The sequence below is a fragment of the Dickeya aquatica genome, from assembly GCF_900095885.1.
Taxonomy (GTDB): Bacteria; Pseudomonadota; Gammaproteobacteria; order Enterobacterales; family Enterobacteriaceae; genus Dickeya; species Dickeya aquatica.
In genome coordinates this window covers 2,883,325-2,940,995 of record NZ_LT615367.1, presented here as the reverse complement: position 1 = coordinate 2,940,995, position 57,671 = coordinate 2,883,325, and the positions used below count along the sequence as shown (strand labels likewise).

The 57,671-nt window shown below is 46.2% G+C and carries 55 protein-coding genes and 1 tRNA gene (2 of these 56 only partly in view); 27 read left to right on the top strand and 29 right to left on the bottom strand.

Translation table 11 applies throughout. The annotated features are described in order from the left end of the window. Window positions 1-395 carry the 3' end of an outer membrane assembly protein AsmA gene (gene asmA / locus DAQ1742_RS13255; protein ID WP_180706144.1) on the top strand. Its footprint begins 1,405 nt before the window's first position, so 395 of the gene's 1,800 nt are visible here — the last part of the coding sequence; its start codon lies beyond the left edge, outside the window; the stop codon is at window positions 393-395. A 73-nt stretch (window positions 396-468) separates the two neighbouring features. Here asmA and DAQ1742_RS13250 read toward each other — a convergent pair whose 3' ends face one another. Beyond that, window positions 469-2,058, bottom strand: coding sequence for a TerC family protein (locus tag DAQ1742_RS13250; protein ID WP_035340917.1), 1,590 nt, complete (start codon window positions 2,056-2,058; stop codon window positions 469-471). A gap of 342 nt (window positions 2,059-2,400) precedes the next feature. Here DAQ1742_RS13250 and DAQ1742_RS13245 point away from each other — a divergent pair, with 342 nt between their 5' ends. From DAQ1742_RS13245 to DAQ1742_RS13225, 6 genes are all read left to right on the top strand, one after another. Then, window positions 2,401-3,408, top strand: a complete 1,008-nt coding sequence (locus DAQ1742_RS13245; RefSeq protein ID WP_035340920.1) for an NAD-dependent epimerase — start codon at window positions 2,401-2,403, stop codon at window positions 3,406-3,408. Between the two features lie 137 nt (window positions 3,409-3,545). Continuing rightward, a complete protein-coding gene (locus DAQ1742_RS13240; protein ID WP_035345837.1) occupies window positions 3,546-4,712 on the top strand; it encodes a nucleotide sugar dehydrogenase in 1,167 nt (388 codons plus the stop codon). 140 nt (window positions 4,713-4,852) lie between these two features. After that, window positions 4,853-5,758: a sugar phosphate nucleotidyltransferase gene (locus tag DAQ1742_RS13235; RefSeq protein WP_035340923.1), complete on the top strand. Its 906-nt coding sequence runs from the start codon at window positions 4,853-4,855 to the stop codon at window positions 5,756-5,758. Window positions 5,759-6,092: 334 nt separating this feature from the next. Further along, window positions 6,093-7,499, top strand: a complete 1,407-nt coding sequence (gene gndA, locus DAQ1742_RS13230) for an NADP-dependent phosphogluconate dehydrogenase (protein ID WP_035340926.1) — start codon at window positions 6,093-6,095, stop codon at window positions 7,497-7,499. 257 nt (window positions 7,500-7,756) lie between these two features. Beyond that, a complete protein-coding gene (locus tag DAQ1742_RS20735; protein ID WP_255342509.1) occupies window positions 7,757-7,879 on the top strand; it encodes a hypothetical protein in 123 nt (40 codons plus the stop codon). Window positions 7,880-8,134: 255 nt separating this feature from the next. After that, a complete protein-coding gene (locus tag DAQ1742_RS13225) occupies window positions 8,135-9,235 on the top strand; it encodes a diguanylate cyclase (protein WP_035340932.1) in 1,101 nt (366 codons plus the stop codon). A 17-nt stretch (window positions 9,236-9,252) separates the two neighbouring features. On the opposite strand, the gene DAQ1742_RS13220 is transcribed toward DAQ1742_RS13225, so the two are convergent. Together DAQ1742_RS13220 and DAQ1742_RS13215 are read right to left on the bottom strand one after the other, a co-directional pair. Then, entirely contained in the window at window positions 9,253-10,242 is a 990-nt protein-coding gene (locus tag DAQ1742_RS13220; protein WP_051124020.1) for a VirK/YbjX family protein, read from the bottom strand. 421 nt (window positions 10,243-10,663) lie between these two features. Continuing rightward, window positions 10,664-11,149, bottom strand: coding sequence for a Dps family protein (locus tag DAQ1742_RS13215; protein ID WP_035340935.1), 486 nt, complete (start codon window positions 11,147-11,149; stop codon window positions 10,664-10,666). A 532-nt stretch (window positions 11,150-11,681) separates the two neighbouring features. Here DAQ1742_RS13215 and DAQ1742_RS13210 point away from each other — a divergent pair. Then, a complete protein-coding gene (locus DAQ1742_RS13210) occupies window positions 11,682-12,017 on the top strand; it encodes a hypothetical protein (protein WP_035340936.1) in 336 nt (111 codons plus the stop codon). A gap of 63 nt (window positions 12,018-12,080) precedes the next feature. Here the strand turns inward: DAQ1742_RS13210 and DAQ1742_RS13205 are convergent, their stop codons facing one another. From DAQ1742_RS13205 to fliF, 17 genes are all read right to left on the bottom strand, one after another. Beyond that, on the bottom strand, window positions 12,081-13,538 hold the full coding sequence (locus tag DAQ1742_RS13205) for an AMP nucleosidase (protein WP_035340938.1): 1,458 nt from the start codon (window positions 13,536-13,538) through the stop codon (window positions 12,081-12,083). A 174-nt stretch (window positions 13,539-13,712) separates the two neighbouring features. Beyond that, on the bottom strand, window positions 13,713-14,000 hold the full coding sequence (locus DAQ1742_RS20620; RefSeq protein ID WP_232046493.1) for a hypothetical protein: 288 nt from the start codon (window positions 13,998-14,000) through the stop codon (window positions 13,713-13,715). Between the two features lie 62 nt (window positions 14,001-14,062). Next, window positions 14,063-14,854, bottom strand: coding sequence for a metallophosphoesterase family protein (locus tag DAQ1742_RS13200; protein ID WP_232046490.1), 792 nt, complete (start codon window positions 14,852-14,854; stop codon window positions 14,063-14,065). 113 nt (window positions 14,855-14,967) lie between these two features. Further along, window positions 14,968-16,860, bottom strand: a complete 1,893-nt coding sequence (locus DAQ1742_RS13195; protein WP_035340939.1) for an alpha-galactosidase — start codon at window positions 16,858-16,860, stop codon at window positions 14,968-14,970. 241 nt (window positions 16,861-17,101) lie between these two features. After that, complete coding sequence (fliR, locus tag DAQ1742_RS13190) at window positions 17,102-17,878, bottom strand: flagellar biosynthetic protein FliR (RefSeq protein WP_035340941.1); 777 nt, start codon at window positions 17,876-17,878, stop codon at window positions 17,102-17,104. Between the two features lie 2 nt (window positions 17,879-17,880). Further along, window positions 17,881-18,150 carry a flagellar biosynthesis protein FliQ gene (gene fliQ, locus DAQ1742_RS13185; RefSeq protein ID WP_035340943.1) on the bottom strand — a complete coding sequence of 90 codons (270 nt, stop codon included), beginning with the start codon at window positions 18,148-18,150 and terminating at the stop codon, window positions 17,881-17,883. A gap of 55 nt (window positions 18,151-18,205) precedes the next feature. Continuing rightward, window positions 18,206-18,982 carry a flagellar type III secretion system pore protein FliP gene (gene fliP, locus DAQ1742_RS13180; protein WP_083961002.1) on the bottom strand — a complete coding sequence of 259 codons (777 nt, stop codon included), beginning with the start codon at window positions 18,980-18,982 and terminating at the stop codon, window positions 18,206-18,208. After that, window positions 18,979-19,395, bottom strand: a complete 417-nt coding sequence (fliO, locus tag DAQ1742_RS13175) for a flagellar biosynthetic protein FliO (RefSeq protein ID WP_035340945.1) — start codon at window positions 19,393-19,395, stop codon at window positions 18,979-18,981. The genes fliP and fliO overlap by 4 nt, the downstream gene beginning before the upstream one ends. Then, window positions 19,395-19,814, bottom strand: coding sequence for a flagellar motor switch protein FliN (gene fliN, locus DAQ1742_RS13170; protein WP_035340947.1), 420 nt, complete (start codon window positions 19,812-19,814; stop codon window positions 19,395-19,397). The genes fliO and fliN overlap by 1 nt, the downstream gene beginning before the upstream one ends. Then, entirely contained in the window at window positions 19,807-20,823 is a 1,017-nt protein-coding gene (gene fliM / locus DAQ1742_RS13165) for a flagellar motor switch protein FliM (RefSeq protein ID WP_035340948.1), read from the bottom strand. Before fliM ends, fliN begins: the two co-directional genes overlap by 8 nt. 5 nt (window positions 20,824-20,828) lie before the next feature. After that, the gene (gene fliL, locus DAQ1742_RS13160; RefSeq protein WP_035340950.1) at window positions 20,829-21,317 is read right to left on the bottom strand and encodes a flagellar basal body-associated protein FliL; all 489 of its coding nucleotides are present in this window, start codon (window positions 21,315-21,317) and stop codon (window positions 20,829-20,831) included. A 132-nt stretch (window positions 21,318-21,449) separates the two neighbouring features. Continuing rightward, entirely contained in the window at window positions 21,450-22,790 is a 1,341-nt protein-coding gene (locus DAQ1742_RS13155) for a flagellar hook-length control protein FliK (RefSeq protein ID WP_035340953.1), read from the bottom strand. A 2-nt stretch (window positions 22,791-22,792) separates the two neighbouring features. Continuing rightward, window positions 22,793-23,233 carry a flagellar export protein FliJ gene (fliJ, locus tag DAQ1742_RS13150; protein WP_035340954.1) on the bottom strand — a complete coding sequence of 147 codons (441 nt, stop codon included), beginning with the start codon at window positions 23,231-23,233 and terminating at the stop codon, window positions 22,793-22,795. Between the two features lie 8 nt (window positions 23,234-23,241). Further along, window positions 23,242-24,612 (bottom strand): flagellar protein export ATPase FliI, encoded by a 1,371-nt coding sequence (fliI, locus tag DAQ1742_RS13145; protein ID WP_035340956.1) that lies wholly within the window; start codon window positions 24,610-24,612, stop codon window positions 23,242-23,244. Beyond that, a complete protein-coding gene (gene fliH / locus DAQ1742_RS13140; RefSeq protein ID WP_145916165.1) occupies window positions 24,612-25,370 on the bottom strand; it encodes a flagellar assembly protein FliH in 759 nt (252 codons plus the stop codon). The genes fliI and fliH overlap by 1 nt, the downstream gene beginning before the upstream one ends. Next, window positions 25,345-26,337 (bottom strand): flagellar motor switch protein FliG, encoded by a 993-nt coding sequence (gene fliG / locus DAQ1742_RS13135; RefSeq protein WP_035340958.1) that lies wholly within the window; start codon window positions 26,335-26,337, stop codon window positions 25,345-25,347. The genes fliH and fliG overlap by 26 nt, the downstream gene beginning before the upstream one ends. Next, on the bottom strand, window positions 26,334-28,040 hold the full coding sequence (fliF, locus tag DAQ1742_RS13130; protein WP_035340960.1) for a flagellar basal-body MS-ring/collar protein FliF: 1,707 nt from the start codon (window positions 28,038-28,040) through the stop codon (window positions 26,334-26,336). Before fliF ends, fliG begins: the two co-directional genes overlap by 4 nt. 332 nt (window positions 28,041-28,372) lie before the next feature. On the opposite strand from fliF, the gene fliE reads away from it, so the two are divergent. Next, the gene (gene fliE, locus DAQ1742_RS13125) at window positions 28,373-28,693 is read left to right on the top strand and encodes a flagellar hook-basal body complex protein FliE (protein ID WP_035340962.1); all 321 of its coding nucleotides are present in this window, start codon (window positions 28,373-28,375) and stop codon (window positions 28,691-28,693) included. Between the two features lie 204 nt (window positions 28,694-28,897). Here fliE and fliT read toward each other — a convergent pair whose 3' ends face one another. The 3 genes from fliT to fliD form a co-directional block, all read right to left on the bottom strand. After that, window positions 28,898-29,260: a flagellar protein FliT gene (gene fliT / locus DAQ1742_RS13120; RefSeq protein WP_035340964.1), complete on the bottom strand. Its 363-nt coding sequence runs from the start codon at window positions 29,258-29,260 to the stop codon at window positions 28,898-28,900. Next, window positions 29,260-29,670, bottom strand: coding sequence for a flagellar export chaperone FliS (gene fliS / locus DAQ1742_RS13115; RefSeq protein ID WP_035345845.1), 411 nt, complete (start codon window positions 29,668-29,670; stop codon window positions 29,260-29,262). The genes fliT and fliS overlap by 1 nt, the downstream gene beginning before the upstream one ends. A gap of 94 nt (window positions 29,671-29,764) precedes the next feature. After that, window positions 29,765-31,180 carry a flagellar filament capping protein FliD gene (gene fliD / locus DAQ1742_RS13110; protein WP_035340967.1) on the bottom strand — a complete coding sequence of 472 codons (1,416 nt, stop codon included), beginning with the start codon at window positions 31,178-31,180 and terminating at the stop codon, window positions 29,765-29,767. Window positions 31,181-31,503: 323 nt separating this feature from the next. Here fliD and DAQ1742_RS13105 point away from each other — a divergent pair, with 323 nt between their 5' ends. The 17 genes from DAQ1742_RS13105 (at window position 31,504) to phoH (ending at window position 49,772) form a co-directional block, all read left to right on the top strand. Beyond that, window positions 31,504-32,346: a flagellin N-terminal helical domain-containing protein gene (locus tag DAQ1742_RS13105; RefSeq protein ID WP_035340969.1), complete on the top strand. Its 843-nt coding sequence runs from the start codon at window positions 31,504-31,506 to the stop codon at window positions 32,344-32,346. 215 nt (window positions 32,347-32,561) lie between these two features. Next, window positions 32,562-35,990 carry an O-linked N-acetylglucosamine transferase family protein gene (locus tag DAQ1742_RS13100; protein ID WP_051124200.1) on the top strand — a complete coding sequence of 1,143 codons (3,429 nt, stop codon included), beginning with the start codon at window positions 32,562-32,564 and terminating at the stop codon, window positions 35,988-35,990. Window positions 35,991-36,109: 119 nt separating this feature from the next. Beyond that, window positions 36,110-37,234 carry a DegT/DnrJ/EryC1/StrS family aminotransferase gene (locus DAQ1742_RS13095; protein ID WP_035340970.1) on the top strand — a complete coding sequence of 375 codons (1,125 nt, stop codon included), beginning with the start codon at window positions 36,110-36,112 and terminating at the stop codon, window positions 37,232-37,234. Window positions 37,235-37,242: 8 nt separating this feature from the next. After that, window positions 37,243-37,899, top strand: a complete 657-nt coding sequence (locus tag DAQ1742_RS13090) for a NeuD/PglB/VioB family sugar acetyltransferase (RefSeq protein ID WP_035340972.1) — start codon at window positions 37,243-37,245, stop codon at window positions 37,897-37,899. A gap of 93 nt (window positions 37,900-37,992) precedes the next feature. Next, on the top strand, window positions 37,993-38,229 hold the full coding sequence (locus DAQ1742_RS13085) for an acyl carrier protein (protein WP_035340974.1): 237 nt from the start codon (window positions 37,993-37,995) through the stop codon (window positions 38,227-38,229). A 9-nt stretch (window positions 38,230-38,238) separates the two neighbouring features. Next, window positions 38,239-38,982: an SDR family NAD(P)-dependent oxidoreductase gene (locus DAQ1742_RS13080; RefSeq protein ID WP_067486668.1), complete on the top strand. Its 744-nt coding sequence runs from the start codon at window positions 38,239-38,241 to the stop codon at window positions 38,980-38,982. A 12-nt stretch (window positions 38,983-38,994) separates the two neighbouring features. Further along, entirely contained in the window at window positions 38,995-39,741 is a 747-nt protein-coding gene (locus DAQ1742_RS13075) for an SDR family NAD(P)-dependent oxidoreductase (protein WP_035340977.1), read from the top strand. After that, window positions 39,738-40,562 (top strand): transketolase, encoded by an 825-nt coding sequence (locus tag DAQ1742_RS13070; RefSeq protein ID WP_051124021.1) that lies wholly within the window; start codon window positions 39,738-39,740, stop codon window positions 40,560-40,562. The genes DAQ1742_RS13075 and DAQ1742_RS13070 overlap by 4 nt, the downstream gene beginning before the upstream one ends. Further along, the gene (locus DAQ1742_RS13065; protein WP_035340979.1) at window positions 40,556-41,524 is read left to right on the top strand and encodes a transketolase family protein; all 969 of its coding nucleotides are present in this window, start codon (window positions 40,556-40,558) and stop codon (window positions 41,522-41,524) included. The genes DAQ1742_RS13070 and DAQ1742_RS13065 overlap by 7 nt, the downstream gene beginning before the upstream one ends. A gap of 2 nt (window positions 41,525-41,526) precedes the next feature. Continuing rightward, the gene (locus tag DAQ1742_RS13060; protein ID WP_035340981.1) at window positions 41,527-42,933 is read left to right on the top strand and encodes an AMP-binding protein; all 1,407 of its coding nucleotides are present in this window, start codon (window positions 41,527-41,529) and stop codon (window positions 42,931-42,933) included. Beyond that, window positions 42,926-44,002: a LuxE/PaaK family acyltransferase gene (locus tag DAQ1742_RS13055; RefSeq protein ID WP_067486671.1), complete on the top strand. Its 1,077-nt coding sequence runs from the start codon at window positions 42,926-42,928 to the stop codon at window positions 44,000-44,002. The genes DAQ1742_RS13060 and DAQ1742_RS13055 overlap by 8 nt, the downstream gene beginning before the upstream one ends. Then, window positions 43,992-45,182, top strand: coding sequence for an acyl-CoA reductase (locus tag DAQ1742_RS13050; RefSeq protein WP_035340983.1), 1,191 nt, complete (start codon window positions 43,992-43,994; stop codon window positions 45,180-45,182). The genes DAQ1742_RS13055 and DAQ1742_RS13050 overlap by 11 nt, the downstream gene beginning before the upstream one ends. Before the next feature lie 150 nt (window positions 45,183-45,332). Then, window positions 45,333-46,754, top strand: a complete 1,422-nt coding sequence (locus tag DAQ1742_RS13045; protein ID WP_035340985.1) for a hypothetical protein — start codon at window positions 45,333-45,335, stop codon at window positions 46,752-46,754. Between the two features lie 368 nt (window positions 46,755-47,122). Next, window positions 47,123-47,845 carry an RNA polymerase sigma factor FliA gene (locus DAQ1742_RS13040; protein ID WP_035340987.1) on the top strand — a complete coding sequence of 241 codons (723 nt, stop codon included), beginning with the start codon at window positions 47,123-47,125 and terminating at the stop codon, window positions 47,843-47,845. Between the two features lie 52 nt (window positions 47,846-47,897). Beyond that, the gene (gene fliZ, locus DAQ1742_RS13035; RefSeq protein WP_035340989.1) at window positions 47,898-48,410 is read left to right on the top strand and encodes a flagella biosynthesis regulatory protein FliZ; all 513 of its coding nucleotides are present in this window, start codon (window positions 47,898-47,900) and stop codon (window positions 48,408-48,410) included. Window positions 48,411-48,617: 207 nt separating this feature from the next. Continuing rightward, window positions 48,618-48,962, top strand: a complete 345-nt coding sequence (locus DAQ1742_RS13030; RefSeq protein ID WP_145916166.1) for a hypothetical protein — start codon at window positions 48,618-48,620, stop codon at window positions 48,960-48,962. Between the two features lie 21 nt (window positions 48,963-48,983). Further along, window positions 48,984-49,772: a phosphate starvation-inducible protein PhoH gene (gene phoH, locus DAQ1742_RS13025; protein ID WP_035340991.1), complete on the top strand. Its 789-nt coding sequence runs from the start codon at window positions 48,984-48,986 to the stop codon at window positions 49,770-49,772. Between the two features lie 50 nt (window positions 49,773-49,822). Here the strand turns inward: phoH and DAQ1742_RS13020 are convergent, their stop codons facing one another. Further along, on the bottom strand, window positions 49,823-51,427 hold the full coding sequence (locus tag DAQ1742_RS13020) for a methyl-accepting chemotaxis protein (RefSeq protein ID WP_035345851.1): 1,605 nt from the start codon (window positions 51,425-51,427) through the stop codon (window positions 49,823-49,825). Between the two features lie 277 nt (window positions 51,428-51,704). Between DAQ1742_RS13020 and DAQ1742_RS13015 the strand changes: the two genes are divergently transcribed. Continuing rightward, window positions 51,705-52,825, top strand: a protein-coding gene (locus DAQ1742_RS13015) for an IS3 family transposase (RefSeq protein WP_408609412.1) whose coding sequence is annotated in 2 segments (ribosomal slippage) — window positions 51,705-51,962 and window positions 51,965-52,825 — 1,119 coding nt in all. Because the reading frame shifts where the segments join, the coding sequence is not laid out codon by codon here. Window positions 52,826-52,852: 27 nt separating this feature from the next. Here DAQ1742_RS13015 and DAQ1742_RS13010 read toward each other — a convergent pair. The 5 genes from DAQ1742_RS13010 to DAQ1742_RS12985 form a co-directional block, all read right to left on the bottom strand. Further along, window positions 52,853-53,988, bottom strand: a protein-coding gene (locus DAQ1742_RS13010; protein ID WP_202959069.1) for an IS3 family transposase whose coding sequence is annotated in 2 segments (ribosomal slippage) — window positions 52,853-53,742 and window positions 53,742-53,988 — 1,137 coding nt in all. Because the reading frame shifts where the segments join, the coding sequence is not laid out codon by codon here. Between the two features lie 274 nt (window positions 53,989-54,262). Then, a tRNA-Ser gene (locus tag DAQ1742_RS13000) sits at window positions 54,263-54,352 on the bottom strand. A 193-nt stretch (window positions 54,353-54,545) separates the two neighbouring features. After that, window positions 54,546-55,184, bottom strand: a complete 639-nt coding sequence (locus DAQ1742_RS12995) for an RpiB/LacA/LacB family sugar-phosphate isomerase (RefSeq protein WP_035341057.1) — start codon at window positions 55,182-55,184, stop codon at window positions 54,546-54,548. Between the two features lie 398 nt (window positions 55,185-55,582). Beyond that, window positions 55,583-56,101, bottom strand: coding sequence for a bifunctional 3-hydroxydecanoyl-ACP dehydratase/trans-2-decenoyl-ACP isomerase (fabA, locus tag DAQ1742_RS12990; protein ID WP_035341058.1), 519 nt, complete (start codon window positions 56,099-56,101; stop codon window positions 55,583-55,585). Between the two features lie 90 nt (window positions 56,102-56,191). Further along, on the bottom strand, window positions 56,192-57,671 hold the 3' portion of the coding sequence (locus tag DAQ1742_RS12985) for an AAA family ATPase (RefSeq protein WP_035341060.1). The gene runs 248 nt beyond the window's last position; 1,480 of the gene's 1,728 nt are visible here — the last part of the coding sequence; the start codon falls outside the window, past its right edge; its stop codon occupies window positions 56,192-56,194.

Sequence of the window (57,671 nt, the reverse complement as noted above, 5' to 3'; positions counted from 1 at the left end):
CCAACAATCTGTCGATGCCGGATAATTTTGCCCGTTATACCGATATACAGCAGATGAGTGCAGACGCCACGCTGGATACGGGCAATCTGACCTTAGCGTCACTGTCCGGATACTCTGAAGTGCTGGCGCTTGAGGGGGACGGCCATTTTGACTTGCCCGCACAGCGTTGCGATATCCACGTCGATGTACGCCTCAATCAGCGTGGTAAACAGGACAACCTGATACAGCAACTGCTGCAAGATAATGCTATTCCGTTTCGGCTGTATGGTCAGTTTGATAACCTGAATTATCAATTCCCGATAGACCAGTTGCTGCGTAAGCGCTTGCAAGATGAGGTGAAAAAGCGCCTCAATGACTGGAGTGAGAAAATCAACCCTGCGCTTAAACCAGAGTAAGGTGGCTGGATATACCGGTGACTCTCGCCTCCCATGCGGAGAGTCACCCTCCTTTGTCCCTGACTTGCCAGTTTCAGACTTCGTAGTCTTCTTGTGGTTGATTGAGATGAGTTATCAGCACTTTCATGATGCGATGGCTCTCCACGTCTAACACCCTGAACAGGGTATTATCGATGCGCACTTCATCTCCCTGTTGCGGGATTTTCTGTGCATATTCCATGATTAACCCCGCCAGTGTGTGGTATTCGCGTTTTTCGTTGAGTGTTAGCGGCACATACATGAGCAAATCCTCTACTGGCAGGTAGCCATTGGCGATAAATGAACCGTCGGTGTTTTCCTGAATATCGTGGCGGGCATCCAGCTCTTCACCTTCAAGCGGCAGATTTCCTGCGATGGTTTCCATGACATCACTGAGGGTGACAATCCCCTCTATCGAGCCGAACTCATCTGCCACAAAGGCAAAGTGGGTATGCGCTTCACGAAACTGCTCCAGCGCTGAAAGCAACGATAATTGTTCTGGAAATACCAATGGTGCACGGATCAGCGCCCGTAAGTCTACTGGCTGTCCTTGCAATTGCTGGCGTAATAAATCAATGACATGCACAACGCCGAGCGGTTCATTAGACACCGGGTTATCAACAATCACCAGCCGGGTGTGCTGGTTTTTTTCGATAAGCGCATGGAATTGCGCCGGAGGAATGTTGACGTCCACATGCTCAATATCATGCCGGATGGTCATGATACTGCTGACGGATCGCTGCGACATGCCGAGCACCCGCTCTATCATGCGCTGCTCCTGGCGGTTGAATACCGGTTGGCCAGCATCGCCGGTACTATCTGCCGCCCGGTGGATAGTTTCGTTATCCCGCTCGGCTTTTTCATGTTCACCGCGCAAAAGCCGCAGAACCGCTTCTGCTGTGCGCTGGCGCAGTGGCATCGACGAGGAGAGAAAGCGACGACGGTTGAATTGCGCCATCTGATTGAGCATTTCTATCATGATGGAAAAACCGATAGCGGCGTAGAGATACCCTTTCGGTATCGGGTAGCCAAATGCATCCGCCACCAGACTAAAGCCAATCATCAGCAAAAAGCTCAGACATAAAATAACGATTGTCGGATGTGCACTAACGAAACGGGTGAGCGGTTTGCTGGCCAGTAACATCAGGCCGATAGCGACAGTGACAGCGACCATCATCACCGGTAGATGCTCTGTCATGCCGACAGCGGTGATGACGGAGTCGAGTGAAAATATTGCATCCAGGACGACAATTTGTGCGACAACCGGCCAGAAACGTGCGCCTTTGCGCTGCGTATGCTGCGGCTCGTCTTTTCCTTCGAGCCGTTCATTCAATTCCACCGTGGCTTTAAAGAGCAAAAAAACGCCGCCAATCAGCATGATAACGTCTCTGGCGCTGAAAGGATGATGGTGAAAGCTGAACAGCGGCTGAGTGAGCGACACCAGCCAGGAAATAGAGGAAAGCAGAACAAAGCGCATCAATAGCGCCAGTAACAGGCCGACGATGCGGGCCCGGTCACGAGAGGTTGCCGGTAACTTTTCAGCCAGAATGGCAATAAAAACCAAATTATCGATGCCTAAGACCAGTTCCAGTACCACCAGTGTTGCCAGACCGGCCCAGATGGTTGGATCGGCTATCCATTCCATATGCTGAATTTACCTGTGTTGTCAGATTCGTAGCGGTATAGCCTATCAGGGGTTATGACGTTCAACCATAACCTGCCCTGCTGTGATTGACGGATATCAAATTGCTGGCCTCTTTGTGGCTGTACGTCAAATGTATTTTTTCAGATGAAGTTGCCTGACATCCGTCTGTTAATCAGTAACCTCTTGTGTATAGAAGAAAAAACAAGCTGGATAGCAAGGTTGTTGCCTTAAGATTGAGGAGGGTTCTGCCACTCTGGTGAGGTTTTCGATGCTTTGCGGGTGCTGAATCCCGGTGGTGAATGGTATTATCTGCGCCATTAACGTCATATTAAGAGTTGCTGAATGAAAGTTCTTGTTACCGGCGCAGTCGGCTTTATCGGTTTCTATGCCTGTCAGTCACTTTGTGCCGCCGGGCATACCGTTGTGGGGATCGATAACCTCAATAGTTACTATGAGGTATCGCTCAAGGAGGCGCGTCTGGCCCGGTTGCGTGCGCTGCCCGGTTTTCGTTTTGAACGGATAGACATTGCTGATAGCCAGGTGATGGGGGCGTTGTTTGCGGCAGAAAAATTTGACCGGGTGATTCATCTGGCGGCTCAGGCAGGGGTGCGTTACTCCCTGGAAAACCCGATGGTGTATGCCGAAGGTAATCTGATCGGGCATTTGAATGTGCTGGAAGGCTGCCGTCATCATGGTGTTGGCCATTTAATTTATGCGTCTTCAAGCTCGGTTTACGGGCTGAATAGCAAGACACCGTTCGCCCCGACCGATTCCACCGATCACCCCATCTCGCTGTATGCCGCAACCAAGAAATCCAATGAACTGATGGCTCATGCGTATTCGCATCTTTATCGGCTGCCAACCACCGGTCTGCGCTTTTTCACGGTTTACGGCCCGTGGGGGCGACCAGATATGGCGTTGTTCAAGTTTACCCGGCGTATGCTGGCGGGCGAGCCTATCGATATCTACAATCAGGGCGATATGTGGCGCGATTTTACTTACGTCACCGATATTGTTGAAGGTGTATTACGTGTGATGGACAGGCTCCCTGAACCGGTTGCCAACTGGACGGTGGAGTCTGGTTCGGCTGCTACCAGTTCAGCACCTTACCGGCTTTACAATATTGGTCACGGCAGCCCGGTGCGGCTGATGGATTTTGTCACTGCGCTGGAAGACGCGCTTGGCGTGGAAGCGATAAAAAACTTCATGCCGATGCAGGCAGGCGATGTCTATCAGACTTACGCCGATACCCACGATTTATTTGCACTGACAGGCTATCGTCCGCAGGTTGGCGTAGTGGAAGGTGTGCGTGCGTTTGTCGCATGGTATCGGGATTTCTATCAGGTCTGATGATAATGTCGCCGATATGCATGGCATGGTTGGCATAAAACGGCTAGACGGCAATACGCAGTGAACATCTCTGCGCTTTTGCCCTTGTTCTGTGACGGGTGCAACAGTGTACCTCGTAGGATAAATGTGAACAGATGATGAAAATTGCAATTGCGGGTACGGGATATGTTGGGTTATCCAACGCGATGCTGCTGGCTCAGCATAATGAGGTGGTCGCGGTCGATATCATTGCGGAGAAGGTCGAGCGGCTCAATCAGGGTATTTCGCCGATTGTCGATAAGGAAATAGAAGAGTACCTGCGTAACCCTGCACTAAATTTCCGTGCAACGCTGGATGCTGATGAAGCCTACCGCGACGCTGAGTTTGTGATTATTGCCACACCGACGGATTACGACCCGAAAACCAACTACTTCAACACCCGCTCGGTCGAGGCGGTGATTGCCAGGGTGCTGGCGGTGAATCCGGATGCGGTGATGATAATCAAATCTACCATTCCGGTGGGGTATACCCAGCAGGTAAGAGCGCAGTTTGACAGTCAAAACATTATTTTTTCACCGGAATTTCTGCGTGAAGGTCGTGCGTTGTATGACAATCTTTATCCTTCGCGTATCGTTGTCGGGGAACGTTCCGGGCGGGCCGAGCGTTTTGCCAACCTGCTGCTTCAAGGGGCGATTAAAACATCGATTCCTGTCTTGTTTACCGACTCGACCGAGGCTGAGGCGATTAAGCTGTTCGCCAATACCTACCTGGCGATGCGGGTGGCCTATTTTAACGAACTGGATACCTACGCACAGACACTGGGTCTTGACAGTAAACAGATAATAGAGGGCGTGGGGCTTGATCCACGTATTGGTCAGCACTATAACAACCCGTCCTTTGGTTACGGTGGTTATTGTTTGCCAAAAGATACCAAGCAACTGTTAGCCAATTATGAGTCGGTGCCCAATAACCTGATTCGGGCAATTGTTGATGCCAACACCACGCGCAAGGACTTCATTGCGGACTCGGTAATTAAACGCAACCCTAAAGTGGTCGGCATCTATCGGCTGGTGATGAAAACCGGTTCGGACAATTTCCGCGCGTCGGCTATTCAGGGCGTGATGAAGCGTATTAAAGCCAAAGGGATTAATGTGGTGGTGTATGAGCCTGCATTGAAAGAGTCCGAATTCTTCCGCTCTCAGGTGATTCACGATTTAGAGGACTTTAAACAGCTGTCGGATGTGATTTTATCGAACCGTATGGCACCAGAATTGTCTGATGTAATGGAAAAAGTCTATACCCGCGATCTCTTCGGGGCCGATTAAGTGTAATCTAAGCGCCATAGGGAGATACGCTGTGGCGACATAGCCATCGTACACATTAAAGGCCGTCTGCATCCGAAACATCGGTGGTAAGGCACGTCTTTGCTCCTGATGATAAGTAGCCTGTTTTTGAGAGAATACACATGACAGCATTAAAAGCGATTATTCCCGTTGCCGGTTTAGGGATGAATTTATTACCGGTTACCAAGGCTATCCCCAAAGAGATGCTTCCGCTGGTTGATCGCCCGGTAATCGAAAAAATCGTCAACGAGTGTGTCAGCGCCGGAATCAAAGAAATTGTGCTGGTAACACACGCGTCTAAAAATGCGATTGAAAACCACTTTGATACCTCGTTTGAGCTGGAATCTCTGCTGGAAGAGCGCGCTAAACGTCAGTTGCTGGCGGAAGTGCAGTCCATCTGCCCGCCGGGCGTGACTATCATGAATGTCCGCCAGGGCCAGACGCTGGGCCTGGGGCATGCGGTATCCTGCGCTCGTCCGATTATTGGTGATGCGCCGTTTGTGGTGGTGCTGCCTGACGTGGTGATGGATGAGCACTCGGCTGACGCGTCAAAAGACAATCTGGCGCAGCTTATTGCCCGTTTTGAAGCCACGGGGCACAGTCAGGTGCTGGTGAAACACCGTCCGTATGAAGTGCTGCCGGAATACTCGATTGTCGAGTGCGAAAAACCGCTGACGCGCGAAGGTGATGCGGCAGCGATTGTTTCGATGATTGAAAAGCCCGAACTGGCTCCGGTCGAAGGTTCTGACTTGTCTGCGGTAGGGCGTTATGTGCTGACGGCGGATGCCTGGCCGATTCTGGATAAGATTCTGCCGGGCGCATGGGGACGTATTCAGCTAACGGACGCGATTGCTGAGCTGATTAAAACCCAGCCGGTGGACGCGGTTCAAATGGCCGGGCGCAGCTTCAACTGTGGCCGTAAGATGGGGTATGTTCAGGCATTTGTCTCTTACGGGCTGCGTAACCCAGAGCTGGGTGGTGCATTCAAAGCCAAGATAGAATCGCTGTTGAATAAATACCACGCGTAAGTGCATTAGCTTAATGTTTTGATATTGCTTCTTTTGAAACTATCGGCCCGCCTGTTTGTATCACCGGCGGGCCGATAGTTTATGATGCTGCGTATTTTCTATTTCCGGTTATTTTTTGTTTTCGATTATTTTCTGTTTTCGATAAAGAGTGTCTGCTGTTACCGGTAAAACCACCGGCTACAGTGGCTATCATCGGTTATCAACCCCCACCGGCGTACCTGTTGCACCAATCACTATTCACCCAGCGTTAGCTGAGTTACCATGTCAGCCTGCTTTTTATGGCCTGTGGCGAAAGCAGCCGCAGGCAGGTAACCTTCAGACAGGAGTTGCTTTAATGTCCAAACAGCAAATTGGCGTTGTCGGTATGGCGGTAATGGGGCGCAATCTGGCGCTGAACATTGAGAGCCGTGGTTATACTGTTTCCATCTTTAACCGTTCTACAGATAAAACGGATGAGGTGATTGCAGAGAATCCGGGCAAAAAACTGGTGCCATGCTATAGCGTCGAAGAGTTCGTGAACTCTCTGGAAAAACCGCGCCGTATTCTGCTGATGGTCAAGGCCGGGGAAGCGACGGACAAAACCATTGAGTCGCTCAAGCCGTATCTGGAGAAAGGTGACATCCTGATTGATGGCGGTAACACGTTCTACAAAGATACCATCCGCCGTAACCGTGAATTGTCTGCCGAAGGTTTTAACTTCATCGGCACTGGCGTTTCTGGTGGTGAGGAAGGTGCACTGAAAGGCCCATCGATTATGCCGGGTGGACAGAAAGAAGCCTATGAACTGGTGGCCCCGATTCTGGAGAAAATTGCCGCTCGCGCTGAGGGTGAACCTTGTGTCGCCTATATCGGTGCTGATGGTGCCGGTCACTACGTAAAAATGGTGCACAATGGTATTGAATACGGCGACATGCAGCTGATTGCCGAAGCCTATGCGTTGCTAAAACAGGCGCTCGGTTTCTCCAACGAAGCGCTGGCGAGCACCTTTGCTGAGTGGAATAAAGGTGAGCTCAGTAGCTACCTGATCGAAATCACCGCGGATATCTTCACCAAGAAAGATGAAGAGGGAAAATACCTGGTTGACGTGATTTTGGATGAGGCGGCCAACAAAGGCACCGGTAAGTGGACCAGCCAAAGCTCGCTGGATCTGGGCGAGCCGCTGTCACTTATCACCGAGTCCGTCTTTGCCCGTTACCTCTCTTCTCTTAAAAATCAGCGTGTTGCTGCTTCCAAAGTGTTGAGTGGCCCGGTGGCACAGGCCTTCAGCGGTGATAAAGCCGAGTATGTCGAGAAAGTCCGTCGTGCGTTGTATCTGGGAAAAATTGTTTCTTACGCACAAGGGTTCTCACAGCTTAAAGCCGCTTCTGATGAGAATAACTGGAGCCTGAACTACGGTGAAATTGCCAAGATTTTCCGCGCAGGCTGCATTATTCGTGCTCAATTCTTGCAGAAAATCACTGATGCCTATGCAGAGAATGCAGAGATAGCCAACCTGCTGCTGGCACCGTATTTCCGCCAGATTGCAGATGAATATCAGCAGGCGCTGCGTGATGTGGTGTCTTATGCGGTGCAGCAAGGTATCCCAACGCCGACCTTCTCGGCCGCGATTGCCTATTACGACAGCTATCGTTCTGAGGTACTGCCGGCTAACCTTATTCAGGCTCAGCGCGACTATTTCGGTGCTCATACCTATAAGCGCACAGATAAAGACGGTGTATTCCATACCGAATGGCTGGAATAAGATGCCACATACGCCGTGTCGTGTGTTTCATGGTGCGCCTTGATGGAAGGTGAACATTACATCGCACGGTGTGCTTCCGGCGTTGCCCCTGAGTGCGTACTGAGGGGTAATGCCGGTTGTAAAGAAACCGAAAGCATGTTGAAAGGCCGGTGTAATTAATATAACTCAATGTAAATAATGATGTTTTTGTTTTTGGTTCACTTGTTGGAACCCGGTGGTTTTCCTATCATGCAGCCCTCTTGATACCGAGGTAACGCATGAAAAATAGTGTACGACTGGTCAGTGTACTGGCGCTGATAATGACCCTGAGTGGCTGCCTGTTTCCGCCACCCTGGGGCGGGCCGGGCGGCTTTCATTACGATAACCAGGAGCACCCTTAACCAAGTCCCGTACCTGGCTTCGCTATTGTGCCAGCCAGGTTTCTCCTTTCTGTGATTTTCTCTCTTGTTGCCTTCATTCACCTGATAACGCTCTACGCCGTCACCATGGCTCATTGCCCGTTATTTCGTCAGGAGAGGCCATCGGCCCGACAGGACAACAGCAAGAAAAATCTCATCTTTATGAGGTGATTTATCGAATAATTTGGAATAATTAATCTCCGTTTCTCGCATAAGAATTATAAAAAGGAGAGTGGCGTGTCTTTCTCGCCTGATCTTAACGTGGTTGATGTTGATCGCCGCCGGTCTGGTTTGGCATTTGTCCGGCGTGTTTATGTGCCAAGAATGATAGGCCTTGGATTGGGTTTTTTTTATGTCGCCGCAGGATTGCAAACCGCCGCATGGTCGTCCTGGGTATGGGGATTGCTGTTTTTTAACGGTTTTCTTTGGCCGCACCTGGCTTTTCAACTCGCCCGACTGGCACGAGATCCGAAACGATTTGAATTTGGTAATTTACGCTTAGATGCCTGCCTGGGAGGGATATGGATTGGCATGATGGGGCTAAATGCCCTGCCATCGGTATTGATACTCGCGATGATGGGGATGAACAACATTGCGGCCGGTGGTTTGCGTCTGTTTTTACACGGGGTACTGATTCAGGCAGTGAGTGCGCTGGTGGCGCTCGGGTTGAACGGCACAGAGGTGATGTTTGCCACAACACCAAGACAAATCTATTTCTGCCTGCCAATGTTGTTTATTTATCCCATTTTTGTTGGGCTGGTGACTTATCGCACGGCTATCAAGCTTGCTGAACACAAACAACAGCTGCGGGAAATGAGTATTCATGATGGGATGACCGGGCTGTATAACCGCCATCACTGGGAACAACGGCTACAATACGAATTTGAACAGTGCGTGCAGCACCAGCGTGTCGCCACGCTGGCTTTACTGGATATCGATCATTTCAAGCACATTAACGACAGCTTTGGGCATCGGGTCGGTGATGATGTGATTTTACTGCTTAGTCAGGGAATGAAATCGATGCTGCGGAAGTCCGATATCACCGGGCGGTTTGGCGGTGATGAATTCGGTATGGTGTTACCACAGACACCGGTTGCCCAGGCAGAACCTATTGTCCAGCAGTTGCGTGAGCATCTGCTGGCGATTCAATTGCATCAGGCTCCGTCGTTACAGGTGGGAATAAGCGTTGGTATGGTGCAATTCCAGCCGGAATTTACCGATTATCAGGACTGGCTAAAAGCAGCTGATGTGGCTTTGTATCAGGCAAAAGCGAGTGGGCGCGGTTGTACGGTCTGCCTGTCGCCACTTGATGCGCAACCTGTTCTGGCCGGAGCCTGACCCCGGCCAGCGGTCAGTCAGCTCGCCAGTGGGTGCAGCGTTCTGTCCTGCCTGGTGCCAGGCATATGTGTGGGCGATACTTCCGTCGCCGTGGCATGGCCGAGCGTCTGTTGGATCTCCCGGTTAATTTCATCGAGCAATTGGTAGCGGCGTTGATATTGTGCCCGTTTACGGCTCGGGAGTTCATCTGACGTTTTTCGCGCAATATGCAGGGGAATGTGATAGAGCCCGCCTTCGCGTTTATCGGCACTGACCGATAACCAAAACTCGCTATAGCTGGAGAAGCGTACTTTGTTTTTGCGATAACAATAGCGCAGGTTCTGATAGACGTGGTTTTCATCACCGACGGCTAGAATGGTATTGATACCATTCAGGTGGGTCAGCGTCAGCAGGCATTCCAGTAATAACCGTTTGGGAAACAGGCCAAAACAGGCTTTGGATGCTTCTTTGATAAGTTCGCGTGTCTGGTCATTACCTTTACCTTGCAGTCCCCCTATTATGACAGCACGGGTGTTATGGTCGTGCACCACGGAGAAAGTCAGTGATGCCAGTACCACGTTATTAAAGCGAATACGCAATGTCGCTTCTCCTTCCTTGTCATAGCGCGAAGCGCTGCAAAGAATGGCGATACTTTCACCGTTCTTACCGTTAAAACGCGCAAGGCAATATTCATCCTGACTTAACAACGCCTGTTTGAGAAAAGGGTTAGCCAGCGAGTCAACGAAATGATAGTGAGAGCAAATGGCATCAGCCCGTGCGGCGGGGCGCAGGCTGGCATATAAATAGGGGCGGTGAATTTTGCTGGGGAGTGCAGGCTGTACCAGCACCGCTCTTCGCATCGACGGGCTTTTGATTATCTGGCGTAAATACATTAGCGTTATGGCAGGCATGAATAATGAGCGCAATAAAAACTTGGCCTTAATATCATTTTTATGCCAGATCTTCTTACCAAAAAAATAACCACCAAGTAAATGATAAAAAACTGATAATGCAGATGTATTTTCCATTTTTCTCTTACCGTATAGGTGTGACCACAACAAAATAAATATATCTGATATATTTATTTTGTTGTGATTAATGAATGGGTTAGCTTATTTAAATCCTGTAAAGAAGATGTATGCTAACCTCAGCTATTTATGTCAGTGTTGCTGATTATAGTGATGTGAAATAAAAGTAAAATCGTAATCTCTGTGTTGTTGAATATTGATTTAGTGAAGGAAGGAAAGAGTAAATAATAAAATTTCCGTTTGGCTTTTATTTAAACTTGGCAGGAAAAAAAAGCGTATTCTGAAATAATGGCATGTTGTCTATCACCCAAGCGGTGATGGGGAGAAAGCGGCCACGAAATCTCATTACTGTGGTGTGCGGCGGGTTTGCCAGCGGTCAGTTCTCCGGCTCGGTCTGGCTGAGCGAGCCGGAGCAGCCGGCTTATTTCAGATAGGCGTTAAACATCCAAATCTGTTTTTCCTGTTCTTTGATATAGTCCGTCATCAAGGAAGCGGTGCCTTCGTCACTGGCTTCAGCCGCGAGAGGCAAAATTTCACGCTGCTGTTGCAGTAATACCGCATAACCGGCCAGCAACCCTTCCAGTGTTTTCTTTCCGTCGGTGGCGTTAATGTCTTCCTGAATATCTGCCACTTTCAGATAATCACTGTAGGCATGCAGCGGTTGTCCACCCAGTGCCAGAATACGTTCTGCCAGCTCATCAATTTTCAGCAACAGCTCGTTGTAGATTTCCTCAAACTTAGCGTGCAGCTCAAAAAACGCTGCACCGGAAATATTCCAGTGATACCCACGCACATTCATATAAAGAATCTGGTAGTTAGCCAGCAATGTGTTCAGTCTGGTGACGATCTTTTCAGATTGCTGTACATCCAGGCCAATCGGGCTTTTCTTCTTCTTACTGCCTGCCATATCACTATCTCCTTTTGTTTCTGTTTGCATACTTATACCGGTGGGTGCCCTGCACGCCAGCCAGATGAAATGCGCCCACCCGAGATTGGCAAGCGTATCCCGTTCAGCCTGGCGGCCTCTCCATCATAGGCCGATTTATCGCTTTTTACCGCGATAATGGATTTTTCATGTTGCTCAGGCATGTTATAGGGCCATTTATTTCGTAAGCCTTTGCGGTATATCACGTTATTGTGCAATCTATGCTGCGCCAGTGTGTGGCTGTGACGCTGACACGCACACTACACCGGCACCGGTGCCAGTGTTTTTGGGCGCAAAAAAGCCTTTTTCCAGGCCTGCATGTATGATTACCTCTACCTCTCTGTATGTACGCCGCTATACCGCTTTATTTCCCGCCTGCCTGGCCGGATTCTCCATGTGTTGCATTTACCTGTTCGGGCGTTGGGCGTAGAGTTATTACTCTGATATTTATACAGATACTTCTCATAACATCAGTTTCAGCGGGAACGGTGAGAGGAGAGTAACAGAGTGAGTAATGATGAATCCCTTCACAGCGGCATGGAGCCGCAATGGTAATTTGTTGTGCCACGGCCACTGGATTATTCGCTACCAGCAGCACGAGATAACCTTGCCAGAGCCTTATCGGGAACAACATCTGGGGACTCTGGGTATCTATTCGGTGATTGACCCAGACGATGAATTGTACCGCGACGGGCTCGATGAGGATGACTGGATCCTGGCAAACGTGGACTGGCTTGCCGACTGTTTTGCACACCATCAGGTGCCAATTGAAGAGCGCTATTTTCGCTTTTTCTATCAGGCGGTAAACCCGCATGACTGGCGCTGTACCAGCTGTGCGGGCTGTATGTGACAGGCTGAGATCTGACGGATGCACCCACGATGACCCGTCAGAAACAGCGGTGGATAGCCCGATTTAACGGAAGGGCGGTTCGTTAAAGGTACGCAGTTTGCGTGAGTGCAGGTGCTCCGCTTCGGCACGCAGCAGGTCTACGGCACGAATACCGATTTGCAGATGTTCAGAAATTGCGCCTTCATAAAACCGGTTGGCCTGGCCCGGCAGTTTTATCTCACCGTGCAGGGGTTTATCCGAAACGCACAACAGCGTGCCGTAAGGCACCCGAAAGCGGTAGCCCTGTGCAGCAATGGTCGCACTTTCCATATCGACGGCCACCGCCCTGCTGAGATTAAATCGCAGTGCCGATGCACAATAACGCAACTCCCAGTTACGGTCATCCGTGGTCACAACCGTACCGGTGCGCAGGCGTTGTTTCACCTCTTCACCGGGCATACCGCTCACCTGTTTTGTGGCGTCGTACAGCGCTCGCTGCACTTCAGCAATGCTGGGGATAGGAATATCCGGCGGCAGTACCGAATCGAGTACGTGGTCATCACGCAGGTAAGCATGGGCTAACACATAATCGCCGATGGACTGGCTTTCACGCAGGCCGCCACAGTGGCCAATCATCAGCCAGGCATGCGGGCGCAATACCGCGAGGTGGTCGCAAATGGTTTTGGCATTTGACGGGCCAACGCCGATATTCACCAATGTAATACCGCGCCCCTCGCGTGAAATCAGGTGATAGGCGGGCATCTGGTGATTTTTCCATGCCAGATCCGACACGGCTTGCTGCGGGTTCTCGCTCTCGGCGTTAATCAGCGCACCACCCGCGCAGGCGAGCGCCTGATAAGGGCTGGCAGGGTCGGCAATTTGATCGCAGGCCCAGCGCACGAACTCGTCCACATAACGGGTGTAGTTGGTAAACAAGACGAAGGGCTGAAAATGCTCGGCACGCGTACCGGTATAGTGGCGCAGACGCGCGAGTGAAAAATCGGTACGCAGCGCATCAAAGTGTGACAGTGGCGCATGATCGAGACGCTCGAGCAAGCCATCAGCGGTTTCATCACCAATTTGCGACAGTGATGGGGTGGGGAAATGCTGCGCCAGCGCGGCGCTCATGGAGCGCTCAAGCCCCAGATTGGCTCCGTCTATCACATAGGGGTAGGGGATTTCCTGTGCAGAAGGGGTGACTTCAATCGTGGCCGAGTATTCGTTTTCTAAAATCGCCAGTTGCTCAGCCAGATAGGCACGGAACAGGTGTGGTCGGGTAATGGTGGTGCAATAACTACCACTGTGGGTCAACCGGCCATAGGCTCGGGTCTTGTTGTGTTTTTGTGATAATCCATCCCAGCTGATGCGTAATTGAGGGTAGACAAATAACCCATTGGCGCGAGCCGAAGCATCTGGTGGCGTACCTTGTGCAATAAAGTCGCTGATAGCGCTACGCAATGCGTTGACGGCGTTGTCATACAGCGCTTCCAGTCTGTCTAACGCTGCGCTGGCGGACAGGCCAGCGCCGGGGGCATAACTCATCTTCACTCCTTCTCTTTGATGCAATCACCGGTATCAGTATGTGCCCGCATTGTGACATACCCGATATCCGCGCACGATGGGAGAAACAGGAAATAACAGCCACCGGCGAGGCGCACCATACGAGGAGGGGCGAACAAGTCCTCCAGACGCAGTGACCAAGATAGCGGTGCTGCCTTAATGAAATGATTTATGTTTGAAAAGATCCCATTTGTAATTTGGCCATAGTTTTCTCAAGCCAAAATGCTCCTGGCCTTCCGTAATACCATCACCGCCATTATGTGCTTTGGCGATATCAGACCAGGGATATTCTTCATTCAGGGACTGGCTGGTACAGTCATTCTGTTTTGCTCTTAACAGATAATTGACCGACTGGTCATCAATTTTTATGTCATATTCTGGATAGTGAATATCTTTAAGGAAGTTCCAGGCTTCGAACAGTACGGTATCCTCTGCGATACGCATAATAAACCCATACCCCTTCTCGATGAGTCCATTCTCTGTTCGGTTAAATGAAGGGATTTCAATCAGTGTGCCGAATTTTTTTGCATCGCCTCCAGAACACCAAACCCATTGTGAATATGCCCTGATATGATGAATGTTTCTGGGTGACGTAATAAAATCTCTTTGATTCTTTTATCTTGTTCACCAAAGCCGCCAAAGAGATTTGCGCGCCAGTGTGTGTCATTCAATGACTGATGAACGATGACAAATTTCTTTTTGCCCTGTGTGTTTTCATTCATTTTTCCTTCAAACCATCTCAGTGTGCTTTCATCAAAAAAAGCTTGGTCTTTTAAGCCGCGGTCTGTGTTTAATGCGATGAAATGGTGCCCGTCAATCCATTCGTCAAAACAAGCATGTCCCGTAACATGTTTTGCAAACAGTGAGTTGATTTGTACGTATTTTTCAATCACAACTTTATAATAAGGGTTGTCAGCTTTAGGATCTTTTACCCAGATTTTACTATCTGGCCCCCGGACATCATGATTTCCAAGTATGATGATGGCTTTCTTATTATTAAAGTAATTTATTGTGGAGTTGATTGTTCTTTCTATGAAATCAATATTTTCAGCGATATCACCAGGAATAATGATGGCATTAACATGATGATTTTGGGTGATGTTTTTCAATGCAGTTTCAAAATCACTTAACAAAGCATTACTACTGATGTGCAAATCACTGACTATCGCAATTGATGTTTGATAACTCTCTTGGCTATTATTCTCCTTCTGGCAGGTAGTGGTGCTGTTCGAAAATGCAGGCAAAGAGCTGGCTACCGATAATAATGCGGCAGATTTTATAAATAATCTTCGTTTCATTTCTCTCTCCACATATAACGAGTTCTTAATATCAGTGATAAGGCTTGTGTCTGGCTATGTATTTCTAGTCAAATCGAGTGGGAAACAACCCGGGGAACCCCCGGGTATGATGATTATTTTTTTACCGGTATTGCTTCATATACTATTGTTTCCAGAGGTTTTAATGTAATCACCAGGGCATTTTTATAGTTGGTAGGTATGCTGATGTTTGTGCCATAAATTGATTTCATGGTGAAAAATGCTGTCTCTCCCTGCGGAATTTCAAAGTCTTTAGCGAGGTTTAGATAATAAGTCTGCGGCTTATCTGACGGGTTACGCAGGCTGATTATCGATTTATTTTTATTCCATGACGCCCAGCCATAAACATCAAGTGCCGTTGGGTCGCCACCCACCCAGTGTGTATCAACCAGTACACTGGCATGACTCTGTGACCACTTGGCTGCTTGTGCCAGCGTATCCCACTTCGCATTATTCAGAAGCGATGGCGTAATATACAGCTCTTGTAGTTGCGTTCCGGTTGCGAAATAGCTCCAGACCTGATCGGCAAAGTCACTGTCTGTTTGGATCTTTTCCAGCCCGTGATACGCATTCTGAGCGCTAATAATTCCGTGATACATCAATGAATTTAGTGGGAATAGTGGGCCTTTACGGACAATAGAGCGATAGGTTTCGGCATCACGATAGGTTATCCATTGTTGCACTGGTGTGCCGGGGCCATACAGATTAATATCGTCACCCTGACGCCATATTGCATCAGCGTAGAACAGCCAGGATGGACTGGCATTAGTACCTGTTGTCAGGTTGATAAATACCTCTTTATTTGCACTGCGCATGTTATGCAATAATTCAATCGATGCATCGAAGTCAGAGGCAAACTGACTGCCTTGAATATGTGAGTTGGCATTACCCATACCATCAAGTTTAAAAGAGGTAATATGCTCATTCTCAATCATTTTAATAATTTGTGCATTGAAGTTTTTGAAATAATTTGGGCCAGAGAGTGCCAGTTTATTATCAACAGTCTCAAATCCATACTCCCTGGCATGAGACACGCGAATATCACGCGGCTTATTATATCCGCCCCAAGGCGACAACCATAAACCAACGGAGCTATGCAGATTGCGAGCCTTCGCTCTTATTTTTACAAAACCATGACTGAATGCCGGGCCAAATAACCATTTTCCGGTGAGATCGTCCCACCCGTCATCTAATAAGAAAGCATCAAGTGCTACACCGCGTCCGGTAATAAACGCTTTATTCCACTCATCCATTCTTTCCAGTACATCTTTTTCAGTATAAGCAGTAAAGAAACCAATATCCATCCAGCTATTATAATGCAAATAAGGTTTATATGGGCGAGGGCGAACGGCCTCAATAAACTGATTGACGCTACGGCGTAACTGGTTTTTTTCCGCGAACGTACCAACGTAGGTGGTATAACTGAGGGGTGTTTCTGGCTGGATCGGTGTTTTTAATTCTACATTAAAGTGGGTTGTTGCTTCATAAGCATGACTGTTGATGACGGGTTTTCCCGGCAGCATGAAAAATGAATCAGCAATAATGGGAGAACTGTTAATGGCACCGTTAACATAAGGTGCCTGAGACTGCTTTTGTGTTGGGAAAAGCGTTATTTTGGCTACATCTCGCGCTTTCCCTACGGCGGCAACTGTATAATCGACACTGACATATTTTCCTTTCAGCAGGTTAAGCATCACTGTTACGTTGAAGTCTGGACGATCATATTCAATAATAATTCCATTATCTTTTTTCCCGACATGCTTAATCTTAAAATCAGATGCATGAATGACTTTTTCATCCGGTAGCGTTAAAAAGAAAAGTTCTTGCGGTGACAGTTTATTCCTGGATTGCCTGTCTTGAATCGTTGCTAAGGTGCTCTCGTCATCAAACGAAATAGCCATATTTTCGTTATTAAGGGTATGATTGGCCGCAACGGCGTAATCGGAAATAAATAAAGCCAGCAATGAAACGGTAATGACCTTTTTCATGTGAGATATCCTGCTTTCGTTTGGTTTCTTTTAAACCCTATAAGAAAGAAATCGAAACATCAATGCGACGAAAAGAAACAAATCGAAAATTGTGACCTGTGGCAGAGAAAAGATAGAGAAAGGTGATATCGCGTCAGTCAGGGGCCTGCCGGATAAATAGCGGATTAGCGGTAAAGAGGATTAAAAAGTCAGTTTTTTGATGCAGGCAGGCGAGTGCCGGGAAGAGACGCGCCAATAGAGGCTAAAATCGGCCGATAAGATCAGCAATTAAATCATATGTCTCGCCAAAAAGTCTTTCTGCATAAGGTGAGATGAGAAAGATAAGGAAACCCAGAGCGCTAATCCCGCTAAATAGTGTGATAGGGAAACCGATTGCAAAAATGGTGAGCTGTGGAGCCAGACGGCTCAAGAGACCGAGCGCCATATTGATAGTCAACAACAAGGTTATCAGTGGCAGAGCAAGCGTCAGGCCATTAGCGAAAATTTTCCCGCCTGCTTGAGCGATGGCGAGGAAGACATTACCGTTGATAGGGGCTGCACTAACCGGAAGCGTGTGAAAACTATCGACCAGCATTGAGATAAGCCATAAATGGCCGTTCATACTAAGAAAAAGTAACAGTGCCAGTAAATTCATAAAACGCGATATTACAGGCATATTGGGGCCACCGCTTGGGTCAAAAAAGGTGGCAAACGAGAGGCCCATCTGCAAACCAATCATTTCACCGGCTAGCCGAATGGCCGCAAACGCCAATTGCATGACAAAGCCCAACGTTGCACCAATCAGTATTTGCTGAAGCAGCATCCAGATGCCTGCACCTGAAAATACCGGGATAGAGCTAGGGGGAAGGGTTGGGGAGACGACTATCGTAATTAAAACTCCCAAACCGATTTTTACACGGCGCGTAATAGCGCGTTCATTAAATATGGGCGCAGTGCTGATTAACGCCAGGATCCTGACCAGAGGCCAGAAAAACTGGTTAAACCAGCCAATCATATCAATACTGCTAAGCGTAACCATATTTATCCAAGCATATGAGGAAACTGACTAAGCATGTTACGCATGTAATCCAGAATGACACTGAGCATCCAGGGGCCAGCTATCACCAAAGTAAAGAATACGGTCAGTACCTTGGGAATGAAGGACAGCGTCATTTCATTAATTTGTGTGGCGGCTTGCAGCATGCTGATAATCAAGCCGCTGACAAGTGAGGCAAGAAGCGGTGGGCCCGCCAGCATCAGCGCTATTTTCATCGCTTCATAGCCCAAAGCCATGACAGATTCAGGTGTCATACCCGCATTCCTTAATGGTGTAAACCGTGTGCACGATGCGAATGCCTTGTTTCACCTAAGTATAGAAACTCTGTGCTAATGACCCCAGCAGCAACTGCCAGCCATCGACCAGAACAAACAGCATTAACTTGAATGGCAGTGAGATGGTGGCCGGAGGAACCATCATCATCCCCAGAGCCATCAACACACTCGCGACAACCAGATCGATCAATAAAAAAGGGATGAAAATAGTAAAGCCAATTTGAAACGCTGTTTTTAGTTCACTGGTAACATACGCAGGGACGAGCACCCGCATTGGGACTGCTTCCGGGCCTTGCAGCGAAGGAATTTGTGCCAGACGGGTAAACAATGCCAGGTCAGCTTCCCGTGTTTGCCGCAACATAAATTCGCGCAGAGGCTGAGAACCTTTATCGATAGCCACTTCCATACTGATTTTGTCTTCGCTAAATGGCCGATAGGCTTCATCATAAACGCGCGTTAAGACCGGTGACATAACGAAAAAAGTCAAAAACAGACTAAGACCCAGGAGCACCTGGTTAGGCGGCGCAGTGGGTGTACCTAATGCGTTGCGCAATAAACTCAAGACAATGATGATGCGGGTAAAGCACGTCATCATCAGTAATACCGCTGGAATAAAACTCAGCGAGGTAATGAAAACCAGGGTCTGTACAGGCAGAGACCAGGTTTGGCCACCGTTGGCTAATGGCTGAGTCACGATACCCGGTAACTGTGCCAGCGACGGATGCGTGGTCAACAGTAAAATCGCGGCAGTTGGATAGCGTAGTAGACGCAGCCAGGCAAAAAAAGGTTTCCGAGACAGTGGGGTACTCATTCGGTTTTTTCCGGGCGTTTGGTCGCTTTCTTGAGGAATTGAATAAAATCAGCTGACGCTATTTTTTCCGTCGCGCCCACCGTGCTGAGGGGTTGCGCGGGTAATGTATGAAGATGCGTTATCTGCTGCGACGTGACGCCGAGTACAAGCCAGTTACCCTCAACTTCGATGATCACGACTTTTTCCCGTTGCCCGACCGGACAGGCCGATACAATATTTAGCAGCTTGTTATTCTTTGCCTGCGGGGCGAAACCGAGTTTGCGCATCAACCAGGCTACCAGCAGGATTAAGAGCAAAACACCACACAGCGCTGTGCCCACTTGCGACACCAGCGCACCGCCTGAAATAACGGATTCAGCAGCCGCTTGGGGCTGCTGAATGGTTGACACGGTGGTCGGGCTGGCTGTTGGCATTAACGGCCTAGCCTGCGCATACGCTCTGACGGTGTAATAATATCCGTGATACGTACACCATATTTATCAGAAACCACGACAACTTCCCCTTGAGCGATCAGGTAGCCGTTGATCATGATGTCCAATGGCTCACCCGCAAGCCCGTCCAACGCAACAACAGAACCTTGCGACAAGCGTAACAACTCTTTGATGGTCATCTTGGTGCGGCCAAGCTCCACCGTCAGTTTAACGGGTATATCCAAAATCAGGTCGATGTCCTGCATTGAACCCTGCTTATCCTGCACGTCAAAGCTTTTGAATATATCGTCGGTGGCGGGTGCGCTTTTTTCTTTTTCTGCTGACTGTTGCTCGTTAAATGCATCAGCCCACAGATCGTCCACGGAATCCGTTTCTTCGGACGGTTTCTTGATGTCACTCATTGAGCGGTTCCTCGTCATTCAGGGAATTTAAAATAGGGTTTATCAAATGTTCAACGCGCAAGGCATACTGGCCGTTCAAGGTACCGTAATGACAAGTCAATACCGGAACACCATCAACATGAGCGACCAGTCGTTCAGGTTTATCAATCGGCAAAATATCGCCGGGCTTGAGTTTGAGCACCTTTGATAATCGAACCGGAATATCAACAAAGTTAGCAACCAGTTCTAACTCTGAGTGCTGGACTTGTTTTGCCAGTGTTTCACGCCAATGTTGATCTTCTTGTTGCGAGTTTTCCAGTGGCGGGTTAGCCAATAACTCGCGCAATGGTTCAATCATCGAGAACGGGATACAGATGCTGAATTCACCGGTTAATGTCCCAATCTCCAGATGAAACGGTGTTGTTACAACGATATCGTTCGGTGATGTGGTGATGTTGGTAAATTTAACCTGCATCTCAGAACGAACGTATTCCACATCCAGCTTATAAATGGCATTCCAGGCATCACTGTAGGATTCCAGTGCCAGCTTAAGCATGCGTCGGACAACACGCTGTTCCGTATGCGTGAATTCACGCCCTTCGACTTTGGTCGGAAAACGACCATCACCGCCAAACAGGTTGTCCACCGCGATAAAAACCAGACTCGGCGAAAACACAAACAACGCAGTACCGCGTAATGGCTTCAGGTGTATCAGGTTAAGGTTGGTCGGAACAGGCAGATTTCGCGCAAACTCATGATATGGCTGGATTTTAATCGCACCAACGGTAATGTCCGGGCTACGGCGAAGCAGGTTAAATAATCCCATACGGAACTGGCGAGCAAAACGCTCGTTGATAATTTCCAGCGCCTGTAAACGCTCACGTATAACGCGTCGTTGTGTATTGGGATCATAGGGTTTGACATCCCCGTCTTTTTGCGACGCAGCGTTGCTGGCATCAGCATCGCTATCGCCACTGTCACCGTTTAGCAGGGCGTCAATTTCTGCCTGTGAAAGAATACTGTCACCCATAGTGATTACCGCAAAATGAAAGCAGTGAACAGGACATCGCTGACGGCCTGGTTAGGTTGCCCAGGAACCAGCGGTGGGCTTAATACCTGCTTGATATCTTCAACCAGCTTTTGTTTACCTTGTTCTGTAGCCAGCACTGATGAGCTTTGGCGCGAAAACAGCATAATCAGGCGGCTGCGAATCTCCGGCAGATAATTGGTCAAGCGTGCACGGGTAGCTTCATCCGGCAAACGCAAAGTGATTCCTACATATAATACCCTGTCTGGATTATTATCCGCAGACAATAGGTTAACGGTAAACGTATCCAGCGGCATGAATACCGGTGCCGGCGGCGGCGGCGGTTCATGAGTGGCTGTATCCGCTTGTTTATGACCCAATAACCACCAGCCGATACCCGCTGCGGCAGTCGCTGCCAGAGCGATAACAATCAAGAGTATCAGCCAGATGGACCGCTTGTTACCGCCCGACTGAGCTTTCTTATTAGACGTAGCCAATGATATATCCTGTTATTTATCAGTATTTAATGACTATTTCAGCATTAAACAAATACGTGATATCACGATTATCCCGTCTATTCATCTTGTCAATACAGTGAATAAACAATAAAAAAAGCGTTAACTTGTTTATTAGGCAAAGATATCAACACCATTGAGCCCGCTTGCCATTGACTGCAATGCCGAAGGTACGGGCAGTACATTCGCTGTCTCGTGAGCTCGATCAGATTGACCAAACTGCTGTTGGTAGGATGATGCGTTATTGCCACCATTGCCACTGGCGTTTCCAGCCAACTGCTGCTGTTGCTGTGACTGCTGCCAGCCACCGGCATCTGCACCTACGCTGCTTTGACCGAGATTAATACCGCTTTCAGCCATGGCATTGCGTAAATGAGGTAATGCAGATTCCAGCGCAGAGCGCACCTGGCTGCTTCCAGACACCAGGTGGATTTGTGCCTGGTTATCCTCAACCTTCAACATGATATGCAATGACCCCAGCTCTTCGGGATGGAGTTTAAGTTCTGCGGTTTGTTGTCCGTTACGGGTAAACATCACCACCTGTTGACCCAGGGCATCGTTCCATTGCTGTGTACCCAGCGGGGCCGTAATCTGGCTGGTGACATGCTGTGCAGCGGGTTGCGTGGGTGCGGCATTATTAGCAAATAAAGACGATAGCGTTTGCAGTGACGAGGAGGCGATTGAATCTGCCGGTGCTGACGCTGCGGTTGGATTACTCACGCTATCTTCTTTACGTGAAGACAGCAGGTTATTATCGCGCAGTGAATTCAGATAGCCTTCATTTAGTGCTGGTGCGGCATTTTTACCTGCTGTTGATGCACCAGTAATAGCAGCGGTAGTGACGGATGTGCTATCCGACTTATCGACGGAGAATTCACCCTTACTGGTATTCGCGCTCTTGCCGGACAACAGTGCGCCAAGCACATCATTATCTGAATCCGAGGCGTGATTTTTTACCGAATTCAGCGTATTTGATAACGCAGAGGAGATGCCGCCTGACTCGGTGGCTGGCGTTTTCACCAACGCTTGTTGCGGTATCATGGCAAACAGCGCTTGCATTGCCAGCGCATCATTGGTAGTTGTTTTTTCGTCTTTCGCGTCACTCTTTTTCTGCGTTTTAGCCAGTAAAGACTCAAGAGAATGATCTGCTTGCAGGTCAGCAACGGTGAGTTTGCCGGTGGTTAAGGCGGTCAGGATTGAATTCAGCTCTTCACTGTTCGCATCTATTCCATTTTTCGCCAGCGCATCTTTAAATTCGGCGCTTTCTTGAGCGCTGACAGCCACCTTTTTGGATGATTGCAACGCTGACAGTTTTTGCGACAGCAACTGAACAAAATTTTCGGGTAAAGAGGTATCGTTGCCCAACAGCGCCAATAAGGAATTGCCCTGAGGCGTGGTTGTGCTTGCATCAGTCGTATTAGTGACAGTAGTGGCAGTCATTGCTGGCAAGTTCATGGTTATGTTTTCCTCATTGATGCACGTTGGGCGAATTCATCCATCCGCTTTTGTTCCTGGCGATTTTCGTGTGCCAGCATCTTGGTTTGCTCACGCTGCTGCAACGTGGTAAAGGCATTCAGCCGTTGCTGCTTTTCCTGCCAGTTTTTCATCGCCTGGCTCAGTCGGGACGACCAATTGAGTAACTGATGGCGATGTTGTTCAATTGCTTTTTCCAGAGTCAGAATAAATTGCTGATAATTTTGCCAGGCGGTATTAGCCATCCCTTCGGTCATCGACTCATTAAGTCGTTGCCGGTAATCATCATGATAGCCTAATAACATGTTAAGTTGTTCTTCCGCCTGTAGATAGGCTTTTTGCACTTGTCCCAGTTGTGTTGTTGCCGTATCAACTTCTTTCTGCGCTAAATCGCGCAGCATGATAAAGGTAGATTGAGTTCTCATGCGCACTCCTACCGATTATACGGGAAAATGTTATTCAGTGCCTGACAGGCTTCCTCAAATGAGCTTCGCTCAAACATGCCTTGCTGCAAAAAGGCCTGCATGTGTGGATAAAGCTGTATTGCCCGGTCAAGCAGCGGGTCACTGCCAGTTGCATAAGCGCCAACATTAATCAGGTCGCGGTTACGCTGGTAACTGGATAATGACTGTTTGAATTGCCTTACCGCTGAATAATGATTTTCATCTATTAGTGCTGTCATCGCTCGGCTGATGGAGGCTTCAATGTCGATTGCCGGATAATGACCAGACTCAGCCAATTGCCGTGATAGTACGATATGTCCATCCAGTATTGCTCGCGCCGAGTCGGCAATCGGATCTTGCTGATCGTCACCCTCTGTCAATACTGTATAAAACGCAGTTATCGAACCGCCACCAGAAATGCCGTTGCCTGCACGCTCTACCAATGCGGGTAATTTTGCAAACACAGAGGGTGGATAGCCTTTGGTTGCCGGTGGTTCACCAATTGCCAGTGCAATTTCACGTTGCGCCATCGCATAACGTGTTAGTGAATCCATAATCAGTAATACATGATGGCCACGATCGCGGAAATCTTCTGCGATACGAGTAGCATAAGCCGCACCCTGCATACGCAACAATGGTGACACATCCGCAGGCGCTGCGATAACTACCGAGCGAGCAAGACCTTCAGTGCCCAGAATGTTTTCAATAAAATCCTTTACTTCACGGCCACGTTCACCAATAAGCCCTACGACGATAACATCGGCTTGCGTATAACGGGCCATCATGCCAAGGAGCACACTTTTACCCACCCCTGAGCCTGCAAAAAGCCCCATGCGCTGGCCACGGCCAACGGTCAGTAATGCATTGATGGCGCGAACCCCTACATCCAGCACATACTCGATAGGCGTACGCTGTAGGGGGTTGAACGGCGTGGACATCAACGGTGCCGTATAACCGGTATCGGGTGCCGGCATGCCATCAAGGGGCTTGGCTGCGCCATCCAGGACGCGTCCGAGCAGGGCAGGGCCTAAAGGGAGCTGCTTACCCTGATTGCTGCCAGAGAATCCCACACGCTCATAGACCCGGGCACCAGGGATAATGCCTTCGACTTCTTCAAGTGGCATCAGGAATAGCTTTTGACCGTTAAAACCCACCACCTCGCTTTCTACTTCTTCGACCTGATTACCGTTTTGACGCTCTATCAGACAAGTTGACCCTAGTGGCATATGCAGGCCTGTTGCTTCAAGCACCAATCCTGTTGCCCGAGTCAGGCGTCCATAACGACGTATTGTGGGTGTATTAGCAATACGTTTCTCAAATGAATCGATGGAAGAGAGCCAGCGAGAGAGGCGTACTGTCATTAAAGTTCTCCCGGTGCAGCCAGTCGGCAAAGTTCATGCCAGCGGGTAGCAAGACTGGCGTCAAGATCGCCCTCTTCAGCACTGACTTTGCATCCACCCGGATGCAATTGGTTATCAGCCAATAAACGCCAGCCGTGGATACTCAGCGTAGGGCCCAAATGTTGCTCCACCCGCTCCAGATCGGACGGATGAACTCGTAACTGGGGTTTGCCGCTAAACATTGGTTCTTGTTGAATCAATTGCTGTATTTGCCCCATCAGCGCGGTGCCATCACAGATAGGGGCCTGGCCGAGAACCTGTTTTGCTGCTGTTAGCGCCAACTGCATCAGGCGTGAAACGATGACGCTGTCAAGTGCATCCAGCGTCTGCTGGAATTCACTAACCATCTGCTGCATGTGTGCAATAACGGGCTGCTGCTGCGCAGCAGCATCTTGCAACCCTTGCTGCATACCTGCATGGTGACCATCCTGATAACCTGCTGCGTAACCTTGCTGCTTGCCTTCGTTGAAACCTGTTTCGCGGGCTTGTTGCAGCACTTGCTCGCGCAATGTGGCCAGATCGTCCTGAGGCTGCTGGAAATCAGACATGGAGAAAAACTCGCTACCTTCGTCATCTGAACGCGCTAACGGCGCAGCAGAAGAGACTGTTGCAGAGGTTTCGTTTGCTGATGACAACGACGGCGAGGCCAAGTCATCCAGCTTCCATGGTTGCCAGTCAAGATTATTGGAGTAATTAGACAAACGCGTCATCGCCACCACCGATAATCATTTCGCCGCTGTCTGCCAGACGACGTACAATGAGCAAAATTGCTTTCTGTTCGTTTTCCACCTGAGACATACGTACAGGGCCGCGTGTCGCCAGGTCGTCGCGCAAGATTTCTGCTGCACGCTGCGACATGTTGCGCAGGAATTTCTCGCGCAATGGCTGTTCTGCACCTTTCAGTGCAATAAGCAGAGACTCGGACTCCACTTCCTGAAGCAGGCGCTGGATACTGCGATCGTCCACTTCCACCAGGTTTTCGAACAGGAACATCTCATCGATGATTTTCTGTGCCAGCTCGCCATCGAATTCGCGTACGGCATCAATAACGGCCTCTTCATGCTGCGTCTTCATCAGGTTGATGATTTCGGCCGCAGTACGAACACCACCCATTTTACTGCGTTTCAGGTTTTGACCATCCAACAACCCGTTAAGTACCTCGGTCAGTTCGGCTAATGCGGAAGGCTGTACACCACCGAAAGTTGCGATACGAAGCATGACATCATTACGCATACGCTCGTCAAAATGGGCCAAAATATCAGCAGCCTGCGCGCGTTTTAAATGCACAAGAATGGTGGCAATAATCTGTGGGTGTTCGTCGCGGATAAGGTCGGCAGCACTCTGTGGCTCCATGAAGTTGAGCGTTTCCATACCGGATGACGTTTCTTTGCTCTCAAGAATATCTTCCAGCAGGCTTGATGCACGTTCTTCGCCCAGAGCCTTGACCAGTACGGAACGCAGATACTCGCCAGCATTAACGCCGAGAGCTGCATACTGTTCCGCTTCCATATCAAATTCGCGCAACACATCCAGCAACTCTGATTGCGATACCTGTTTCATATTCGCCATCGCAGTACTGAGATGCTGAACTTCACGGGTTGAGAGGTGCGTAAAAACTTCTGCCGCACGGTCTTCACCGATAGTCATCAGTAACACTGCGCTTTTTTCTGTACCTGTCAGACTCATAGTTCGTTACTCATCCAGTGGCGAATGACCAGGGCCACGACGCGAGGATCATTCTCGGCCAGTTCACGAATACGCTGGCTGTGCATCTCGGTATGAACCCGCTGCTCGGACTTCTTCTGCTGCTCAGCTTCGAGACTACTTATCGTCACACTGACATCAGCATCTTGTCCGCGTAAAGATGCCGCAGCCAGCGCAGCTTCATGAAGCTCGGCGCGCCGTTGCAATTGCGGGCGCACCAATTTGCGATACAGAATCCAACCAACAATTAACACCAGTAACCAGCGACCGGCCTCAATCAACAGATCAAAGAAGGCTTGTTTCTGCCAGAATGGTAACTGGCCTGCGGCGCTATCTGTGACGGTAAATGGTGTGTTTACAACGTTTAATGAATCTCCGCGATCGCCTGAGAAACCCATTGCTTCACGGACCAGCGCTTCAATTTTCTTTAACTGCTCATCGCTGAGTGCTGCGGGTTTGCCATCGGTTCCTAACGTGTAGTTAACCACTACAGCGACAGACAGGCGTTGGACATTACCGGTATTTTGCTTGGTATGGCGAATGGTACGGTCAACTTCATAGTTAATCGTTTGGTCGTGGCGGCTATTAAACGTCTGACTGGCAGAGCTACTGCTACCCGCTGACGTCTGAGCATTAGTGCTCGTTGTATTTCCATTGGCGTTGGCATTATTGGTATTCGCCGCTGGTGGTGTAGAAATCGGCGCTGTAGGCGCAGGCGTCGGCGTATTTGACAGCGCGCCAGGAACTCCGCCAACGTTTGGACCACCACGCTGATCGCTCTGGCTTATCTGTTGAGATCGTACGGCGGACTGATTGGGCGGCTGATTGGGCTGGTACTGCTCATCTGTCTGCTCACGGCTTGCAAAATCAATTTGTGCGGTTACCTGCGCATGAACATTGCCTGGACCAACAACGGGTAAAAGAATTGCCTCTATGCGACGCTGATAATTATTTTCGATTTCATTGGCGTATTTTAATTGTGCTGCATTCAGGTCTCGCCCTGAACCATCATTTTGTGTCAGTAATTTTCCGGTTTGGTCAACGATCGTGACTTTATCGGCAGGCAACCCGGCGACGCTGCTTGATACGAGATAGGAAATGGCACTTATCTGGCTGTCATCCAGCGCGCGTCCTGGCTGGAGAGTAACGGTAACCGCAGCAGATGGAGATTTTTGATCCCTGACAAACAATGATGGTTTAGGAATAGCAAGATGGACTCGCGCATTTTGAATCGGCCCGAGCGTCTCCATGGTACGAGCCAGTTCACCTTCCAGTGCGCGCTGGTAGTTGATTTGTTCGCTGAACTGACTGATGCCAAATTTTTCTTGATCGAGTAACTCAAAACCAACGGCTCCACCCTTTGGTAAACCTTGCTGGGCAAGTCTCAGGCGGGTTTCATAGACTTTATCTGCCGGAATCATGATGGCAGCACCGCTTTCTGTAAAGCGGTAAGGGATGTTCATTTTGCCCAATTCGGAAACAATGCTGCCACCATCACGCTCATTCAGGTTGGTATAAAGAACGCGATAATCGGGACTACGGGCCCAGAGTGACAATGCGACAACAATGGCAATGGTTGCCGCAGAAGCGATTAGTAAAGGAATTTTAGGGTTAGTGCGCAAACGGTTGAGTATTTCGCCAAAGCTTTTCCCACCGGTTGCGGCTCCGGATGTTAAGGCGTTCATACTCTCTCTCTGCCTGGTTGCTGAACGATATAGGTAACGTTGTAACGTAACAAAACAGAACTCCCTGATTGCGCAATCATAAAAACTCATCGCCTACATTTATCGGCATGCCATTATTTTCCGTTACGTAGAAATTGATGGGTCGATAAGCCAGCATTTTTAATCTCATTTATACGATTTACCATCCCGGGGATATGGTAGCGTATTGAACTTGTAAAGAGATGCATGTGAAATAGACAGTTCTGGCTTGTTACTATCGCATGCTGGCTTTGGCTATGTCTCTCATTTATAAGTTTTTGTAACACCCATGACATTTACTTGGGGAATCAGGCATGTCCATTCAAGGTATTGATACAGTATTACAGCAAATGCAGGTAACCGCTACCAAAGCCGCTGGTGGGCTTAACTCAGGTTCTGGCGTCACGGCACCTTCCGGGTTTGCTGAAGAATTAAAAGCTGCCCTTGACAAAATAAACGAAACACGCGTTCAGGCACGGACCCAGGCAGAAGCCTTTACGCTGGGTAAACCGGGTATTGCACTGAATGATGTCATGGTTGATAACCAGAAGGCCTCTATCGCTTTGCAGATGGGCGTTCAGGTACGAAACAAACTGGTATCTGCCTATCAGGAAGTCATGAATATGACAATATAATATCACTGTACAAGCAAACGAATACCGCAACTATATCATCTGCAATTTTTATAAATCAGCTTGGTTTCGTTATTTTCGAAAGGCCGGGTGAATGATTAGTAGCTATTCACCCCGTTTTTTAAGAGAGACCAGGAAAGACACGTTGATAGTATCTATGAGCCCACTTTAAGGATTGGGGCTCATGATTTAATAAATGGACAGTAATTAAGATTGCGGTCTGCCTGGAAGAACGTCATTGGAAAACTCGGCGTATACACTGTTCACCGACTTTTGATTTTGAGACTGCTGTATCAGTATTGCCAGTTCTTGCATTCTGTTTTGCAAAAGCTCTTTCACTTGTGCTTCCGTATCCAGTATATCCTGAAGAAGTTGCCGAAACTGCAACTGCACGGTACTGGGAATATTGGTCGGGACGTTAACCTGACTGATTCTCTCGATCGACTGAATGTAAACAATCTCCTGTTCTACAACATCATCCCATAGCCCATTGATAGCCATGGTTTTAATATTTCGGATGAGTGTGAGTAGCCTCTGATACTCATTTAGTAATGGATAGAGCTTTTCCATTAGCGCGTTTCCGTCGTTGGTTGATAACCAGGCCCGATCTGTTTCCAGGCATCCGAAATATTATCAATAAGAGCTTCTACTTCCATTATTGCCTGCACATCATTATTAATATTGGCATGCAATAATCGACGCACCATGTAATCGTAAAGCTCGGCAAGATTCTCTGCCAGTTCGCCCCCCTTTTCCATGTCCAGTCCGAGTTTTAACCCGTTACTGATAATGTCGATGGCTTTTGATAAGGCGTTCCCTTTTCCGACGATATCATTCTGTCCAATAAGAATTCTTGCCCGAATAAGGGCACTCTTGGCACCGTCAAACAGCATGACAATCAACTGATGTGGGCTAGCGCTCATTACTGCACTTTCCACCCCCACCTGTGTGTAAGCCTGACTGACATTCTTTCTATACATGACCATATGTTGAAATAACCGATTAACAATAAAAAAGACAGTAATATTCATCGTAAGGGAAGTGCCGTTGATACGGCACTTCTCGTTGTACTAATTAACTGGATTTACTGCTGTCAAACTGTTTTGTCAGGTAACTACTGGTTGATGTCATTTTGGCTAGCGCAGTGTTGAGCTGAGTAAACTGTGTTTTATAACGTTTCATCGTGGCATCAATACTGTCCTGGATGCTGGTTATCTGCCTTGCCAGATTTTGCTGGCTGGTCTCAATACCTGCTTTGGCAGATTTGAGCAGACCATCAGACGAGTCCACAGTCTTGGTCAGGAAATTTCCCACCTGGGTCGCGAATCCGGTGGTGGTTCCGTCACCCGTGAAGAATGTGGTTACGCTGCTGGCGCTGGTTTTCAGCGTATTTTCCAGTATGGTATTGTCAATCTCCAGTTTGCCATTGTTCTTTGAATCTTGGGTAATGCCCATATCGGCCATGATGCGTAGCGAACCGCTACTGCTCTGAACGTTCGTCATCAAACTTTGCAGTTGCTGTTGGAGAGCACGAACCGTACCGCTACCGTTCAGTGCCCCAGTGCTGGCATTGGTTTGGGTTTTAATCACATCCAGCACGTTGTTGTAAGCCGTGACCCAATCCTGAACGGCTTTTTTGGTGTTGGTGATATTGGATGCAATCGTCAGGTTTTCGGCGGTCGAACCTACAGTAGATGCCGATTTGAGGTTGATTGTTACACCACTGACCGCAGTAGTGACAGTGTTACTCTGGCTGGTTATCGCCATGCCATTGAGCGTAAATGAGGCATCTTTAGCTGCAACCTGCTCGCTAAAGCTGCTGCTGCCCAGCGAACTGGAAAGTGAACCGCTGACTGAAATAGTCATTGCGGATTTTGTGCCAGTATCTTTTGCCGTTAGCATTAAATAGTTGCTGGTGCCGTCATTAACAATACTGGCATTGACGCTACCACCGGCATTGTTGATAGCATCGCGGATATCATTTAACGATGTTTTGTCATCAGTCAGCGTAATCGTCAGCGGGGTAGACTGGCTGGACTGAGATATCGTGATCGTGCTGCTGGTACTGGAAGTACCGCCTGAGACCAGCGCGGTTGATGCACTGCTAAAAGCCCCGGATATTTGTGACTGTGCCTGCGCGAGATTATTGACGAAAACACTATACGAGCCAGCCACCGCAGTGCTATCCGTAGTGGCACTGAATGCAGTATTGGTGCTGGTGACTGCCGTTGATGTGATGGTTTTCATGTTCTGCAACGTGGTCGTAGCGCTTTGCAGGGTTTTCATCGCTGTCTCGACTGCGCTGTAGGCGGTGGCCTGTGCGCTCAACGAGGTTTGTTTGTTTGTATACGGTTTTAATCGCTGTTCTTCGACAGATTGTAGCTTGGTAATAAGATTACTTAAATCAAGCGATTGACCCCTAATTGTCGACCCCAGGTTCAAACCGATTGATGAGACAATATCTGAGTTGGAGCTAACTGAAGTCGCCATAGACATACCCTTCCGTTTAAATTATGAACTGACAATCTTATCGGCACTGTATACCAAAAATTTATAGCCGTAATGTAAATTTCAGCGTAATCGTTATTCGCCCTGATTTCCATCATGTACGTGTGGCCATGCGGGGAGATATCACTCAAGGAAGTACCGTTTCATTGAGTACAGTGCTGTAAGATAGGTGGCGTTATCTGGGGGATACAAAAATTTCAAAAAAAAGCTAAAGGTTGTTTTACCCCGGCCGATACAGTTAGTGACGGTGATGACACCGGGGGCAACAGCCCACCCCCATTAACAGAGATAAAAGGAATATAATTATGGCAGTCATTAATACAAACAGTATGTCGCTGTTGGCCCAGTCCAATCTGAACAAATCTCAATCTTCTCTGCAGACTGCTATCGAGCGTCTGTCTTCTGGTCTGGCTATCAACAGCGCCAAAGATAACGCAGCTGGTGCGGGTATCTCCAACGATATGACCGCTCAGATCCGTGGTCTGACTCAGGCTTCTAAAAACGCCAACGACGGTATCTCTCTGGTGCAGACCGCTGAAGGTAACCTGAACACCATCAACGATAACTTGCAGCGTATTCGTGAGCTGGCGGTACAGGCGGCGAACGATACCAACAACACCGTCAACCGTGATTCTATCCAGACTGAAATTAACCGTCGTGTTGATGAAATCAACCGTGTTGCCGCCAGCGCGAACTTTAACGGCCAGGCTCTGCTGGACGGTAGCGTTAACGCTACTGGTTTCAACATTCAGGTTGGTGCTGGCACTACAACCAACGATGCCATTTCTGTGGGTAGCTCCGCGTTGATCAACGCAACCACCGTCGGCTTGGGTATTGGTGCAACAGCGACTGATGTCTCTACTGCTGCTAAAGCGACAGCAGTCGTTCAGGCGGTTGACACTGCATTGAAGAATATTAACAACGCCAAGGCCAACATTGGTGCGACGCTGAACCGCTTCCAGTCTACCATTGATAACCTGAGCAACACCATTAACAACCTGACCACTGCACGTAGCCGTATTCAGGATGCTGACTACGCAACCGAAGTATCCAACATGAGCCGAGCGCAGATTCTGCAGCAGGCTGGTACTTCTGTACTGTCTCAGGCGAATCAGGTACCGCAGACAGTTCTGAAACTGTTGCAGTAATCCTTGTTTACCTAGTTGTCGATTGAGAAACCAACCCTCTTGGGTTGGTTTTTTATTTATTCTGAGATATGACAGGGATAAATAAAATTGGCTTCTTAAACGATGAAATAGAGATGTTATAATTTGATGATCGAGGGATTGGTGAAAAGAACTTTCTTATATACTAGAGGCAATTTTATCTCCGCATAAAGTATTGAAGGAAATTCCTTGTGACCATGCCAGATACACAACCTTTAGCGAACAGCACTGATCTGGGTGACGATACGGGTGAAACATTATTAAGTTCAATATCCTCACCGATTCCTCATACCGCTCCTTTTCATCTGCAAGCGACAGCACATCTTTACGGCATTAAATCCGCTGCACCGGAAACAGCACGCGTTCTTGAGATTGGGTGTAAGGATGGCGGTAATTTATTACCCTTCGCGCTGGCAAATCCACAGTCACAATCTATCGGGATCGATCTTGATGCCAATCAAATTGAAAAAGGCTGTGCCTTAATAAAACAGCTTGAACTTGATAACATTGCATTATTTGCGTTAGATCTTGAGTCGTTACTGGCCTGTGACCCAGGCAAATTTGACTACATTGTTATCCACGGATTGTTTAGCCTGATTGGTGGTGAGACCCGAGATGCCTTGTTGCAGTTCTGCCATGATCACCTGACTACCGAAGGTATCGTTTGTTATAGCTACAACACTTACCCAGGGTGGAAGGCCGGCGAAATTTTGCGTGATGCCATCCAACTGCACAGTAGCCTTGCTGACGATGAGAAGACAGCGCAAGCCAGTGCTCGTGCAATGCTGACCTATCTATCTTTAGGTACCTCTCCTGATAATGCCCAGAATATAGCCCTGAAGGCCTTTATTGAGCAGGCTGAAAAACAATCTGATGTGGATTTTTCCCTGCATTATTTGCAAGGATTGAATCAGCCTTGCTATTTCGTTGATTTCTACGCGCAGATTACTAAAACTGGATTTGCTTATGTCGGAGATGTTCGTGCGTATACCGAGATGGCAAGCCATTATGGCGACCAGGTTTCACATTTGCATGAGACAGTCTGCCCTAAAAATACCACTTACTTACGTCAGCAATACCTGGATTTTGCCGTTAACCGCTCTCAGCGATTCAGCATACTAGCACCACAAGAAAGAGCAGGAGAGATTCTGCCTGAGCCAGACCTCTCAAAACTCATCGACTTTAACTGGGCAGGAAATTTTCAGCGCGTCAAATTAGACGATAAGACGTTGAATGCCCATACCTCTGGTACTGGTGAGAATATCAGCACCGAGCATTATATAGTATTAAGTATTCTTGATGCCTTAGGAGAAGCATGGCCTGCTAGTCTTAGCCTGGAACAGCTAATTTTTAATACTCAGCAGCCGGAAAAGGAAAATGAAAATCACCGGCATGATGTATTGCAGGCGCTAAAAAATCTGTTTGTAAAAGGTATCAGTGGTCTTTACGTCCGTATAGGGAATTGTCCTTACCGTAACAGTTGCTACAAAACGCTCACCGCCTTACCAGCGCTTGCAACTACCGGGCTGGCATTTAATTTTTGGCATGAGCCGGTTTCACTCGATAGCGCTGAGAGAAAATTTTTGCAGGAACTGCCTTCATCAATCAAAGATAAAGATAAAGCGTTCTATAGCCAACTGTGGGGGCTGCGTAACAAAGGTGTCGTATGGGGAACGCCGCGCGCATGGCGAGACTATTTGCAGGAAGCTATTGTCAAGGCTGATACCGCTGAGGTTGCTATTTATATCCAGTCGCTGGTGGTATATGTCAGTGAAAGCAATGCTGGTGGCTTTATTGAGCCAGAGAAATCAGTAACACATAAAAAGAGTCGGCAAGATAAAAATGCGTTAAGCCCCAAGGTGTACGAGGAAATAGATAAACTGATGGCTATAGGAAATTTTACTAAAGCCAGAGCTCAGGCAGAAGCTATCATGAATACCTATCGCGATAATCTTTGGGCATGGTACCCCTTTGTTAATACTTATGTCCGCTCGGGGGATTTTGATGGCGCATTAAGCATTATTACCAGAGCAATTGCACTGATGCCATTTAGCTGGGATTTCTATATTGATATGGCTATATGTTTCTGGAGAAAGAGTGAATTACATTCGGGGATAGCACTAACCAGAAAAGTATTACGATGTGACAAACGTAAAGGCTTTGCATGGGATACGTTGGCGGTACTATTAAACGTTACCAATAACTTTGATTCTGCATTTATTTGTATGGAGAAGGCGTTACAAATTGACCCAGAAAACCCGAATTTTATTAGCCATATGGGCATGGTCTGCCATAATTTGGGGAGAGAGGACTCTATCAAATATCACCGTAAAACAATTGAGTTGATGCCTAGTGCGTTTCATTTACATAGTAACTTATTGTTGGGGTTGTCGCATGATGTTACTGTGACGCCCGCAGAATTGTTTCAAGAGCACCTCGTTTTTGGTAAACGTGTCGAAGATGTTGCTGCGGGTTACCGCCACCGATTTACTTATACTGATAATAAAGACTCTCAACGCCCACTGCGCATCGGTTTTATTTCCGGTGACTTAGGTGGTCACCCGGTGACAAATTTTCTGGAGCCTGTCTGGAATTCACTTGATCGCAACACCTTCTCTATTTATGCCTATTCCAGTTTTCAACGTAACGATGAGAAAGCAGATAGTCTGAAAAAGACGACTGCGGGGTGGTATGAAGTTGATAAGATGGGTGATCTGGAATTGGCTGCACTCATCAATAAAGATGAAATTGACATCCTTATTGATCTGTCTGGTCATACCGCCTACAACCGGCTTCCTGTGCTTGCATTTAAACCAGCGCCCATCCAGATGAGCTGGATAGGTTATCCAGGAACGACAGGAATGTCTGCTCTTGATTATTATATTGTGAATGCAAACGTGAGTTTGCCAGAAAGTTTACAAGAGCAATTTACTGAAAAATTAATTTTCATGCCATTCGTGAAGATGTTTGAGCCGGCAAAGGGAAGCCCGGAAGTTAATAAACTACCAGCACTATCTAACGGATATATAACATTTGGGACATTTAATCGCCCACAAAAAATTAATGATTATATGTTGAAGTTGTGGGCGGAAATTTTATGTGAAGTCCCTGACTCTAAGTTATTACTTGGATATATGCCCGGAAACGAACTCATTAATTCAATTACCCAGAAAATGAATAATTGGGGTGTCGATAAAAGTCGATTAATTTTCCGTCTCAAGACAGGAATGGGGGCATATCTTCACAGCCATCATGAAGTGGATATTTTGCTGGATACATTCCCTTATACCGGAGGAACAACAACCAATCACGCGCTATGGATGGGGGTACCAACATTGACCATGGTGGGTGATACGTTAGCAACGCTGCAAGGCTTTTTGTCAACAGGAGGGCTTGAATTAGACGACTTTGTTGCTCATTCCCGGCAAGAGTATAAAGAAAAAGCTATCGCGTTCAGTAAGGATCACTCACGACTTGCCTATGTCCGTGAAAATTTGCGTACAAAGATAACGAAGTCCATAATGAGTGGTACTAAACCTTCGTTATATTTTGAGAAGATACTTAGGAAAGCGTGGGATATTTACTGTAGCGCTGGAAAACCAATTACGTTTTCTGTCGATAAATAGAGCAAAAGTATCACATGTATGTAGCAGTGAGTTATTGAGTAGCACATTGGTAGCTATAGCCAAGGGCGGTAGCTTTGCCAGAGTCTAAAAGTTAATGAAAAATTGTAACAAGGGGATGTATGAAAGATAATATTTTTGTTACAAGACCGTTGCTTCCGCCGTTGGCAGAGTTTACACCTTATCTTGAAAAAATATGGAGTAATCAACACATTACAAATGGCGGCCCATTCCATGAAGCATTAGAAAAGGAATTGGCTGATTACCTCGGTGTAAAGTATCTGAGCTTATTCAGTAATGGTACGCTTGCGTTGTTAACGGCACTGCAGGCACTAAGAATTACTGGTGAAGTTATTACAACGCCTTACTCTTTTGTGGCAACATCGCATTCTTTATTATGGAATGGATTAAAGCCTGTATTTGTTGATATCGATCCTGTTAGTTGTAATCTCGATCCAACCAAAATAGAGGCAGCTATTACACCACTGACATCAGCAATATTACCTGTACATTGCTATGGTATTCCATGTGATGTTGATGAGATCCAGAGGATTTCTGATGTATATGGTATTAAAGTTATTTATGACGCGGCTCATGCGTTTGGTGTGAAAAAACAAGATGTCAGTATTCTTAACTATGGTGATTTATCAATACTCAGTTTTCATGCGACCAAAGTCTTCAATACAATAGAAGGTGGCGCAATAATTTGTCATGATAAAAAAATGAAGCAGCGAATCGATTATTTGAAGAATTTTGGATTTGCAGATGAAACAACTGTAGTGGCTACGGGTATAAATTCAAAGATGAATGAAGTACAGGCTGCATTTGGATTGCTTCAATTAAAATACATTAACAATGCACTTGATGCCAGAATGCATATATATGAGAAGTACATTAGTTCCTTTTCTAATATACCGCAGATCAGAATGCTTAAAAATATAGATGGCATTGATTGGAATTATGCCTATTTCCCTATTTTTCTTGAAGAGTGCCCCGATGGAATGAGGGATGCCATTTACAATGAGCTCAAAGAGAGAAATATTTATTCCAGAAGATACTTTTTCCCTTTAATTAGTTCTTTTCCAATGTACCGTGGTTTAGATAGTTCGCATAGCGACAACCTGCCAGTGGCAACTGATATATCTAGTCGTGTATTATGCCTTCCCATATATCCTGACCTATCCTCTCATGAGCAAGAAAGGGTCATTCTCGCTATCAGAGATATCATCAATAAATATATAAAATAGAGGGCTGTATGAAACTTGGAATATATGGGTCAGGTGGGTTGGGGAGAGAAGTATTAGTTCTGGCCGAATATATAAACTCACTAGATTCTCGATGGAATGATATTTTCTTCATAGATGATCTAAACTTTGACAGGATAGTAAAAAAACATTGTGTTGTATCATTTGAGTCACTACTCAATGGGCAGGACCTCAGTGATATTGAAGTGGTCATTGCTGTCGGTGAACCTTCTTTGCGAGCATGTTTTGCCGATAGAATTGAGTCGAATGGGATAATGTTAGCAACGCTGATTCACCCTTCAGTAATTGTGCCAAAATGTACAAAAATAAGTGAAGGTTGTGTGATTAACATGGGTGTTTATATATCCTGTGATACATCCATTGGCAAAAATGTTTTTTTTCAGCCTAACTCTAGTATAGGGCACGATTCTTATATAGGAAATCACTCAATAATATCCACATATGTTAGCCTTGCGGGTGGGTGTCATGTTGGTGAGCAATCGTTTCTAGGGATGGGTGCAGTCGTAAAAGAAAAAACGTCAATTGGAAATATGAGCATTGTAGGTATGGGGGCCGCAGTATTTAACGATATACCGGATGAGGTTATCGCACTCGGCAATCCTGCACGAATTTTACGAAAGAATGATAGCAAAAAAGTCTTCAATTGATTTTTTTTAGCTAATTAACAGTTTCACGGCGCTATTATATTTAATAATAGCCATGTTATTGTAAGTTATAATCTATTACTAAAGGGTTAACTAATGAGTAATTTAGAAAAATACAATCAAGTTTTCATTCAAACATTTGAGGTTTCTGAAGATATATTACCAGGATATAAATATCAGGATACTGCATCATGGGACTCTGTTGGGCATATGTCAATGATATCAGCTTTAGAAGAAGCATTTGATATTATGATGGATACAGAAGATATTATTGATTTCTCTTCTTATGAAAAAGGAAAAGAAATTCTGAGTAAGTATGACGTGGTAATTTAGGAGTCATTCATGCTGCTGTCAGGAAAAAATGCTGTAGTTACAGGTTGTTTGCAAGGTATTGGTTTGGCAACGTTAGATGCATTCGCCGCAGCGGGTGCGAATGTTTTTGCTTGCTGCCAGTATACTGATGATAATTTTATTTCACACATTGAGGAGCTTAAAAAAAAATATGATGTTGAAATAATACCAGTATATTTTGATTTGATGGACTATGATGCAATAAAGCAAGGTGCAAATTTTATACAAAAAACCAAGAAATCCATAGATATATTGGCAAATATAGCAGGCGCTAATATTGATGCCTATTTTCATATGATGACTATGGAACAATTGAGAAATACATTCTCAATTAATTTTTTTTCCCAAATGTATCTCACTCAATATATAACAAAATTAATGGTGAGAAATAAAAAGGGAAGCGTTATAAATGTTTCAAGTATATCAGCTATTGATGGTAATCCAGGGCAGCTTGCCTATTCATCATCAAAGGCTGCAATAATTGCAGCTACAAAAACGTTGGCTACTGAATTAGGACAACACGGTATACGGGTGAATGCTGTTGCTCCTGGTATTATTAAAACCAGAATGACTGAGGATTTACCTACAGAGGCTCTTGACCGGCAATTAAACCGATGCGAGCTGCATCGCATTGGCTTACCAGAGGAAGTAGCTAATGCTATTCTTTATCTTGCATCGGATTCATCAAGCTATATCACCGGACAAGTCATCCGTGTTGATGGTGGTATTGGATAACAGGTGGATATTATGTTGTTGACGGGGAAAAATGTTCTCATTACCGGAACGGCTCGAGGTATGGGGAAAGCGATGCTTGAAGCGTTCGCTGCCAATGGCGCTAATATATACGCTCATGCAAGACAAGAGACACCTGAATTTGCCTCACTGATCCAATCTATAGCATCCCGCTATCAGGTCGAAATATGGCCCATCTATTTTGATATGACCGATCGTGAAGGAATGAAACTGGCAGTAAAGAAATTAATGGCAGAGAAGAAAATTATTCATGCTTTGATAAATAATGCCGGTGTTACATTAAATTCACTATTCCAAATGACGACGGAAGATGCATTAAGAAATCAATTTGAAGTGAATTTTTTCTCTGTTTTTATTTTCACTCAGTATATCTCTAAATTAATGGTCAGACATAGAAACGGTAGTATTATTAATATCTCTTCTACAGCTGGCGAGGATGGAAATCCAGGGAAGTCAGCTTATGGTGCATCTAAAGCTGCAATAATAGCGATGACTAAATCAATTGCTGCTGAGCTTGGAGAATCAGGGATAAGAGTAAATAGCATTGCTCCAGGTGTGACAGACACGGACATGTTAACAACATTACCATCGGTTATTCTGGAAGGTGCTATAAATAGTACAGATATTCTTAGGGTAGGTTATCCAAAGGAAATTGCTGATACAGCTGTTTTTCTTGCATCTGATTTATCTGCTTATATTACTGGTCAGGTTATTCGTGTTGATGGGGGTTTAAAATCATGAATAATGTAACCATGCTATTTGACCGAGCCCGTAATATACGTAAGACTATATTACAGGTCGCTCATCATGCACCAAGTGATGGTGTTCATATCTCACCAGCTTTATCAATTGTTGATATACTGACAACAATTTATGGTTCAGTACTGCGATATGATGCTTCAAATATAATAGATAAAAAGCGAGATGTATTTATTTTAAGTAAAGGACATGCTGCATTAGGACTCTATGCTACTTTACAAGAGTTTGATGTAATCAGTAAAGAGACTCTTGACTCTTTTGAAATAAATGGTTCTGTTTTGCAAGTGCACCCAACGAAGTGTCCTGAGTTAGGGATAGACTTTTCGAGTGGCAGTTTAGCTCAGGGGTTATCATTCGGTATCGGTTTGGCATTAAGCCACCGTTTAAAAAAGCAGTCTTGGCATAGTTATGTTCTCGTCGGGGATGGAGAGTGTAACGAGGGGGCTATCTGGGAAGGCGCTTTTTTTGCTGCTCAGCAGCATTTGGACTCTTTGACTGTTATTGTGGATAAAAATGGTTTGCAATCTGATGGGATGACTCGCGACATAATAAATCTTGATTTATCTGCTTTATGGCGTGCATGTGGATGGTGCGTAATTGAGTGTGATGGTAACAATATAGATGAACTCATAGAAGCGTTTAATATTCCTCATAATAGAAAGCCTAAAGTTATCGTAGCTAACACAGTGAAAGGTAAAGGAGTTTCTTTTATGGAAAACAATAAAGAATTTCATCGAAATAAATTATCTAAAGAGCAACACATGTTAGCGTTATCTGAAATAGACGGTAATAAAGCATGCTAGATATTAAATCATCAAATATTCGTTCATGGTCAATGCTAGGCTCCAGAGGAACATTTGGTATTGTGTTATTAGAGCTGGCTCACCAATACCCCAATCTGGTAGCATTATCCGCCGACCTCTGTAAATCATCTGGACTTGATCGTTTTAGTAGTACATACCCTGATCGTTTTTTTAATACCGGAATTGCTGAGCAAAATATGATAGGTGTTGCCTCCGGCTTGGCTTCTGGCGGTTTTATTCCATTTGTCACATCTTTTGCGAATTTTTTGACAATGCGTGCTGGAGAGCAGGTTCGCCATAATTTAGGCTACATGAATGAAAATGTAAAATTGGTTGGACTTGCCAGTGGTGTTGCGACAGGAATGTTTGGCGCAACACATCATGGTATAGAAGATATAGCAGTACTAAGAGCAGTTTCAAATATTACGATACTTTCTCCTGCTGACTGTGTTGAAACAGCAAAAATGACAGAGGCGGCATTACAGTATCAAGGGCCTGTATATCTCAGACTCACTGGAAATATGAGAGCTCCGATAGTGTATAACTCCGATTATGAGCTCTCGATAGGTAAAGCTATAACTCTGAGAGATGGGGCAGATGTATGCATTGTGGCGACAGGAAGCATGGTTTATCCATCTATTAAAGCCGCAGAGGCCTTAGAATATGATGGGATTAGGTGTTCAGTTGTAAACATGCATACAATAAAACCCCTTGATACTGACACTCTTGAAGAAAACCTTGATAAAAAATTAATCGTTACGGTCGAAGAGCATAGTATTATTGGTGGGTTAGGTAGTGCGGTTGCTGAGTATCTATCAGATAAAGTAAACCGTCCTCGACAACTTATCATGGGTATTCCCCAGGGATATCCTCATGCAGGAGATTATAATTATTTATTGTCAATAAGTGGATTGACGGCGTCTGACATCGTTACAAAAATAAAGGAAAACATAAGTGAGTAATTATGTTTCTTGATATAGAAAAACATCCATCTGAAAATCTCGTTGCAATTGATGAGAATGGCAATAGCCTGTCCTATGGTGAATTGGTTGATAGTGTAAATTCATTATCAAAGAAAATAAAAAAAGGAACATTGGTCTTATGTTTTACTGAGAATTCCTTTGGTAGCCTTGTTGGTTATGTCACTTTTTTATCGAACCATGTTGTTCCTCTGTTGATAGATAAAAATATCGATTCTGATTTCTTAGAAAATTTAATCGAGATATATCAACCTAATTATTTCTGGCAACCCGTCTCCAGGTCGAATGATAAGTATACGGTTATCTTTCGCTTGCATGATTATGAATTAGTTGAGACTAATTGCCCTGATTGTCATCTCCATGATGAGCTTGCATTACTGATTACAACATCAGGATCAACAGGAAGTCCTAAGCTCGTCAGGCAAAGTTATAAAAATATCTTCAGTAATGCACTTAGCATATCTTCATATTTGAATATTGATGAAGGTGAGCGAGCTTTGGTTAATTTGCCGATGCATTATGTCTATGGGCTGTCTATTATCAATAGCCATTTGATTAAAGGTGCAATGCTTTTATTAACTAACAAAGGCGTCATGCAGAAAGATTTCTGGAATTTTGTCAAAGAATATAAAGCATCATCTTTTTCTGGTGTGCCTTACACATATGAGATGTTGAAAAAAATAAGGTTTTTTAATATGGACTTGCCTGATCTTAAAACAATGACTCAGGCAGGAGGGAAGTTGTTACCTGAATTACATAGAAATTTTGCTCAATATGCCAAAGAAAAAGGAAAGCGATTCTATGTTATGTATGGTGCAGCAGAGGCTACCTCTCGTATGGGATATCTTCCGGCAGAAGTTTCTTTAGAAAAAATTGGTAGCATGGGGAAAAGTATTCCCGGTGGTCAATTTTCTATTATTGATGACAATGGTATTGAAGTAGCTACACCTAATACAGTTGGTGAGTTGGTCTATTGGGGTGAAAATGTTACTTTGGGTTATGCTGAATGTCGGCTTGATCTGGCTAAAGGTAATGAAAGAAATAACCGTCTTGAAACAGGGGATGTTGCTCAGAGAGACGAAGAGGGTTACTACTATATCGTTGGAAGGAAAAAACGTTTTTTAAAGGTGTTTGGCAATCGAGTTAATTTGGATGAAGTTGAAGGGTTAATAAAATCAAGATTTTCTGGTATAGAATGTGCGTGTAGCGGTACTGATGATAAGATATCCATATTTATTGTCGATTGTGAGCTTATCGATTCTATTAAAAAGATGCTATCAGATAGCATGAAAATAAACCATAGTGCCTTCAGTTTTAAAGTTATTTCTGATATACCTAAAAATGAGGCAGGGAAAACATTATACTCAAAGTTGGATTGCAACTATGATTAGCTACGATAATATATTCTCCCTTCCACCATACTCTTTAAATAAAAATGAAAAAAATAGTCTCTTCATAGAACGCTTGAGTTATCTCACTGTATATCATGCAGCTTCATGTTTGCCGTATGAGAAGATGTTGAATGGAATTTCGTTTGATATTAAAAAAATAAATAAAATTACTGATTTTCCTTTTTTGCCTGTTTCTCTTTTTAAGCAGCTAGATTTGTATAGTGTCGAAAAAAATGAAATTATCAAAACAATGACATCATCAGGAACTACAGGACAACAGGTTTCGAAAATTTTTTTAAATAAAGACACAGCGAGCAATCAGCAAAAAGCATTTGTAAAGATTGTTAGTGATTTTACTGGAACATCCCGACTTCCATTGATTGTTATAGATACACCAACAGTGATGAAAGATAGAAATTTATTCTCTGCTCGCGGTGCAGGTATCTTGGGTTTCTCTATTTTTGCATCGGATAAAATTTTTTGCCTTGATGAACATATGAATATTGATATCGAGGCTGTTTCTTCTTTCTTATCTAAGCACAAAGGAAGAAAGGTTCTCTTGTTTGGTTTTACTTTTATGGTCTGGCAGTTTTTTTATAAAAGCCTTAAAGAAAAAAATATAAAAATAGACTTATCTAATGCTATTCTTATCCATGGTGGTGGATGGAAAAAACTTCAATCTGAAGCCGTATCTCAAAAAGAATTCTCTCGGCTATTAAATGATTCTTGTGGAATCAAGCAGACATTCGATTATTATGGTATGGTCGAACAAACGGGCTGTATATATATGCAATGCGAGCACGGCCATCTCCATGCAAGTGTTTTCTCCGATATTATAATCCGAGATCCAAAAGATTTTTCAGTCCTTCCCAATGGGCGTCCAGGTATTATACAGGTTCTATCCTTGATTCCAGAATCATATCCAGGGCATTCACTGTTGACTGAAGATGTTGGTGTGGTTTTAGGTGAGGATGACTGTCCTTGTGGGCGACTGGGAAAGTATTTTTCGGTCTTGGGACGGTTCCAGAACGCTGAATTAAGAGGGTGTAGTGATACCTATGCTTCATAATTTTGAGAGAATTACTATTCTGGTAGGTAGCCAGCTCTTAATAGAACAGTTGTCAGAAGCAAGGCCTTTGATTGCATTTGAAAGCAGAGTTATTGATTTTTTGGATTCTTTATCGAAAAATATTTTTAAAAACACAAAGGCAAAAGATCATCCTGATGTTATTACATTAGCATTTTGGTGTAGGAAGGCATCCATTCTGGGTATAAAAGATAAAGAATATCCTTCTTTAGGTTATCGGCTAGGTCGAGGTGTTGCATTTCATATCGCCCCCTCAAATGTTGCATTGAATTTCGCATACTCCTTATTTTCTGGATTATTAACAGGAAATGCAAGCGTTGTCAGGGTTCCATCAAAGGCATTCCCACAAATTGATTTGCTTTGTGAGGAAATTAATCGAACGTTAAGTGATTTCCCTGATTTATCTCCTTATATCATTCTTCTCCGCTATCCACGCGATAAAATTATCAATGATTATTTTTCATCTATTTGTAGAACTAGATTAATATGGGGCGGTGACCTGACTATTTCAACGCTTCAGGCCTCACCTGCAAACCCGAGAAATCTGGATATCGTTTTTTCAGATCGTTATTCAATCTGTATTATTGATGCTGAATCATACCTGGCTGTTGAAAATAAAGAAAAGATTGCTTCTGATTTTTATAATGACACTCTTCTATCAGACCAAAATGCCTGTACTTCACCTAAGCTTATTGTCTGGCTTGGCAATAATAAGACTACTGCAATGTCTTTATTTTGGGAAAAATTTTCAATTCTAGCTAATGAAAGATACGAGCTCAATGCAGTATCCGCAGTCAGGAAATTAGCTGATTTTTATAAGCTTTGTGCATCACATGATGGAGTGAAAAAAATATCTGATGATAATAACACTGTTTTTAGAATTCAACTGAGTCATCTTGATAATAACACAATGTCATATTCAGGTAACTGTGGCTACTTTATGGAGTATATGGCTGATGACATTTCTGAAATATATCCAGTATGTGGTGAGCGATGTCAGACGATAGCTACATTAGGTGTCAGAAATGAAGTTATTCATGACTTCATGATGCACTATAAACCTCTTGGTATTGACAGAGTCGTTCCGATTGGAAAAACCTTAGATTTTTCTATGAAATGGGATGGGTATGATTTAGTTTATTCAATGACACGTGGTTTTTAATTAAGAACGTCAATACATAATTCTCTAAAAATCTCACCATTAATTTATTAGTGGTTTTTTTATTGTAGAGAATTATCTGTTTTAAAAAACGAATATCCTAATGATATATTGCGCTAATGCTATAATCATTTATCAATAATGAGGTTGTTCATGTCAAATTACTCCAATGTTAAGTCGGCTCACCAATATTATCGAGATGTGTTTAGTAGTGAGTTGGTTATTGGTGATATTGGCGGATTATCAAAAGATATTATAGTTGATATTTTCGTCAAAAGAAGTTGTGACATTTACACTTTGAATAAAAAATTATCGGTTAGTCAAAGCAATTTACCACCAGAACAGGATAAAGCTTTAAGGCTGTTGTTGAATGCTATTGCGTTATCTAATCTGACGCTGGATGAAAAATGGAAAGGACAGCAGGTAAGATTGCCGAGCGAATATATCGATAACATTGTTAGTTATCTTGGGGAAGTACTGGATGTAGCTCCGAATCTAGAATATTTAGTAGTGTCTATCCAGATACTATTCCGTATTGGTGCTATAGAGCATGCTGTTACTTTGATTGAGAATAATCTAGAGGTGTTGCAGGATGTGCCTGTTGTGTTTAAGATATTATTGCTCACCTGTATTCTTGAGGAAGATTACCAGTATGCAATGTTACTGGCACAAAGGATGGCTGCTAACTCTTATCTTATAGGTGAAGATCCACTAGCATTGCTGATGGTAGTTACTACTATATTTAAGAGTGGCGGTTATCCTGATTCATATATCGACTTCACTTCACTTATATCTAAAAAAGACGATGTTAGTTATGATCATTATCAGTGGCTATTGAAGAGAGAAATAAAAAATGACAAGCCTACAATACTGATTTCTTGTGATGTGAAATATTATCATCAACATGCAGTGTCCCTCATCTATTCTTTATATGAGTCTAATCGTGATAGTTTTAATGTACACCTTCACGTCTATGATGCTGATGAGTTGACTATAGAAAATATAAAAATAAAACATGCCTCCCTGCCTGAGTTAAATATCTCTTGTACTCTTGAGCCAATCGGGAATGTATCGGGTATTAATGTTCACTATGCGTGTAGGCGATTTACCGCAGCAAATTATCTTTTATCGATATTTCAGGGGCCATTACTAATTGTTGATGCGGATTCTCTGATAAAAAACAATTGGCGGTTTGTTGAGCCTAAACTTGTATCCTCCGATATAGCGTTAACCAAAAGTGAAGGTGCTCCTTTCTGGGAAAAAGCGATTGCTGGATTTGTCTATCTTAATGGTAGTGAGGAGTCCAGGCGGTTTATTAAAAAAGTTGCCCTTTTTATATGGAATAATTTGAAGAAAAACAATGTTGTCTGGTTTTTGGATCAAGTTGCACTATCTGCTGTTTTGGATGGTGTTGGAGAGTCAACAAATATTGCACGGATTGATACGTCTCTTGTCTTTGATATCAATCATCAAGAAGGGGCATTTATGTGGGCAGTCACCACCATCAAGGACGCAGAAAATAACTACTCAGCATATAAAAATTATCTTCTTGAAAAATATAATCTCATTGCGTGATAGCATCCGGTTAAAAAAAGATCAAGGCGACTATTTACGTCATTTCATCCGACACATCCGACCATTATTTCTATAATAGTCTGATAAGAATATCTAAGAACGTAATCTGGTTTTTCATCGACATACGGTTAATGTGTTAATAGTTTCTTTCATTACCAGTCAATCACTGTAGAGCGATATCACAAAAATTGCTCTCATTTGGGATAGTGCAGGTGTCCAGCTTCAGCGATAGAAGCTACAATACTCAGAAATGGCAATTGGGCAGCATATCTGAAAAAAGCCTTTTTTCTACACCTATTCTTCCGATTGCCGTTGTATGCTAAACGCATAATGTTATGTAGAACCTTAAATTATAGGTATTTATCACTGTGAGCGAACTGTATACCGCTGAAGGCACAATGGATAAAAATTCACTATGGAAGCGCTATGCTCCTTTGGTGCGCCATGAAGCCTTGCGCTTACAGGTTCGTCTTCCGGCAAGTGTGGAACTCGATGACCTCTTGCAAGCCGGAGGGATTGGGTTACTTAGTGCAGTAGAACGTTATGATTCGTTACAAGGTACGGCGTTTACTACGTATGCTGTGCAACGAATTCGTGGCGCAATGCTGGATGAGTTACGCAGCCGGGACTGGGCACCACGCAGCGTCAGGCGTAATGCCCGTGAAGTCGCACAGGCAATGCAACAGGCTGAACAGTCTCTTGGCCGGGCACCAACCGAGCTGGAAGTTGCCCATACCCTGAATATTCCGCTTGAAGAGTATCGACAGATTCTTCTGGATACTAACAATAGCCAGTTGTTTTCTTACGATGAATGGCGTGAAGAGCACGGGGATAGTGCCGAGGCGTTACTGGAAGGAAATGAAGAAGCGAATCCGCTTAATCAACTGATGGATGTTAATGTGCGCCAGCGGGTGATGGATGCGATTGAAAATCTTCCAGAACGTGAAAAAATGGTATTGACACTCTACTATCAGGAAGAACTGAACCTAAAGGAAATTGGTGCTGTTCTGGAGGTGGGAGAGTCACGCGTTAGTCAGTTGCATAGCCAGGCGATAAAGCGTCTGCGTGCGAAATTAATGAGCGACGTTTAATTTAGGCGCGCAGACATGGAAGTAGTATCACTCTACAGTCAGGAATGGACTCATGCCTCAATCAACCAGGAAGAAGCAGCTTCTTAGTCGTTATCTGAAAGATTTTAAGCACAAACAGACACACTGTGCTAACTGTGCGAAAGAACTTGATCGCGTCTCTTTGGTATTTCGCGATCAGCTTATCAATAAGAAATCGATAGCCATGATGGATCGCTTAATCGATCACGCTATCTGGGAGTCAGTTCAGGAAGAACTTGTCCCGCTATGTCGCTTTTGTAGCGAAGTTTTTTGCAATACTCACGCCAATTATTTTGATATCAAGTCCTTCACTCAATATCTGATCGAGCAGACTGAAGTCCGGCATAGCACGATGCGTGAATATGTTATTCGGTTACGTCGTCTCGATGAGTTATTGGTGGCGAAAAATTACCCACAGGAAAGTTTTGCTTCAGACGGTAATGTTCAGCAGCGTATCTGCGATTATTTACCCGATATTGAGCAAACAACCTACCGCAGTGCCTTACGGAAGTACGACCAATACCTGCATTGGCAGAAACATTATTGACCCCTTCGATAATATCGTCCATCAGTAGCGGTATGCTGGTGTATACCATTATATGATGACAGTGCAAAAATACTTGCCAAACAGGGGCAAAATAGCGCACTGTCATCTTACTGACATCAATGAACGATAACGTTTTCATGATGTCGGAAGCCCGATGCGATCAATCATTATTCATCTGAATAGTCATTGTCACAGTAAGGAGCGCGAATGGTAGAGTCCTTCTCTGGACATAGCAGTCAGCATATTCGCCTGTCTTTGCCGCATATTCAATGCGGTGTTCGTTTCTCCCGCACTATTTTCTCCAGCGTGATTTTGTCCAGCCTGTTTATAGCCACCGTCGCCGCTTATCGCTATTGTTGCTGTAAGCCTGCCTGTTCTATGTCCGCTGTTTGTTCTCATCAATACGATGCCGGAAAAACCATTCCTATTGATAAACTGATAGGGTGGGGTAAACGCCGGCTTTTCTCATTTCATCTTTGTTGTGGCTTAGTAAGGAAGCCAAATCTCATTTGTGAACGAAACACCTTCGGCATTTTGCCGAATTGTCAGTGAAACAAACTGTAAGGTGCCACTATGGGAAGACAAAAAGCAGTGATCAAAGCGCGTCGTGAAGCGAAACGGGTTATCAGGCGCGAGTCGCGTAATCATCGTCAGCGTGAAGAGGATTCGGTCACTTCTCTGGTGCAGCTAGGCGGAATCGAAGCCATCGGTATGGCTCGTGAAAGCCGTGATGCTTCTGCCATTGAAGCGCGTAATCTGGCCCAGCAGTACTACTTGTCTGCAATAGAAAATAAGTCATTAATCTTCGCCAGTGGTGAGGCCGGGTGTGGAAAAACATTTCTTAGTGCTGCTAAAGCAGCGGAAGCTTTGCTTCATAAAGAGGTCGACCGCATTATTGTGACCAGACCCGTGCTACAGGCAGAAGAAGATCTTGGGTTTCTGCCCGGTGATATCGCTGAAAAGTTCGCTCCTTATTTCCGTCCGGTTTACGATGTGCTCCAGCGCCGTCTGGGCTCATCGTTCTTACAGTATTGTTTGCGACCAGAAATCGCCAAGGTGGAGATTGCACCGTTTGCATATATGCGAGGTCGTACATTTGAGAATGCGTTTGTTATTCTCGATGAAGCGCAGAATGTAACCGTTAATCAAATGAAAATGTTCCTGACCCGTTTAGGTGAGAATGTCACTGTCATTGTTAATGGTGATATCACTCAATGTGATTTACCCGCGGGCGTAAAATCCGGCTTGCGTGATGCATTAGAGCGTTTTTCCGAAGATGAGATGGTGGGAATTGTTAACTTTGTTACGCAAGACTGTGTTCGCTCCGAACTTTGTCAGCGAACATTGGTGGCGTATTCCTGACATAATAACGGGGCTGCCAGGCAGCCCCGCTTACCAAAACGATTTACCTGTCAGCGATGCCCTAAACGCAGAGAACGCATACCTTCCATCGGTTGGTTAGAGCCATGATGGCTGGTGTTTGCCAGTTTAAAAATTTCTACAGACTGGCGCAACCGGATAGCCTGATCGTTTAGCGAGTCTGCCGCCGAGGAAGCTTGCTCGACCATGGCAGCATTCTGCTGAGTGACGGACTCCATTTGGTTAATCGCGATATTAATTTGCGAGATACCACGACTTTGCTCTTCTGATGCCAGCGACACCTCATTCACTAAGCCTGAAACACTCTGGATGACATTCTTTACGTTCCCGATAGCTTCGCGTACATCGTCAGCTTGTACAGTGCCGCGTTGTACTGCGGTGATAGCGCTATCAATCAGTGTTTTGATCTCTTTGGCCGCAGAGGACGAACGTTGCGACAAGTTTCTCACCTCGCTGGCAACCACGGCGAACCCTCGGCCATGCTCACCCGCTCTGGCGGCCTCAACCGCCGCATTCAGTGCCAGGATATTGGTCTGAAAGGCAATGCCTTCAATCAGGTTGGTAATATCGGCCACTTTTTCTGAGCCGCTCGCGATTTCCTCCATGGCATGCATCATGCGTTGTACGGATTCGTTGCCATGTTCGACGACATTACCTGCTTGCTGACTCAGGCGGTTAGTCTGGGCCGTGTTCTCAACATTGCTCTCTATGGTGGATGAAATCTCGTGCATACTGGCTGCCGTTTGTGCCAGTGATGAGGCCTGCTCTTCGGTACGGGCGGAGAGATCCTCATTGGCTGCGGCAATTTCTCCTGCTGCTGTAGAGACACTCTCACTTGCGGAACGGACATCGGAGAGCACCGTCGAGAATCGTTCAATCAGGTGATTAAACGCGCTTGAGGTTTGACCTATCTCATCGTTTTTACTGGTATCGGCACGCAGCGTTAAATCCAAATTCTCGCTGACAGAAATAAGCGTCTGGCGCAGTGCATTCAGGCTGCGGCGTACATAACTGATAATGATCGTAGACAGTGTGCCTGCGGTAAGTAGCGCAATCACGATAAGGCTAACCAGGCCGAAGAATGCTTGCTTAAAGCTGCTGCCGTTTTGAGCCTGAAGCCCACCGGCCAGCTCGACATTGTAGTTGTACTGCTCCTGAAATCCTTTAACCAACTTAGCCTGGGCCTGATTCAGGTATCCACTGTCAGAAAACGCTTTTTCAACGGCCTGATTATCAGTTTGTGCCTGCTGGAGCAATTTATCTTTGGCTGCGCGAAAGTCATTTAAATATTTCAGGTTATCGTTTGACATCTGCAAGTCTTGCTTGTCAGAAACCAGGCCATCACGGTATGCCGTGCTGAGCTTTTCTACGTTGGCCAGATTATTTTCAAGCGTTCTTTTTAATGTATTACGTTGTTGTTCATCACGGGTCAGAAACATCAGTGAAAGATCGTTAAGAGCATTGCTTAATGCATTGTTCGCTCTTACCAGATTATCGAGGCTGGGTAATGTGTTGACCATCACATAGTCCAGACGATCTTTTGATTGGCTCAATAATTGTAAGCCAAGACCACCCACGCTAATCAGTGCAAGAGTGAAGATGCTGATAGCAATGGCTAATTTTTTCACGATAGTCATATTGGAGTACTCCGCCAGAGACTGCATGGTAAGAATGTAAGGGTATAACTCATTTTCTGTAGCCAATCTATTTTAATTAGATTAAGTGAACATTAATGAGACTAACGGTTAACTTTATATTTATATTTACCACGTAAATATAAAACAGATAACTATAATCAAGCTTATTAGTTACTGTGCACGATGCTGGAGGGGTTATCCATGTTTGACCTGCTCCCCATTGATTAACACACGACGATGTTAGTAATGTCTTCATCAGCAACATGAGGACAACCCCATGAAGAAGCGTTTTTCCGACGAACAGATCATCAATATTCTTCGCGAAGCCGAGGCGGGTGTTTCCGCCCGCGAACTTTGCCGTAAGTACGCCATCTCCGACGCCACGTTTTATACGTGGCGTAAGAAGTTTGGTGGCATGGACGTACCTGAAGTAAAAAGGCTTAAGTCACTTGAAGAAGAGAACGCCCGCCTCAAGAAGCTGCTCGCCGAAGCCATGCTGGATAAAGAGGCACTACAGGTGGCTTTGGGCCGAAAGTACTGACGACAGACCAGAAGCGGGAAGCCGTGACAGTGATGTGCAAAGCGACAGGTCTGTCGCAACGGCGTGCCTGCAGGCTGACAGGTTTGTCCCTGTCGACCTGCCGTTATGATGCGCACCGCCCGGCTACTGATGCGTATCTGTCTGCACGTATCACCGAACTGGCAATGGAACGCCGACGTTTCGGTTACCGGCGTATCTGGCAGCTTCTGCGTCGTGAAGGCCTTTGCGTTAACCACAAACGGGTCTACCGCATCTATCATCTCAATGGCCTGGGCGTAAAACGCAGACAGCGCCGTAAGGGTCTGGCGACTGAGCGGCTTCCGCTTCTTCGCCCGGATGCGCCGAACCTGACATGGTCGATGGATTTTGTCATGGATGCACTTGCCAGCGGCCGCCGGATTAAGTGCCTGACTTGTGTGGATGATTTCACGAAGGAGTGTCTGACGATCACTGCTGCTTTCGGTATTTCAGGCGTTCAGGTCACGCGTATTCTGGACAGCATCGCGCTCTTTCGTGGCTATCCGGCGACAATAAGAACCGATCAGGGCCCGGAATTTACCTGCCGTGCGCTCGATCAATGGGCCTTTGAGCATGGTGTGGAGTTGCGACTTATCCAGCCAGGTAAGCCAACGCAGAACGGATTTATTGAGAGTTTCAACGGTCGCTTTCGGGATGAATGCCTGAATGAACACTGGTTCAGCGATATTCTTCATGCCCGGAAAATCATTAATGACTGGCGGCAGGACTATAACGAGTCCAGACCTCATTCATCGCTGAATTACCAGACGCCGTCTGAATTTGCAGCAAGCTGGAGAAATGGAAAATTAGAAGGTAAACAAACCGATATTATGGACTGACCCCACGACAGTAGACAAAACCTGTCCTCACGACGAGGCCTGTTCAAAGGCCTCCGGGCTGACGCCGCCGAGATGACTGTGGCGCCGGGCCCGGTTGTAAAACACTTCAATGTAATCGAAGATATCCGCTCGGGCCAGATCCCGGGTTTTGTATATTCTCTTTCTGATGCGTTCTTTTTTCAGTGAACTGAAGAACGATTCGGCCACCGCATTATCCCAGCAGTTGCCACGCCGGCTCATGCTCGGGGCCAGGTTATTGGCCCGGCAGAAGCGCTGCCAGTCATCGCTGCCGTACTGGCTGCCCTGATCGCTATGTACGATGACCTCGCCGTCGGGTTTACGTCGCCAGACAGCCATCATCAGCGCATCCAGCGCCAGTTCGCGTGAGAGAGTCGGCTTCATCGACCAGCCCACTACGTTACGGGCGAAGAGGTCGATAACTACCGCCAGATACAACCAGCCCTGCCAGGTGCGGATATAAGTGATGTCGGTGACCCAGACCTGATTGGCCCGGACAACAGTAAACTGCCGCTGCACGCGATTAGGCGCGACTACTGAGGGTCTGCCAGCGATACGGCGTGGCGCTTTATAGCCGCGCACAGCTTTAATCCGGTTCAGTTGCATGATGCGGCTCACCCGGTTTTTACCGCAGGTTTCCCCGATTTCGTTCAGGTCGCCATGAACCCGCCGGTAACCATACACGCCTCCGCTCAGTGAGTATGAGTCACGGATAAGCATCAGCAGGCGCTCGTTATCTTTATCACGCGCCGAGACAGGGTTATGCAGCCACGCATAGAACCCGGCCCGGGCGACATTCAGTACCCGACACATCGTCATCACACCCCATATATTGCGGTGCTCATTGATAAAGCGGTACTTCAGTCGGGCTCCCTTGCAAAGTACCGCGCGGCCTTTTTCAGGATATCCCGTTCTTCTTCGGTGCGTTTTAGCTGCGCCCGTAGTTTCAGGATCTCGCTTTTGGCTTCCAGTAAATCACGGGCATGCTGTTCACTGTTATCAGGTTTGATAGCCCGTAGCCACTTGTAGAGGCTGTGTGCAGAAACCCCCAGACGGTCAGATACTTCGGCAACGGAATAACCGCGTTCCGTTATTTGACGGACGGCTTCTTCCTTAAATTCAGGTGTAAATCGTGGTGTGCCCATATGCTCCCCCTATGCTCAAACTATAGAGCAGGATCGTCTACCGGGGTGGGGGCAGTCCATTACTAACTGATCGTTGTATCTAATACTGGGGGCAGGTCACTAACATGATAAGGGTACGAACATGCGTATCAGGAAGAGAGGACGGTATGGACAGCGGGTGCCTGAGACAGGTTGCTAAAATGTATGACAGTTCCATTTGGTTAAACCAGAAAAATATTCCAGTCTGAAAATAAAAAGGCCCTATGAGATTCATAGGGCCTTTTCGCAAATCATTTGGCGGTGAGGGAGGGATTCGAACCCTCGATACGTTTTCACGTATACACACTTTCCAGGCGTGCTCCTTCAGCCACTCGGACACCTCACCGGGATTACCATCATGTGGTAATGCGGCGCTACTATAGGGAGTCGTCAGGTCAGGGTCAAGCAGTATTTCAGGCTTTTGAAAAATCTGGTGAAGTGTTGAACGAACAAGGAAAATTCACTGGCTGGGAGTAAAAAAGACCACCGACAGGGCGGTGGTCTGATGATGGATATCTTGCTGGCGCAGGCCGAATCAATCAGGCCAGCAGTGATTTGATGTAGCTGGTCAGTTCAGCGTCTTTGCTGTTGGCAAAGAAGTATTCCTGAAATTTCGGACCAGCGATCGCGCCTTTAACCAGGTCCTGATCCAGCCCTTTCAGAATGGTGATCAGGTCGCGGTAGGTGACTTCTTTCACCGCATCCAGAATTTTCTTGTTACGCTGCTGCGGAGCAACGCGATCGCTTGGGTAGCCACGGCCACCTTCTTCTTTGAAGAGCTGAGTAAACAGGTTTTCCAGATTCAGTTCAGCACCCCAGCCGAAACCTTTGGCATAAGGCAGAGAAACGGCGTTCCCGTTGTTGATCTGGGAAAACAGATAGGCGTCAGACGGGTCAACAACCAGACCGCAGATAACGCCCGGGAAAGAGTTGCAAGCCAGCATTGCACCCTGACCCGTACCACAACCGGTTACCACGAAATCAGCGGCACCGGAGTTCAGCAAAATAGCAGCCAGAATGCCATTCTGGATGTAAGTCAGCTGAGCAGCATCTTCAACAGCGTACTGACCGTAGTTATCAACGGTGTGCCCCAGAGGCTCTACCGCTTTGGTCAATGCAGCAGCGATGATCGCATTTTTAGCAGCCTGGCTGTTCTCGTTAATCAGTGCAATTTTCATGTTCGTTCCTTTATTGATGCGCACGACGCCATTGTGTGCGGAGAATTACATTTTTTTAAAACACTATTTCATTTAGATGCTTCAGTATACCTTGCTCAATTAAAACCGCAAACCACCAGAATTGGGAATTGATCGCAAAAACGTGACCTGGTCGCGTCCTTAAACGCAGGTGTACGAATGCCAGGCTATGGATACGGGGTTTTCGAAAGAAGAGTCAGTCGACAATTTTACGCAATAAAGGGGAGGAACCTGTTGCCGGCGAAGACCTTGATAACATCATCAAAATAAAGGAAAGCCGTTTATGTGCAAATGAGCCGGGTAACGGTATTACGCAATCTGTGGCGTACGACGGTTGCGATACAAATACCCGGCACGACATGTGCCGTGCCGGGTCAAGACTAGAATGTGCTGGTATCTTTAAACAGGCCGACTTTCAGATCGGTGGCTGTATAAATAAGACGACCGTCAACCAGTACCTCACCATCGGCGATGCCCATGATCAGTTTGCGGTTGATGACACGTTTAAAGTGGATGCGATAAGTCACTTTTTTGGCATCTGGCAGGACCTGTCCGGTAAATTTGACTTCGCCCACACCCAGAGCACGACCTTTGCCTTCACCGCCCAGCCAGCCCAGATAAAATCCGACTAACTGCCACATGGCATCCAGGCCCAGACAGCCTGGCATTACTGGGTCACCGATAAAATGGCAACCGAAGAACCACAGGTCCGGGTGGATATCCAGCTCTGCTTCCACATAGCCTTTTCCATGCAGGCCACCTTCTTCGGTCATTGAGATGACACGATCCATCATCAGCATGTTACCGGCTGGCAATTGTGGGCCCTGTGAGCCAAACAGTTCACCCCGGCCGCTGGCGAAAAGGTCTTCTTTGGAATAGGAATCGCGTTTATCTACCATGTTTCTATAAGCCCTGTTTTTGTGGAGCACGCAGGTTAGCGTACAGATGTACGCTGAGCAAGTCTGTTACTTCTGGCCCAACCAGTTTCCTTAGCGGAAAAACCAGGGGAAACGACGCCGCTCTTGAGGCAACAATTGTGCAATACGTTCCCGAATAGCGGCCAGCAAGCAGGGTTGGTGCTCGTCATCGTACGGAACCTGGGTCAGGATGGTCACCGCTTCAGCAACAGATTCCACCACATAAACGTGGAAAGTGCCTTCACGTACAGCATCAATGACATCTTGTTGCAGGCATAAGTGACGCTGGTTGGTGGCCGGGATAATTACACCTTGTTGGCCCGTCAGCCCCCGACGTTGACAAACCTCAAAGAACCCTTCGATTTTTTCATTCACGCCACCAATAGGCTGCACATGACCAAACTGGTCCACGGAACCGGTAACGGCTAATTGCTGGTTGATTGGTTGCTGCGATAATGCGCTGACCAACGCGCAAAGTTCCGCCAAAGATGCACTGTCACCATCGACTTCGCTATAAGATTGCTCAAAGACAATCGACGCGGAGAAAGGTAACTGTTGATCGAGTTCCAGTTCAGCTATCAGGAAGGCTTGCATGATCATCATGCCTTTAGCATGCAGATTACCGCCCAGTTCAGCTTTGCGCTCAACGTCCGTCAACTCGCCATCACCGGGATGCACAACACAGGTAATACGGGTCGGTTCGCCAAACATCAGCGGATAACCTGGGTATTCCAGCACTGACAATGCGTTTACCTGCCCGATGACTTCCCCGTCGGTTTCAATCAGAATCTGACCCAGTTCAATGTCATCCTGCATGCGCTCGGAGAGATAACCTTCACGCCAGCGGCGAGTGGTTACGGCATCAATAATCGTCTGTGCGGTAATTTCTTCCTGGCGAGTGTAGATCGCGGCATGTTTGAGTTGATGCGCTAACCACTGTGGGCAGAGTGGAACGCTCCCCTGATCACCGCTATAACGGACGGCGAGCGTAAACAGTTCAGGCCAGGCATCCGCAGATAATGCAGGCAACTGATATTCAAGACATAGCGCATTGATATAAGCGCACCAGTGCACCATGTCTTCCGGGTCGATTAATTGCCGTTGCGATTCAAACTCACCATAAATCGCCAGTTCGCCCAGTTCGGGCTCCATGTCATGAATGTCGGCCAGGCTGTCACGATCGCCAAGTACAATTAAGCGCAGCTCGAGGGGCATCGGCGGAATATTCACTGGCAGGGGCGCACGTTCATCGGGTGACAACCAATGATAGTGTCCATCCAGGATAATTTGTTTTAGTCTCAACCACATAAGCGGTTGAGCCAGCAAGGTACGGGCTGAGAGAATGAGCGTACCGCCGTTAACGCGGTGGATAAGCCCAGGCTGAAGGCTGATTTGGTCTTTAAAGATACGCACACAACCAAAGAGTTGTTCAGGCTCAATCCATTCCTGATAACCACAGCGCTGGCTGGCGGCAAAGTTATCATCAGGATACTGAGCGGGGTGGCAGCTAACCTGGTTGCCATCAATCTGATAACGGCAGCCGTGTAACATC

What these genes read in the sequence shown, in the direction of transcription:
- fliQ (WP_035340943.1), bottom strand. Translation starts at nt 18,150, where the DNA reads ATGACACCTGAATCTGTCATGGCTTTGGGCTATGAAGCGATGAAAATA.
- DAQ1742_RS13055 (WP_067486671.1), top strand. Translation starts at nt 42,926, where the DNA reads ATGATTAGCTACGATAATATATTCTCCCTTCCACCATACTCTTTAAAT.
- DAQ1742_RS13065 (WP_035340979.1), top strand. Translation starts at nt 40,556, where the DNA reads ATGCTAGATATTAAATCATCAAATATTCGTTCATGGTCAATGCTAGGC.
- fliI (WP_035340956.1), bottom strand. Translation starts at nt 24,612, where the DNA reads ATGACAGTACGCCTCTCTCGCTGGCTCTCTTCCATCGATTCATTTGAG.
- DAQ1742_RS13205 (WP_035340938.1), bottom strand. Translation starts at nt 13,538, where the DNA reads ATGAGTTATGCCCCCGGCGCTGGCCTGTCCGCCAGCGCAGCGTTAGAC.
- phoH (WP_035340991.1), top strand. Translation starts at nt 48,984, where the DNA reads ATGGGAAGACAAAAAGCAGTGATCAAAGCGCGTCGTGAAGCGAAACGG.
- DAQ1742_RS13200 (WP_232046490.1), bottom strand. Translation starts at nt 14,854, where the DNA reads ATGAAACGAAGATTATTTATAAAATCTGCCGCATTATTATCGGTAGCC.
- DAQ1742_RS13070 (WP_051124021.1), top strand. Translation starts at nt 39,738, where the DNA reads ATGAATAATGTAACCATGCTATTTGACCGAGCCCGTAATATACGTAAG.
- DAQ1742_RS20620 (WP_232046493.1), bottom strand. Translation starts at nt 14,000, where the DNA reads ATGCGTATCGCAGAGGATACCGTACTGTTCGAAGCCTGGAACTTCCTT.
- DAQ1742_RS13215 (WP_035340935.1), bottom strand. Translation starts at nt 11,149, where the DNA reads ATGGCAGGCAGTAAGAAGAAGAAAAGCCCGATTGGCCTGGATGTACAG.
- DAQ1742_RS13250 (WP_035340917.1), bottom strand. Translation starts at nt 2,058, where the DNA reads ATGGAATGGATAGCCGATCCAACCATCTGGGCCGGTCTGGCAACACTG.
- fliR (WP_035340941.1), bottom strand. Translation starts at nt 17,878, where the DNA reads ATGGTTACGCTTAGCAGTATTGATATGATTGGCTGGTTTAACCAGTTT.
- DAQ1742_RS13060 (WP_035340981.1), top strand. Translation starts at nt 41,527, where the DNA reads ATGTTTCTTGATATAGAAAAACATCCATCTGAAAATCTCGTTGCAATT.
- DAQ1742_RS13020 (WP_035345851.1), bottom strand. Translation starts at nt 51,427, where the DNA reads ATGACTATCGTGAAAAAATTAGCCATTGCTATCAGCATCTTCACTCTT.
- DAQ1742_RS13090 (WP_035340972.1), top strand. Translation starts at nt 37,243, where the DNA reads ATGAAACTTGGAATATATGGGTCAGGTGGGTTGGGGAGAGAAGTATTA.
- fliF (WP_035340960.1), bottom strand. Translation starts at nt 28,040, where the DNA reads ATGAACGCCTTAACATCCGGAGCCGCAACCGGTGGGAAAAGCTTTGGC.
- fliP (WP_083961002.1), bottom strand. Translation starts at nt 18,982, where the DNA reads ATGAGTACCCCACTGTCTCGGAAACCTTTTTTTGCCTGGCTGCGTCTA.
- fliZ (WP_035340989.1), top strand. Translation starts at nt 47,898, where the DNA reads ATGCCTCAATCAACCAGGAAGAAGCAGCTTCTTAGTCGTTATCTGAAA.
- DAQ1742_RS13100 (WP_051124200.1), top strand. Translation starts at nt 32,562, where the DNA reads ATGCCAGATACACAACCTTTAGCGAACAGCACTGATCTGGGTGACGAT.
- fliE (WP_035340962.1), top strand. Translation starts at nt 28,373, where the DNA reads ATGTCCATTCAAGGTATTGATACAGTATTACAGCAAATGCAGGTAACC.
- DAQ1742_RS13030 (WP_145916166.1), top strand. Translation starts at nt 48,618, where the DNA reads ATGGTAGAGTCCTTCTCTGGACATAGCAGTCAGCATATTCGCCTGTCT.
- DAQ1742_RS13220 (WP_051124020.1), bottom strand. Translation starts at nt 10,242, where the DNA reads ATGGAAAATACATCTGCATTATCAGTTTTTTATCATTTACTTGGTGGT.
- fliJ (WP_035340954.1), bottom strand. Translation starts at nt 23,233, where the DNA reads ATGAGAACTCAATCTACCTTTATCATGCTGCGCGATTTAGCGCAGAAA.
- DAQ1742_RS13105 (WP_035340969.1), top strand. Translation starts at nt 31,504, where the DNA reads ATGGCAGTCATTAATACAAACAGTATGTCGCTGTTGGCCCAGTCCAAT.
- fliG (WP_035340958.1), bottom strand. Translation starts at nt 26,337, where the DNA reads ATGAGTCTGACAGGTACAGAAAAAAGCGCAGTGTTACTGATGACTATC.
- DAQ1742_RS13235 (WP_035340923.1), top strand. Translation starts at nt 4,853, where the DNA reads ATGACAGCATTAAAAGCGATTATTCCCGTTGCCGGTTTAGGGATGAAT.
- DAQ1742_RS13085 (WP_035340974.1), top strand. Translation starts at nt 37,993, where the DNA reads ATGAGTAATTTAGAAAAATACAATCAAGTTTTCATTCAAACATTTGAG.
- fliD (WP_035340967.1), bottom strand. Translation starts at nt 31,180, where the DNA reads ATGGCGACTTCAGTTAGCTCCAACTCAGATATTGTCTCATCAATCGGT.
- DAQ1742_RS13195 (WP_035340939.1), bottom strand. Translation starts at nt 16,860, where the DNA reads ATGAAAAAGGTCATTACCGTTTCATTGCTGGCTTTATTTATTTCCGAT.
- fliM (WP_035340948.1), bottom strand. Translation starts at nt 20,823, where the DNA reads ATGGGTGACAGTATTCTTTCACAGGCAGAAATTGACGCCCTGCTAAAC.
- DAQ1742_RS12995 (WP_035341057.1), bottom strand. Translation starts at nt 55,184, where the DNA reads ATGAAAATTGCACTGATTAACGAGAACAGCCAGGCTGCTAAAAATGCG.
- fliS (WP_035345845.1), bottom strand. Translation starts at nt 29,670, where the DNA reads ATGTATAGAAAGAATGTCAGTCAGGCTTACACACAGGTGGGGGTGGAA.
- fabA (WP_035341058.1), bottom strand. Translation starts at nt 56,101, where the DNA reads ATGGTAGATAAACGCGATTCCTATTCCAAAGAAGACCTTTTCGCCAGC.
- DAQ1742_RS13095 (WP_035340970.1), top strand. Translation starts at nt 36,110, where the DNA reads ATGAAAGATAATATTTTTGTTACAAGACCGTTGCTTCCGCCGTTGGCA.
- DAQ1742_RS13210 (WP_035340936.1), top strand. Translation starts at nt 11,682, where the DNA reads ATGATGAATCCCTTCACAGCGGCATGGAGCCGCAATGGTAATTTGTTG.
- DAQ1742_RS13050 (WP_035340983.1), top strand. Translation starts at nt 43,992, where the DNA reads ATGCTTCATAATTTTGAGAGAATTACTATTCTGGTAGGTAGCCAGCTC.
- DAQ1742_RS13045 (WP_035340985.1), top strand. Translation starts at nt 45,333, where the DNA reads ATGTCAAATTACTCCAATGTTAAGTCGGCTCACCAATATTATCGAGAT.
- DAQ1742_RS20735 (WP_255342509.1), top strand. Translation starts at nt 7,757, where the DNA reads ATGAAAAATAGTGTACGACTGGTCAGTGTACTGGCGCTGATAATGACC.
- fliO (WP_035340945.1), bottom strand. Translation starts at nt 19,395, where the DNA reads ATGCCAACAGCCAGCCCGACCACCGTGTCAACCATTCAGCAGCCCCAA.
- DAQ1742_RS13080 (WP_067486668.1), top strand. Translation starts at nt 38,239, where the DNA reads ATGCTGCTGTCAGGAAAAAATGCTGTAGTTACAGGTTGTTTGCAAGGT.
- gndA (WP_035340926.1), top strand. Translation starts at nt 6,093, where the DNA reads ATGTCCAAACAGCAAATTGGCGTTGTCGGTATGGCGGTAATGGGGCGC.
- fliN (WP_035340947.1), bottom strand. Translation starts at nt 19,814, where the DNA reads ATGAGTGACATCAAGAAACCGTCCGAAGAAACGGATTCCGTGGACGAT.
- DAQ1742_RS13075 (WP_035340977.1), top strand. Translation starts at nt 38,995, where the DNA reads ATGTTGTTGACGGGGAAAAATGTTCTCATTACCGGAACGGCTCGAGGT.
- DAQ1742_RS13155 (WP_035340953.1), bottom strand. Translation starts at nt 22,790, where the DNA reads ATGAACTTGCCAGCAATGACTGCCACTACTGTCACTAATACGACTGAT.
- DAQ1742_RS13240 (WP_035345837.1), top strand. Translation starts at nt 3,546, where the DNA reads ATGAAAATTGCAATTGCGGGTACGGGATATGTTGGGTTATCCAACGCG.
- fliT (WP_035340964.1), bottom strand. Translation starts at nt 29,260, where the DNA reads ATGGAAAAGCTCTATCCATTACTAAATGAGTATCAGAGGCTACTCACA.
- DAQ1742_RS13245 (WP_035340920.1), top strand. Translation starts at nt 2,401, where the DNA reads ATGAAAGTTCTTGTTACCGGCGCAGTCGGCTTTATCGGTTTCTATGCC.